55 protein-coding genes are annotated in these 55,372 nt (G+C 60.3%); 31 read left to right on the forward strand and 24 right to left on the reverse strand.

Annotation, left to right across the window (positions count from 1 at the left end; genetic code table 11):
• Positions 1 to 265 precede the first annotated feature (265 nt).
• From FNJ47_RS09100 to FNJ47_RS09125, 6 genes are all read left to right on the forward strand, one after another.
• Entirely contained in the window at positions 266 to 490 is a 225-nt protein-coding gene (locus FNJ47_RS09100; RefSeq protein WP_163152742.1) for a hypothetical protein, read from the forward strand.
• Complete coding sequence (locus FNJ47_RS09105) at positions 487 to 693, forward strand: hypothetical protein (RefSeq protein WP_165445610.1); 207 nt, start codon at positions 487 to 489, stop codon at positions 691 to 693. The genes FNJ47_RS09100 and FNJ47_RS09105 overlap by 4 nt, the downstream gene beginning before the upstream one ends.
• Before the next feature lie 259 nt (positions 694 to 952).
• On the forward strand, positions 953 to 3,865 hold the full coding sequence (gene uvrB / locus FNJ47_RS09110; protein ID WP_163152743.1) for an excinuclease ABC subunit UvrB: 2,913 nt from the start codon (positions 953 to 955) through the stop codon (positions 3,863 to 3,865).
• Positions 3,866 to 3,868: 3 nt separating this feature from the next.
• On the forward strand, positions 3,869 to 4,282 hold the full coding sequence (locus tag FNJ47_RS09115) for a pyridoxamine 5'-phosphate oxidase family protein (RefSeq protein ID WP_163152744.1): 414 nt from the start codon (positions 3,869 to 3,871) through the stop codon (positions 4,280 to 4,282).
• A gap of 48 nt (positions 4,283 to 4,330) precedes the next feature.
• Entirely contained in the window at positions 4,331 to 5,098 is a 768-nt protein-coding gene (locus FNJ47_RS09120) for a DpnI domain-containing protein (protein WP_163152745.1), read from the forward strand.
• A 548-nt stretch (positions 5,099 to 5,646) separates the two neighbouring features.
• The gene (locus tag FNJ47_RS09125; RefSeq protein ID WP_163152746.1) at positions 5,647 to 6,972 is read left to right on the forward strand and encodes a TAXI family TRAP transporter solute-binding subunit; all 1,326 of its coding nucleotides are present in this window, start codon (positions 5,647 to 5,649) and stop codon (positions 6,970 to 6,972) included.
• 87 nt (positions 6,973 to 7,059) lie between these two features.
• Here the strand turns inward: FNJ47_RS09125 and FNJ47_RS09130 are convergent, their stop codons facing one another.
• The 3 genes from FNJ47_RS09130 to FNJ47_RS09140 all read right to left on the reverse strand — a co-directional run bounded on the left by FNJ47_RS09130 (position 7,060) and on the right by FNJ47_RS09140 (position 8,701).
• Positions 7,060 to 7,446, reverse strand: coding sequence for a hypothetical protein (locus FNJ47_RS09130; RefSeq protein WP_163152747.1), 387 nt, complete (start codon positions 7,444 to 7,446; stop codon positions 7,060 to 7,062).
• 743 nt (positions 7,447 to 8,189) lie between these two features.
• The gene (locus tag FNJ47_RS09135; protein ID WP_229199320.1) at positions 8,190 to 8,381 is read right to left on the reverse strand and encodes a hypothetical protein; all 192 of its coding nucleotides are present in this window, start codon (positions 8,379 to 8,381) and stop codon (positions 8,190 to 8,192) included.
• 80 nt (positions 8,382 to 8,461) lie between these two features.
• Positions 8,462 to 8,701 carry a hypothetical protein gene (locus FNJ47_RS09140; protein ID WP_163152749.1) on the reverse strand — a complete coding sequence of 80 codons (240 nt, stop codon included), beginning with the start codon at positions 8,699 to 8,701 and terminating at the stop codon, positions 8,462 to 8,464.
• Positions 8,702 to 8,843: 142 nt separating this feature from the next.
• Here FNJ47_RS09140 and FNJ47_RS09145 point away from each other — a divergent pair, with 142 nt between their 5' ends.
• The 7 genes from FNJ47_RS09145 (at position 8,844) to FNJ47_RS09175 (ending at position 13,405) form a co-directional block, all read left to right on the forward strand.
• Positions 8,844 to 9,653 carry a hypothetical protein gene (locus tag FNJ47_RS09145; RefSeq protein WP_163152750.1) on the forward strand — a complete coding sequence of 270 codons (810 nt, stop codon included), beginning with the start codon at positions 8,844 to 8,846 and terminating at the stop codon, positions 9,651 to 9,653.
• Positions 9,654 to 9,875: 222 nt separating this feature from the next.
• Positions 9,876 to 10,319, forward strand: a complete 444-nt coding sequence (locus FNJ47_RS09150; RefSeq protein ID WP_163152751.1) for a nuclear transport factor 2 family protein — start codon at positions 9,876 to 9,878, stop codon at positions 10,317 to 10,319.
• 119 nt (positions 10,320 to 10,438) lie between these two features.
• Positions 10,439 to 10,699, forward strand: coding sequence for a hypothetical protein (locus FNJ47_RS09155; RefSeq protein WP_163152752.1), 261 nt, complete (start codon positions 10,439 to 10,441; stop codon positions 10,697 to 10,699).
• Positions 10,700 to 10,897: 198 nt separating this feature from the next.
• Positions 10,898 to 11,332, forward strand: coding sequence for a nuclear transport factor 2 family protein (locus FNJ47_RS09160; RefSeq protein ID WP_163152753.1), 435 nt, complete (start codon positions 10,898 to 10,900; stop codon positions 11,330 to 11,332).
• Between the two features lie 164 nt (positions 11,333 to 11,496).
• Positions 11,497 to 12,462, forward strand: coding sequence for a hypothetical protein (locus FNJ47_RS09165; protein ID WP_165445612.1), 966 nt, complete (start codon positions 11,497 to 11,499; stop codon positions 12,460 to 12,462).
• 156 nt (positions 12,463 to 12,618) lie between these two features.
• Complete coding sequence (locus FNJ47_RS09170; protein ID WP_163152754.1) at positions 12,619 to 13,041, forward strand: hypothetical protein; 423 nt, start codon at positions 12,619 to 12,621, stop codon at positions 13,039 to 13,041.
• 226 nt (positions 13,042 to 13,267) lie between these two features.
• Complete coding sequence (locus FNJ47_RS09175) at positions 13,268 to 13,405, forward strand: hypothetical protein (protein ID WP_163152741.1); 138 nt, start codon at positions 13,268 to 13,270, stop codon at positions 13,403 to 13,405.
• Positions 13,406 to 13,568: 163 nt separating this feature from the next.
• On the opposite strand, the gene FNJ47_RS49810 is transcribed toward FNJ47_RS09175, so the two are convergent.
• The 3 genes from FNJ47_RS49810 to FNJ47_RS09185 form a co-directional block, all read right to left on the reverse strand.
• Positions 13,569 to 13,712: a hypothetical protein gene (locus FNJ47_RS49810; protein ID WP_016841369.1), complete on the reverse strand. Its 144-nt coding sequence runs from the start codon at positions 13,710 to 13,712 to the stop codon at positions 13,569 to 13,571.
• A 158-nt stretch (positions 13,713 to 13,870) separates the two neighbouring features.
• Entirely contained in the window at positions 13,871 to 14,353 is a 483-nt protein-coding gene (locus tag FNJ47_RS09180) for a MaoC family dehydratase (protein WP_163152755.1), read from the reverse strand.
• 8 nt (positions 14,354 to 14,361) lie between these two features.
• Entirely contained in the window at positions 14,362 to 14,820 is a 459-nt protein-coding gene (locus FNJ47_RS09185) for a MaoC family dehydratase (protein ID WP_163152756.1), read from the reverse strand.
• Positions 14,821 to 15,140: 320 nt separating this feature from the next.
• Between FNJ47_RS09185 and FNJ47_RS09190 the strand changes: the two genes are divergently transcribed.
• Together FNJ47_RS09190 and FNJ47_RS49815 are read left to right on the forward strand one after the other, a co-directional pair.
• Entirely contained in the window at positions 15,141 to 15,437 is a 297-nt protein-coding gene (locus FNJ47_RS09190) for a DUF4282 domain-containing protein (protein ID WP_163152757.1), read from the forward strand.
• A gap of 156 nt (positions 15,438 to 15,593) precedes the next feature.
• Positions 15,594 to 15,740: a hypothetical protein gene (locus FNJ47_RS49815; protein ID WP_165445611.1), complete on the forward strand. Its 147-nt coding sequence runs from the start codon at positions 15,594 to 15,596 to the stop codon at positions 15,738 to 15,740.
• A 185-nt stretch (positions 15,741 to 15,925) separates the two neighbouring features.
• Here the strand turns inward: FNJ47_RS49815 and FNJ47_RS09195 are convergent, their stop codons facing one another.
• The 8 genes from FNJ47_RS09195 to FNJ47_RS09230 form a co-directional block, all read right to left on the reverse strand.
• A complete protein-coding gene (locus FNJ47_RS09195) occupies positions 15,926 to 16,606 on the reverse strand; it encodes a ParA family protein (RefSeq protein ID WP_163152758.1) in 681 nt (226 codons plus the stop codon).
• Between the two features lie 182 nt (positions 16,607 to 16,788).
• Positions 16,789 to 17,115 carry a hypothetical protein gene (locus FNJ47_RS09200; RefSeq protein ID WP_163152759.1) on the reverse strand — a complete coding sequence of 109 codons (327 nt, stop codon included), beginning with the start codon at positions 17,113 to 17,115 and terminating at the stop codon, positions 16,789 to 16,791.
• Positions 17,116 to 17,499: 384 nt separating this feature from the next.
• Entirely contained in the window at positions 17,500 to 17,829 is a 330-nt protein-coding gene (locus tag FNJ47_RS09205) for a hypothetical protein (protein WP_235999699.1), read from the reverse strand.
• A 467-nt stretch (positions 17,830 to 18,296) separates the two neighbouring features.
• Positions 18,297 to 19,358 carry a hypothetical protein gene (locus tag FNJ47_RS09210; protein WP_163152760.1) on the reverse strand — a complete coding sequence of 354 codons (1,062 nt, stop codon included), beginning with the start codon at positions 19,356 to 19,358 and terminating at the stop codon, positions 18,297 to 18,299.
• Positions 19,358 to 20,647 (reverse strand): KAP family P-loop NTPase fold protein, encoded by a 1,290-nt coding sequence (locus FNJ47_RS09215; RefSeq protein WP_163152761.1) that lies wholly within the window; start codon positions 20,645 to 20,647, stop codon positions 19,358 to 19,360. The genes FNJ47_RS09210 and FNJ47_RS09215 overlap by 1 nt, the downstream gene beginning before the upstream one ends.
• A gap of 74 nt (positions 20,648 to 20,721) precedes the next feature.
• Positions 20,722 to 21,513: an MltR family transcriptional regulator gene (locus FNJ47_RS09220; RefSeq protein ID WP_206685300.1), complete on the reverse strand. Its 792-nt coding sequence runs from the start codon at positions 21,511 to 21,513 to the stop codon at positions 20,722 to 20,724.
• A gap of 64 nt (positions 21,514 to 21,577) precedes the next feature.
• A complete protein-coding gene (locus FNJ47_RS09225) occupies positions 21,578 to 22,651 on the reverse strand; it encodes a hypothetical protein (RefSeq protein WP_163152762.1) in 1,074 nt (357 codons plus the stop codon).
• 115 nt (positions 22,652 to 22,766) lie between these two features.
• Positions 22,767 to 24,752 (reverse strand): DUF262 domain-containing protein, encoded by a 1,986-nt coding sequence (locus FNJ47_RS09230; RefSeq protein WP_163152763.1) that lies wholly within the window; start codon positions 24,750 to 24,752, stop codon positions 22,767 to 22,769.
• A gap of 168 nt (positions 24,753 to 24,920) precedes the next feature.
• On the opposite strand from FNJ47_RS09230, the gene FNJ47_RS09235 reads away from it, so the two are divergent.
• A complete protein-coding gene (locus FNJ47_RS09235) occupies positions 24,921 to 25,595 on the forward strand; it encodes a recombinase family protein (protein WP_163152764.1) in 675 nt (224 codons plus the stop codon).
• A gap of 602 nt (positions 25,596 to 26,197) precedes the next feature.
• Here FNJ47_RS09235 and FNJ47_RS09240 read toward each other — a convergent pair.
• Positions 26,198 to 26,779: a hypothetical protein gene (locus FNJ47_RS09240; protein ID WP_163152765.1), complete on the reverse strand. Its 582-nt coding sequence runs from the start codon at positions 26,777 to 26,779 to the stop codon at positions 26,198 to 26,200.
• A gap of 154 nt (positions 26,780 to 26,933) precedes the next feature.
• Here FNJ47_RS09240 and FNJ47_RS09245 point away from each other — a divergent pair, with 154 nt between their 5' ends.
• On the forward strand, positions 26,934 to 27,845 hold the full coding sequence (locus tag FNJ47_RS09245) for a hypothetical protein (RefSeq protein WP_163152766.1): 912 nt from the start codon (positions 26,934 to 26,936) through the stop codon (positions 27,843 to 27,845).
• A gap of 203 nt (positions 27,846 to 28,048) precedes the next feature.
• On the opposite strand, the gene FNJ47_RS09250 is transcribed toward FNJ47_RS09245, so the two are convergent.
• The 5 genes from FNJ47_RS09250 to FNJ47_RS09270 all read right to left on the reverse strand — a co-directional run bounded on the left by FNJ47_RS09250 (position 28,049) and on the right by FNJ47_RS09270 (position 34,875).
• Positions 28,049 to 28,405, reverse strand: a complete 357-nt coding sequence (locus tag FNJ47_RS09250) for a Rap1a/Tai family immunity protein (RefSeq protein ID WP_163152767.1) — start codon at positions 28,403 to 28,405, stop codon at positions 28,049 to 28,051.
• Positions 28,406 to 28,492: 87 nt separating this feature from the next.
• Positions 28,493 to 29,314: a hypothetical protein gene (locus FNJ47_RS09255; protein WP_163152768.1), complete on the reverse strand. Its 822-nt coding sequence runs from the start codon at positions 29,312 to 29,314 to the stop codon at positions 28,493 to 28,495.
• A 130-nt stretch (positions 29,315 to 29,444) separates the two neighbouring features.
• Positions 29,445 to 31,304 carry a restriction endonuclease gene (locus FNJ47_RS09260; protein WP_163152769.1) on the reverse strand — a complete coding sequence of 620 codons (1,860 nt, stop codon included), beginning with the start codon at positions 31,302 to 31,304 and terminating at the stop codon, positions 29,445 to 29,447.
• A gap of 546 nt (positions 31,305 to 31,850) precedes the next feature.
• Complete coding sequence (locus FNJ47_RS09265) at positions 31,851 to 33,200, reverse strand: hypothetical protein (RefSeq protein ID WP_163152770.1); 1,350 nt, start codon at positions 33,198 to 33,200, stop codon at positions 31,851 to 31,853.
• A gap of 52 nt (positions 33,201 to 33,252) precedes the next feature.
• Positions 33,253 to 34,875 carry a site-specific integrase gene (locus FNJ47_RS09270; RefSeq protein WP_163152771.1) on the reverse strand — a complete coding sequence of 541 codons (1,623 nt, stop codon included), beginning with the start codon at positions 34,873 to 34,875 and terminating at the stop codon, positions 33,253 to 33,255.
• Positions 34,876 to 35,151: 276 nt separating this feature from the next.
• Between FNJ47_RS09270 and FNJ47_RS09275 the strand changes: the two genes are divergently transcribed.
• Positions 35,152 to 36,372, forward strand: a complete 1,221-nt coding sequence (locus FNJ47_RS09275) for a tyrosine-type recombinase/integrase (RefSeq protein WP_163152772.1) — start codon at positions 35,152 to 35,154, stop codon at positions 36,370 to 36,372.
• Positions 36,373 to 37,138: 766 nt separating this feature from the next.
• On the opposite strand, the gene FNJ47_RS09280 is transcribed toward FNJ47_RS09275, so the two are convergent.
• On the reverse strand, positions 37,139 to 37,369 hold the full coding sequence (locus tag FNJ47_RS09280) for a helix-turn-helix domain-containing protein (protein WP_163152773.1): 231 nt from the start codon (positions 37,367 to 37,369) through the stop codon (positions 37,139 to 37,141).
• Here FNJ47_RS09280 and FNJ47_RS09285 point away from each other — a divergent pair.
• A complete protein-coding gene (locus tag FNJ47_RS09285; RefSeq protein ID WP_235999701.1) occupies positions 37,293 to 38,249 on the forward strand; it encodes a helix-turn-helix transcriptional regulator in 957 nt (318 codons plus the stop codon). The genes FNJ47_RS09280 and FNJ47_RS09285 overlap by 77 nt on opposite strands.
• On the opposite strand, the gene FNJ47_RS09290 is transcribed toward FNJ47_RS09285, so the two are convergent.
• Complete coding sequence (locus FNJ47_RS09290) at positions 38,246 to 38,731, reverse strand: DUF992 domain-containing protein (RefSeq protein ID WP_163152775.1); 486 nt, start codon at positions 38,729 to 38,731, stop codon at positions 38,246 to 38,248. The genes FNJ47_RS09285 and FNJ47_RS09290 overlap by 4 nt on opposite strands.
• 469 nt (positions 38,732 to 39,200) lie before the next feature.
• Here FNJ47_RS09290 and FNJ47_RS53870 point away from each other — a divergent pair, with 469 nt between their 5' ends.
• From FNJ47_RS53870 to FNJ47_RS09305, 3 genes are all read left to right on the forward strand, one after another.
• On the forward strand, positions 39,201 to 39,497 hold the full coding sequence (locus FNJ47_RS53870; RefSeq protein ID WP_347341640.1) for a hypothetical protein: 297 nt from the start codon (positions 39,201 to 39,203) through the stop codon (positions 39,495 to 39,497).
• A 390-nt stretch (positions 39,498 to 39,887) separates the two neighbouring features.
• The gene (locus FNJ47_RS09300) at positions 39,888 to 40,367 is read left to right on the forward strand and encodes a hypothetical protein (protein ID WP_163152776.1); all 480 of its coding nucleotides are present in this window, start codon (positions 39,888 to 39,890) and stop codon (positions 40,365 to 40,367) included.
• Between the two features lie 547 nt (positions 40,368 to 40,914).
• Entirely contained in the window at positions 40,915 to 41,703 is a 789-nt protein-coding gene (locus tag FNJ47_RS09305) for a TetR/AcrR family transcriptional regulator (protein ID WP_163152777.1), read from the forward strand.
• Positions 41,704 to 41,709: 6 nt separating this feature from the next.
• Here the strand turns inward: FNJ47_RS09305 and FNJ47_RS09310 are convergent, their stop codons facing one another.
• Positions 41,710 to 42,522 carry an enoyl-CoA hydratase/isomerase family protein gene (locus FNJ47_RS09310; protein ID WP_163152778.1) on the reverse strand — a complete coding sequence of 271 codons (813 nt, stop codon included), beginning with the start codon at positions 42,520 to 42,522 and terminating at the stop codon, positions 41,710 to 41,712.
• 69 nt (positions 42,523 to 42,591) lie between these two features.
• Here FNJ47_RS09310 and FNJ47_RS09315 point away from each other — a divergent pair, with 69 nt between their 5' ends.
• Positions 42,592 to 44,538, forward strand: coding sequence for an AMP-binding protein (locus FNJ47_RS09315; protein ID WP_163152779.1), 1,947 nt, complete (start codon positions 42,592 to 42,594; stop codon positions 44,536 to 44,538).
• A gap of 101 nt (positions 44,539 to 44,639) precedes the next feature.
• On the opposite strand, the gene FNJ47_RS09320 is transcribed toward FNJ47_RS09315, so the two are convergent.
• On the reverse strand, positions 44,640 to 45,449 hold the full coding sequence (locus FNJ47_RS09320) for an enoyl-CoA hydratase/isomerase family protein (protein WP_163152780.1): 810 nt from the start codon (positions 45,447 to 45,449) through the stop codon (positions 44,640 to 44,642).
• A gap of 130 nt (positions 45,450 to 45,579) precedes the next feature.
• Between FNJ47_RS09320 and FNJ47_RS09325 the strand changes: the two genes are divergently transcribed.
• The 8 genes from FNJ47_RS09325 (at position 45,580) to FNJ47_RS09360 (ending at position 55,368) form a co-directional block, all read left to right on the forward strand.
• A complete protein-coding gene (locus FNJ47_RS09325) occupies positions 45,580 to 47,121 on the forward strand; it encodes a class I adenylate-forming enzyme family protein (RefSeq protein ID WP_163152781.1) in 1,542 nt (513 codons plus the stop codon).
• Positions 47,118 to 48,299: a thiolase C-terminal domain-containing protein gene (locus FNJ47_RS09330; protein WP_163152782.1), complete on the forward strand. Its 1,182-nt coding sequence runs from the start codon at positions 47,118 to 47,120 to the stop codon at positions 48,297 to 48,299. The genes FNJ47_RS09325 and FNJ47_RS09330 overlap by 4 nt, the downstream gene beginning before the upstream one ends.
• Entirely contained in the window at positions 48,296 to 48,715 is a 420-nt protein-coding gene (locus FNJ47_RS09335) for a Zn-ribbon domain-containing OB-fold protein (protein WP_347341641.1), read from the forward strand. Before FNJ47_RS09330 ends, FNJ47_RS09335 begins: the two co-directional genes overlap by 4 nt.
• Positions 48,716 to 48,881: 166 nt before the next feature.
• Positions 48,882 to 50,489, forward strand: coding sequence for a carboxyl transferase domain-containing protein (locus FNJ47_RS09340; protein ID WP_163152783.1), 1,608 nt, complete (start codon positions 48,882 to 48,884; stop codon positions 50,487 to 50,489).
• Between the two features lie 16 nt (positions 50,490 to 50,505).
• A complete protein-coding gene (locus FNJ47_RS09345) occupies positions 50,506 to 52,506 on the forward strand; it encodes an acetyl/propionyl/methylcrotonyl-CoA carboxylase subunit alpha (RefSeq protein ID WP_163152784.1) in 2,001 nt (666 codons plus the stop codon).
• A 45-nt stretch (positions 52,507 to 52,551) separates the two neighbouring features.
• The gene (locus tag FNJ47_RS09350) at positions 52,552 to 53,304 is read left to right on the forward strand and encodes an enoyl-CoA hydratase/isomerase family protein (RefSeq protein WP_347341642.1); all 753 of its coding nucleotides are present in this window, start codon (positions 52,552 to 52,554) and stop codon (positions 53,302 to 53,304) included.
• Positions 53,305 to 53,396: 92 nt separating this feature from the next.
• Complete coding sequence (locus tag FNJ47_RS09355; protein WP_163152786.1) at positions 53,397 to 54,599, forward strand: ABC transporter substrate-binding protein; 1,203 nt, start codon at positions 53,397 to 53,399, stop codon at positions 54,597 to 54,599.
• Positions 54,600 to 54,705: 106 nt separating this feature from the next.
• A complete protein-coding gene (locus FNJ47_RS09360; protein ID WP_163152787.1) occupies positions 54,706 to 55,368 on the forward strand; it encodes an enoyl-CoA hydratase/isomerase family protein in 663 nt (220 codons plus the stop codon).
• The last annotated feature ends 4 nt before the right edge of the window (positions 55,369 to 55,372 follow it).

Consider the following 55,372-nt stretch of genomic DNA (forward strand, 5'->3'; position numbering starts at 1 on the left):
ACGTTTCGAAAGGACCCCGAAGCGTGGCTTGGGTTCTAGGGCATCGTCTGTTGCGTGCCGGGGGGGGGAGGGCCCCGCAAAACGAGGCAATAGCCGTAGACGCGGAGACGGCCCCTCCCCCCGCCCCTCTCCCCGTAAGAACGGGGAGAGGGAGCACAGCGCCAGGTTCCGCGGCCCACGCAAATAAAGCCGGCGGCTTGTGAACTGGTTCACATTTGGCACCGCGCGCCCGTGCTTCCTATGAGAAGGGCATTTCGAGGTCGCCATGATTTACAGCGGTTTTGAGATCAAGTCGTTCGAAGTGGGGAAGGGGCAATGGCACGCCAGGATTCAACGGGTCGATCAAAGGCCGGTCGTCATCGATGGCATGCCGTTTCCGACGCTCGACATCGGCTTTGCGTGGTCCGATCCGGATGCGGCGATCGACGACGCGAAGAGAACTATCGACCGGTTCCCGCAGCGCTCTGGCATGACAATTCCGTCGGCGTGACCGGCAACGTCGTGATTGCCGTCGTGCCACAATGCGAGCCGGATCCGGTCTGGCCGGCGCAGGTTCGCACCAGCTGCCCGGAATGTGCCGCCCAGCTTTCGCTGCTGCGCGTGATCCCCGGCCGCGCCGCCGAATACTGGACCATGCGCTGCGACGGCTGCGGCGGGATCCATCTCGACATCGTGGACAAGCCGCGCGCCTGACGGCCGCAGCGGCGCCGGCGCTCCTTACCTCGCCCCGCTTGCGGGGAGAGGTCGAAATTCGCGCAGCGAATTTCGGGTGAGGGGGCACAGGTCTCACGACATTCGGAGCTCGCGGAAGCGGCCCCTCACCCTACCCCTCTCCCCGTGAAGAAACGAGAGCGCGCGCTGCTGACACCCTGCTGTCAGCAGCCTCGCTTGTCCGCAGATCGAGCCGTCGATTGCCCTTTTCTCGCTGCCGGACTCGTCCCATATTCCGGCCATGGCGAAGACACCGAACACCCCGAAAAAGCCCGGCAAATCCCCCAAATCCAAAGCTCACCGGCCCGAGGTCCAACCGATCGGGCCGGCGCTTGCCGAACTGCTCAATCCCGCGATCAACCGCGGCGATGCCGGCATGGGCTCGGGCACCGGCTTGCAGCCGCCGCCGGACAATTCCTGGGACCGCCGCGCCGGCGGCGAGGCCGCGGCGCATCGCGCGCGGGCGTCGACGCGCGAGACCAGCGAAGACGTCGCCAAGCGCGATAGTTCGGGCCTCGGTGAGGCTCCGCAGGCCAATTACGGAACCTCGGCCACCATCCCGACGCTCGATCCGGAACTGGCGCGTCAGCTCGGGCTGCCGACCGCCGAGGACGACGACGAAGCGCTCGCGCGTCCGCCGCGCAGCAAGATGGAGGCGCTCGGCGTCAAGGCGACCGCCGACGCGCTGGAGAATCTGATCCGCGACGGCCGCCCCGAATTCCGCAAGGATGACGGCTCGATGCGGGTGTGGACCCCGCACCGCCCGCCGCGCCCGGAGAAATCCGAAGGCGGCGTCCGCTTCGAGCTCAAATCCTCCTACGAGCCGAGAGGCGACCAGCCGACCGCGATCGCCGAGCTGGTCGAGGGCATCCAGCGTAACGACCGCACCCAGGTGCTGCTCGGCGTCACCGGCTCGGGCAAGACCTACACCATGGCCAAGGTGATCGAGGCGACGCAGCGCCCGGCGCTGATCCTGGCGCCGAACAAGACGCTGGCCGCCCAGCTCTATGGCGAGTTCAAGAGCTTCTTCCCCGACAACGCGGTCGAGTATTTCGTCTCGTATTACGACTACTACCAGCCCGAGGCCTATGTGCCGCGGACCGACACCTATATCGAGAAGGATTCCTCGATCAACGAGCAGATCGACCGCATGCGCCACTCGGCGACGCGCGCGCTGCTCGAACGCGACGACGTCATCATCGTGGCTTCCGTGTCCTGCATCTACGGTATCGGCTCGGTCGAGACCTATACCGCGATGACCTTCGCGCTGAAGAAGGGCGAACGCATCGACCAGCGGCAATTGATCGCCGACCTGGTCGCGCTGCAATACAAGCGCACCCAGGCCGAGTTCACCCGCGGCACCTTCCGCGTCCGCGGCGACGTCATCGACATCTTCCCGGCGCACTATGAAGACCGCGCCTGGCGCGTGAACCTGTTCGGCGACACCATCGAGACCATCGAGGAGTTCGATCCGCTCACCGGCCACAAGCAGGACGAGCTCGAATTCATCAAGATGTACGCCAATTCGCACTATGTGACGCCGCGCCCGACCCTGGTGCAGGCGATCAAGTCGATCAAATCCGAATTGAAGATGCGGCTCGACCAGCTCAACGACCAGGGCCGCCTGCTGGAAGCGCAGCGGCTCGAGCAGCGCACCACCTTCGATCTCGAGATGATGGAGGCGACCGGAAGCTGCGCCGGCATCGAGAACTATTCGCGCTACCTCACGGGCCGCCGCCCCGGCGAGCCGCCGCCGACGCTGTTCGAATATGTGCCGGACAACGCGCTGGTGTTCGCCGACGAAAGCCACGTCACCGTGCCGCAGATCGGCGGCATGTTCCGCGGCGACTTCCGCCGCAAGGCGACCTTGGCCGAATACGGCTTCCGCCTGCCCTCCTGCATGGACAACCGCCCGCTCCGCTTCGAGGAGTGGGACATGATGCGGCCGCAGACGGTCGCGGTGTCGGCGACGCCGAGCGGCTGGGAGATCAACGAGGCCGGCGGCGTGTTCGTCGAGCAGGTGATCCGTCCGACCGGGCTGATCGATCCGCCCGTGCATATTCGCCCTGCCCGCACCCAGGTCGACGACCTCGTCGGCGAGGTGCGTGCCACGGCGGCGGCCGGCTATCGCTCGCTGATCACCGTGCTGACCAAGCGCATGGCGGAGGACCTCACCGAATATCTGCATGAGCAGGGTATCCGCGTCCGCTACATGCACTCCGACATCGACACGATCGAGCGCATCGAGATCATCAGGGATCTCCGCCTTGGCGCGTTCGACGCGCTGGTCGGCATCAATTTGCTGCGCGAAGGCCTCGACATTCCCGAATGCGCGCTGGTCGCGATCCTCGACGCTGACAAGGAAGGTTTTCTGCGCAGCGAGACCTCGCTGATCCAGACCATCGGCCGCGCCGCGCGCAATGTCGACGGCAAGGTGATCCTCTATGCCGACGGCATGACCGGCTCGATGGAGCGCGCGATCGCCGAGACCAATCGGCGCCGCGAGAAGCAGGTCGAGTACAACGAGGCCAACGGCATCACGCCGGAGAGCGTGAAGAAGTCGATCGGCGACATCCTCAACTCCGTCTATGAGCGCGACCACGTGCTGGTCGAGATCGGCGACGGCGGCATGGCCGACGACGTGATCTCGATCGGCCACAATTTCGAGGCCGTGCTCAGCGACCTCGAAACCCGGATGCGCGAGGCCGCGGCCGACCTGAACTTCGAGGAAGCCGCCCGCCTCCGCGACGAGGTCAAGCGGCTGCGTGCCACCGAAATGGCCGTGGTCGACGACCCCACTGCGAAACAGCGCAACGTCCAGAAGCAGGCCGGCGCCTATGCCGGCACCAGAAAGTACGGCGATGCCGCCAACCTTCCCATCGCCGCGCTGAAGAACAAGACCGCACAGACCTCGCTCAAGGCAGGCCGCGGCGGCAAGTCCGGCTCACGCGTGCACAAGCCCGATCTCGACGAGATGCACGGCCCGGAATCGCTGCCCTTCCGCCCGGACGGCGCGCTGCCGGCAAAACCGTTCGGCACCTCGAGCCGGATCATCCAGCCGACAGATTCGCGGCAGTCGGGGCCGGAGTTCGGGCCGTCGCCGCGGAGCAGCGGGGGTGCGCCGGGGAAGCGGGGTGGGTGGAAGAAAAGGTAGCCCATGACGCGCGCCGAGCTTCTCGCCTTCCTGCGGATGCATCGGCTCGCGGTGGTCAGCACGGTGCATGACGGCGCGCCGCAGGCCGCCGTCGTCGGCATCGCGGTCAGCGATGAGCTCGAGATCATCTTCGATACGCTGACCACCTCACGCAAATACCGGAACCTCAGCACCGATCCCCGCGCAGCGCTGGTGATCGGATGGGACGCCGAGCAGACCGCGCAGCTCGAGGGCGTCGCCGACTTTCCGACCGGCGCGGCGCTCGCCGCCTGCAAGCAGGTCTATTTCGCGGCGTGGCCCGACGGCCTAGAGCGCGAGGCATGGCCGAACATCGGCTATGTACGCGTACGACCGAACTGGGTGAGGTTCAGCGATTTTGGCGCGGTGCCGGCGCGGGTTGGGGAGATCGAACTATAATAGACGTGTAGCGCTAGAAATTTCCTTCCGTCTGGCTAGGCTGCCCTGATGAAACTCGGTTTCGAAGAATCGCAAACCTCCTACACCAGTGGTTCGCAAAGCGCCCGCGCATGGACGGAGGCCTGGGTCAAGGCTTGGGCCTATTGCCCGCATTGCGGCAATGCGAAGATGTCGCAATTTCCCAACAACAGCCCGGTGGCCGACTTCCTGTGCGGATCGTGCAGCGAGGAGTTCGAGCTCAAGAGCCAGAAGGGGAAGTTCGGCCCCAAGGTGGCTGATGGCGCGTACAAGACAAAATGCGAGCGTCTGGACGCCAGCAACAACCCCAACCTTCTGCTGATGAACTACGACCTCAAGACGCTCGCGGTCGTCAACCTGTTGATTGTCCCGAAGCACTTCTTTGTTCGGGACATCATCGAGAAGCGGAAGCCGCTGGCTGCGACCGCCCGCCGCGCGGGCTGGATCGGGTCCAATATCCTGCTCGGGAAGGTCCCGGAGTCGGGAAAAATCCATATCGTCCAGAATGGTGTCATTCGTGACAAGGAACTGGTTCTGGCTGAATGGCAGAAGACGCTCTTCCTCAGAGATCAATCGCTGGAGTCGCGAGGCTGGCTACTCGACGTGATGAAATGCGTGGAGTCGCTGGGTAAGCGCGACTTCACTCTTGACGAAGTCTATGTCTTCGAACGCCATCTTGGCGGCCTGTATCCGGGCAACCAGAATGTCCGGCCGAAGATACGCCAACAGCTTCAGCTTTTGCGCGATCGCGGATTCATCGAATTTGTTTCGCGAGGCAACTACCGACTGAAATCGTGAGGGAGCGCCATGGCTTGGTTTTTGAATCTCTACCGGTGTGCGGGCTGCAGTAAAATTTGGACTGACGAGTGGTCCTGCACTTGCGATGACGATTGCCCGCATTGCGGCGCACGGCACATGTCGCCATTCAACAGCGAAGACTTAACTGAGCTTATCGCGCAGGAGGGTGACGAATTCGTTGCTATTCGTTCGCCGGACTCAGCCGAGCATAGTCCGGACTATCGCGAACTTGGCCGGTTTCCAACGCGTGCACAGGCGGAAGAATTTCTGTCCTCGACTGACTCCCACTAATCCCAATAGGCGCAAGAACAGCCCTTTCCGAGGCGCCGCCTCTGCGACGCCTCAACACAGAATATTAGGGTCCTCACCCCACGCTGACCACCGCGACCGCCAGCAGCGACATCATGACCATCGTCGTCATGAGCTGCAGCGAGACGCTGGCCTGGTGCGCCGTTTAACCAAAGCCCCCTTGACCTGCATCAATCAAGGGTATCCCCTACCCCATAGATTTAAAAAAGCAAAATTGTCCCGGCATTGGGGAAGTCGTCATGATTTCGATCAGAATGCCGTTCTGGCTCCGCGTTGTTTCGCTGGCTGGAGTGGTCCTGCTCTGCACGGCCGCCGGGCTCTATGGATATCGTTGGTACAATCGCCCGGTGACGCTGACGCTGGCGGTCGGCTCGATCGACGGAGAAGCGGCCAGCGCGATGTCGGCGATCGCCAGCCAGCTTGCCTCCGACGGCGCTTCGGTACGGTTGAAAATCATCGACACCGGGACAGCCGTTGAATCAGGCAAACTGTTCGCTGCAGGAAATGTCGATCTCGCTGCCGTTCGCGGCGACGTCGGCGACTTGTCCAAGGCCCAGGCCATTGTCGTGCTGTCGCACATGACAGCACTTCTCATCGCTCCCCCCGGTTCATCCATCGATAGCATCAGCAAGCTCAAGGGCCAGACCGTGGGCGTGCTCGGAGGCGAGGCAAACGCCAAACTCGTCGATGTGTTGAACAACACCTACGATCTTGCCCGCACCAAGACGGTTTTCAAGGACCTCAGTTTGCGGGATGCCCGGCAGGCCGTTGCATCAAAACAGGTCCACGCCCTGCTCGTGGTCATCCCGCTGACGGGGAAATACATTGCGCTGGTGAAGGGCTTTTTCCCGCAAGGTACAAAAGCTATTCCGGTCCTTATCCCGATCGACTCGGCCGCAGCCATTGCAGACGGCAATCGCGCCTATGAGAGCTTCGACGTGCCAAAGGGCACCCTGCGCGGATCGCCTCCTGTCCCCGATGACGACCTGACGACTCTGCGGACGTCGCTCTATCTTGTCGCGCGAAAGAGCCTCAGCGCCGACGTTGCAACAAGTCTGACCCTGAGCATCTTGAAAGTACGCAGGGAGCTGCTGCGGGAGAATCCTCTCATTGCCCAGATCACAGCCCCCAGCACCGATGCGGACGCCTACCTTCCCGTCCACCCCGGAGCTTTGGCCGTCTACAACGGCACCACACAGAGTTTCCTCGATCAATACAGCAACTACATTTATCTGGGCCCGATGATCCTCGGCGGAATTGCTTCGGTGCTTGCCGCCGCATGGAAGTTTTTGGGCATCGGGCAGCCCGAATTCCGGGAGGGCCCCCTCGACACCCTTTACGGCCTTGCCCGCCGGATCCGCACGGTCAACTTCGAGAACGAACTTTCAGACATCGAGGATGAGATCGACAATATCCTGAAGGGCGAGCGTCTCAAGGCTGAGGCGGGCGATGAAAACGCGGTCGACACCGCGACCCTGAACGTCGTGGCTCACCGCCTGGAAAACCTGGTTCACGACCGCAGAGCGATCCTCTTGGCAAAACCCCCGATCGCTTCGGTGGCTTAGGGAAGTACGCGGTAAGCCGCCCATCGTAACGTCCACGACCCGTCGAAGGCCGCTTGAGCGGTACGCGGCACTGAGGACCAAGGTGCTTCACCCAACGCTGACGACCGCGTCCGCCAGCAGCGACATCATGATCATCGTCGTCACGAGTTGCAGCGAGACGTTGGGCTGGGTCCGCCACTGCGCGATCTTCCCGGAGAGCGACAGGCGCGCATCGAAGAACATCGGCGCGTAGGCATTTCCGAACCGCCTTGGGAATTTGGCGGCAAGCCACGGCGTGATCGCGGCATAGACCAGCGAGGCGAACACGACGAAGATCGCGGCGCCGTAGCGGTCGCCGACGATTTCCGGGGCGCCGACCATCTTCAGCAGCAGCACGGTGGCGGCGAAGGTCGACAGGCCCTGCAGGATGGCGGTCAGCGCAAAGCCCTCGAGCCGGTTCCGCGCGGGCGATTTCGGTGCAGCGATGGCGTTCATGGCGGCGTTTCCTTGTCAGGCAATCGGGCGATCCGATGCCGCCACGCTAGCTGCGTGCGCTGGCCCGTGGCGTGATGCAGGTCACGCCGGCCGCCGGACAACTCATTCCGATTTTCAGAATTTCACTTGACGCGTGACCCAACTCAGATGTTCAATGTGTCCGTCTCACCCGATCGAGGGGCGCTTCGCGGTCGTCACGAACGCGGCGTGGGATGCGGTGGACGCCGATTGCGCAACTGACGAGTGCGTGTGACGCGGACGGCGAAGTCGTGTGGTCCTGACGCCCTAGTGGTAGGTGTCTTTTCACAAAACGCTAACGCGTCTTGTGAAGACGGTGACAACAAAGCCCAGTCTCGCCGGGGAGAGCACGAAGTAAGCCGTAACCCATCACGCAGGGAAGGCCGGGTTGTTTCCGGTTACACCTGTGGTCCTACCCCCGAGCTTTCTACCCCATTGCTCGGGGCCCATGGGTGCGATCGGCACCCGGTCTTCCCTGCGCCCTCTTCAAGCTGAGGGCGAAACCAAGAGCAAAGCTCGGACAATCATGTCGCGAGAATGCGGACGTATGCGCGCAGATGACGCAACAAATTCCACTGTCGTCCCTGCGAAAGCAGGGACCCATAACCACCAATGGTCGTCATTGAACGCCGCTGGAACGACGAGTCCCTCTCACAACATCCGCTGCGGAGTATGGGTCCCTGCTTTCGCAGGGACGACATCAGAGGACGTGGTGGCCTCCCGCCCTACCCCGACCGCTTGTTGCTGGTGTTCTGGGTCAGGTTGCCGTGCGCGGCCTGCTCGCGGATGTTGTGCTTCTCGTCGTCGCGATGGCCTTTTGTCGTATCGAGGGGAACGGCGGGGGCGCTGCCGGGACCCTTGTGGCTCTGGTTATCGTCGGGAACGGGCTGGATGTTCTTGTTCAGTGGCTTCGTCATCATCGTCTCCGTTACGCAAGGAGACAACGCCGCCCGTGCGGGCGGCGTTCCGGAGTGGGGGTTCACAAACCGATCGTGCCTTACAGCTTCTCCTGCTGCGACGGCTGCGCCTGTTGCTGCTGGCGCTGGCGTTCCTGCTCCCTGGCATGATGGCGGCCGTAGAGGCATCCCGCGGCGGCGCCGAGCATGCCGTGATGGCCGGCATAATGACCGGCGACGCCGCCGACGACCGCACCCTTGATGCAGCCCTTGGCGTCGGCGGGCGAGGCGGCGGCAAACGCACCGATGGCAATGACGGAAACGAGAAGAATTGATTTCATGATACTGCTCCAATGGAATTCCCGGATATCAACGGCCGACCTACCCCGCTGGTTCCCGTTAGCCTCGCCGCAGAAACCCGCTGCGCACAGGTCCCGATCATGCTCTAAATGCCGCCGCATTGCTGGCAGCCTTTTGAAGATCATGCGGACATCACATATTGCCTTTCTCGCGCCGGCCATCTGCGCGGCGGTCTTCTCGAGCCCGGCCCGCGCCAATGATAGCGACCGGGCGCTGCTCGCGACCTTCTGCGCCGCCGGCAATATCAAGGGATCGGCCTGCACGCGGGCGAGATCCTATCCGGATGGCGGAGGCCGTGCGTGCGACGTCAAGCTGACCAAGGAGCGCTACGCCGGCCGCTTCCTTGCCGCCGGCAGTGCGTTGCTCGTGGTCAACTATGAAAGCGAATGCGAGCCGCACGCGACCGATTTCGGCGGCGTCGCCCTGTTCGAGCAGAACGGCGGGGCCTCGCGCTTCATCCGCTTCCTGCCCGGCGCGCAGGGCCACGACTGCATCGTTGTCCCCAAGGACGAACAGCAGGATGTGCTGGTCTGCACGGTCGGCCACATGGGCCAGGGCATCCTCGAAAGCGCTGTGGCGCGGATGGAGTTTTCCAGGAAGTCCGGCAAGCGGATCGAGATCGCGCCGGATTTCCTGCTCAGGGCCGAGGATGATGTCAGCGCCTATGGCTCCAACGTCGTGATGTGTAACGAGGGGCCGAAATATTTCGGTCTCTCCAATCTCGCCGCAGGCCCGCGCCGCAACACGGTCGCGGTCGATGTCGACTACGCCGACGACGAGATCATCCGCATCGCCTGCGGCGAGGGCTTTGCGAAGCCGCAGGAGTTGTACCACGACCTGCTGCCCGGCGAGGCCTTCGTGCCGCCGGGCTCCGAGAAGAAGAAGCGGTTCACGATCGACCTCGTGACCGGCAAGGCTGCGCCGTCGGATTAGCGGCCCGAAGCTTCGGCCGTGCGGGCGCGGCATGACGCGCAGGCCGCGCCGCAATGGCCCCAGCGGCGCGGCCCGGAGCACCATGTGCATTTTGTGCTACAATGCACGTGCTAGTTGCCGAACCTAATCCGGTTTCGCACGTCAAACATGTGTTTGATGGCGGAACGCTCTGGTTCAGAATGTGGAACCAGGGCGAGTCGGAATGAACCGGCGGAGTCGATCATGGGCGAGGATTTGAACCGGCAGCGCGTCCTGAACTTCCTCGACGTCTATTATGCCGGCGGCATCGAGGGCGCGCTCGATCGTTGCAGCGACGACGTCGCGTTTCTCGCCAATGCCCCGATCGACATTCTTCCGCATATGGGCCAGCACCGCGGCAAGGCCGCGCTGCGCCAGATGTGGACCACGATCCACGAGCGCTATTCCGACATGCGCTACGAGGCCCCGACCGTGGTGGCAGAAGGCGACAAGGTCGCAGCCCAGTTGCGCGTATTCTTCCGCAAGCGCAACAACCGGCGCGTGGTGCAGTTCGACGTCGCGGTGTTCTACACCCTGCGCGACGGCAAGATCATCGAAATCCGCGAGATCATCGACACGTTCGACCTCGTCCAGCAGGTGCTGGAGCGCGACGTCGCGGCGGCGCTGACCGGACAACACGCGGAGTAGCCCTGAAGCCGGGGCAACGTATCCCGGCCGCCCCGCAAATTTGCGTACCCCAGCGTTGAACCTCGCAGGCCCGGCGCTGACCTATCACTGGGCTTGTTGCGGTCGGGGCTGAAATCATCATGAAAGTCGCATTGCTCGCTGTGCTTGGCCTTGCACTGGGGGCCCTTGGCGGCGCCGCACTCGGCATCGGAGCCGGGCTCACCTGGATCGGATTGGCCAGAACCTCAGGTCTCGACGGCGGAACGCTGGTGTTTTTCGCCTTCATGCCGCTCGGCGCCGCGATCGGCGGCATCGGCGGCGCACTGCTGTTCGCGGTGGTGGCGATCCGCGACGCCGAGATCGTGATCGAGCGGCAGCCGGTGCGGCAGCGAGACCGCTGAATTGCGGTAATAACCGGGCAGCGGTCACATTCCGGTAAAAATTGCTGCAATTGTGCATTGCAAAATTGTCATTTGCGTTTTTGCCGTTCGGCACTATTTCAGCCCGCAATAGCGATGTGCAGCAACCTGGCAGGGCGTCGGCGCTGACCGCCTGCCAGTCGTTTGCTTTGAAAATCCAGTTTCAGGACGAGAACCAAAATGACAGAGCACAGCCTCTGGCGTTTTTCGCGCGCATTGCATCGCGCGATCAACGAACGCCAGCTTGGAGATATCGAGCTCATGCTCGACGACGAGGTCGAATGGGCCATCTATGGGCCGATCGACCTGTTTTCCTTCTTCGGCTCGCGCCGCGGCAAGGCCGCCGTGCTCGAGGTGATCAAGCAGATCGGTGACAACCTCCGGGTTCATCGCTTCGACCGCGAATCCATCATGCTGGGCACGGATTCCGCCGCCTCGATGCTGCGCTATTCGCTGACGGCGCTGGATGCCGACAAGCCGATCTCGCTCCGGATCGCACATTTCGCGCAGTTCAAGGCCGGCAAGCTGACAAGCTTCCGCATGCTGGTCGACAGTTTCGACCTGGTCGAGCAGACCGTCGGTTATCCGATCCATCTGCCGCGCATCGCGGTCTGACAGCTCCCTGATTTCACGCCTTCGTCATGTCCGGGGCGCCCTGCCCCGGGCAATGACGATCGCACCCGCAAATCACGCGTTGATCACTTGCTTTCGCAGCGCCGTTGCCACAATTTTGCGCCACGGCAAATCTACGCTGCGGCTCTGGAATTTGCGGGCTGGGAATGACTTCCACATTGCGATTTGGCTGGGCGAGGCTGCCGGTGCTGGCGGCCGGCTTTAGCGTGGCGATGGCGTTTTCGGCCGGCGCCCAGACCTCACCTTGGCAGATCGCTCCCGCCGCCCAGGACACGGCGAAAGACCTCGCGAAAGACACCCCTGCGCCCGACGCTGAAGCTGCGGCCGAAGCGGCGCCGGCGGCGGTCGATGCCAACGACGCCGACATCCTGAAGGACATCGACGAGAGCAAGCTCGACTGGAGCCAGCTCGACACCGATTCCACCAGCCTGCCCACGCTGGCGCCGAAGAGCGCGGCCAAGCGCGCCAGCGTCGCCGGCAACGACCCGGCCTGGACCACCAACGGCAACGCCAACGGCTCGTCGGCGGTGTCGGTCAAGCAGTCGGTCTCGCCATTCCTCGACACCCGCATCGGCGCCGACATGACGGTCGCCAGGCAGGGCACCATGACGACGTCGGAGCAATTGTCGGAGCGGCTCGCCAATGGCGGCAGCCTGCCGCAGTCCGGCGGCTCGGCCTGGGCGTCGATCTCGACGGGTGGCGTGGCGTCGATCTGGGACAAGACCTCGGTCGAGGCGCGGGTCGATCCCGGTGCCGACCAGAGCAAGGTCGGCACCTCGCTGAGCAAGTCGGTGCCGCTGTCGGAGCAGTATTCGCTCACGCTGCAGAACGGCTATAATTTGATCCAGCAGGGCGTGGTCCCGGTGCCCGGCATCATCGGCCGTCCATCGAGCAGCTACAACACCGATCAGTCAGCACGCCTGTCCGTCACCGACACCGGCACCAGCATCACGGCCGGCCAGACGCTGTCGACCTCCGACGACAAATGGCTGCGCCGGGTCGGCGCCGAGCAGAAGCTGTTCGACGGCGTCACCGTCTCCGGCTCGGTCGGCGAGACCCCCCAGGGCACGGTCAACAAGAGCATCGGCGCCGGCTACAAGCATTCATGGTGAACGGTCTGTTAGGCCTGTCGCGCTAATGATCAGGCATTGCCCCAACTTGGCCCAGATGCGGTCAAATTCGGCGGCACTGATAGGTCCGTAACTTCATCAATTCGTCGTGCGGGGGACAAGCGCCGCGCTTCGCTATTGCGATCCAGGGGAAAGCCGATGAACGCCACCAACCGTACCGAGGAAGCCGAAGCCGAAACCACGTCCGAGGTCGACACCAACCTCGCAGCGGTCTCGGAAGTCGAAGCCGGCATCCGCGACTTCGTGCGCAACGATATCGCCTATCTGCGCCGCCCGGTGGCGAGCCCGGAGACCGCGCCGACCGATGCCAACACCGACGCCACCGTCAGCAACGTCAACTCGCTGATCCAGCGCGTCGCCGGCACCTCGCTCGCCGAGATCGAGAAGCTGATCGGCGAGCTCGAGAGCCTGCGCGACCTGCTGCATGCCGAAGGCCAGCGCGTCCAGCGCGAGATCTCCGGCTATGCCCAGCTCAGCCAGGCCGCGATGAAGTCGACCCGGATGATCGCCGACAACGTCTCGCAGTGGAAGCGCGCCGCCGACGGCCTGCGCAACAGCTGATCGCGCTCAATTCCGCAAACTGACAAGCCGCCGCCTCCCGACCAGGAGGCGGCGGCTTCGTTTTTGCATACCGAATCAACGCAGAACGATTCGTTATTCAGCGCGGTGTACACTCCGCGGCGTCAATTCTTGCAGAAGCCAATTTGAACTTTAGACGCCGGGCCCGCGTCCAATCCGCAACTCGCGTCTGGACCGCGCCTAGCGGGCATCCATTTGGAGAGAATTCATGCAGAGCGTCCGGCCGGATAACGCCGATCCGATACCGCTGCGCCAGCCGCAGCAGGGCATCGGCACGATCATGATCCGGTTCATCGGCATATTGGCCGCAGCCACCATCGTGATGGTGCTGATCTGGAATCGCTAAGGCATGATCCGGAAAAGTGTGAAGCGGTTTTCCGATAAGATCATGCCTAAAACAAGAAGCTTGGTCGGGAGAAGTGTGACGCTACCTGCCGTCGGGTCACACTGGAAAGCGCAAATGCGCGGCGCCTGGCGCCCCTCGGGCGCCGACGGTTACAGATGTTGAATCAGCGATCGATGCTCGCGGTGGTCTCGAAGGAATAATTGCCGTCGGCAAAGCCCTTCACGACCATTCCGGTGGCCAGCATCACGACAACCGTTACCGTCGCGAAGATAATGCCGACGAGCTTCAGCGCACTGCGATCTGCCATGGTCGTCCCCAGTAGTTCGGCCCCTGAAACCATAGGCAGGGACAAAGGTTCAAAATGCGTTAGCAAAAAATGAGTTCCACGCAACGCACAACTACGTCGGCAGCAGAAGTAGCTGCCGACCATGGCGTCCGTGCAACATCAGAGGCGGCCGGGCAACATCAGGAACCGGGATTCCGGCGCGGCACGAAGGCGGTCGCGAGGAACGAGAACACCACCTCGTTGCGCTGATTGACCCCGGTGTTGCGGGCCTGAAGGATGCCCCATTCCGGCCGCTTTTCGGACGTGCGCTTGGTCTCGACCTGGTTGGTGAAGCTGATGGTGTCGCCTGCCAGCACCGGGCGGATCCAGCGCAATTCGCGGAAACCCGGCGAGGGTCCCCAGACCGCGCCCCTCTCGCCGCGCGCGGCGGCTTCGGCGGCGAGCTTTTTGCCGTCGGCGACGAGCAGCTTCATGCAGACGCTGGCGACATGCCAGCCCGATGCGGCAAGCCCGCCGAACAGCGAGTTGCGCCCCGCCTCCTCGTCGAGATGGAAGGGCTGCGGATCGAACTGCGCGGCAAACCGCTTGATGTCCTCCGGCGTGAAGGTGAATGAGCCGAACGCGCGCTGGGCGCCGATCTCGATATCTTCAAAAAAGCGCATGACGTCTCCTATGCGCTCGCGCCGTCGCGGCGGCTGATGATGATCGGCGACTCCATCTCGCACAGCATCTCGCCGCGCGCGTTGCGGATCGTGCCCTTGAAGGTGACGATGCCGGTGTCGGGCCGGCTCTTCGAGACGCGCGCCTCGACGACGTCGACGTCCAGCGTCAAATCGTCGCCCGGACGCAGCGGCGCCACCCAGCGCATCTCGTTGACCCCGGGCGAGCCGAGCGAGGCGGTGCGGCTGATGAAGCCGTCGAACAGCATCCGCATCAACAGCGAGCCGAGATGCCAGCCCGAGCCCGACAGGCCGCGGAGCATGGATTTCTTCGCCGCCTCCTCATCGAGATGCATCGGCTGCGGGTCGAATTCGGCGGCGAAGGCGAGGATTTCCTCGCGCGAAACATGGCGCGGGCCGAACGTGCCGAAGCGGCCGGGCTTGAAGTCTTCGAAGGTCAGCGTGGTCATTGGGTGAGGATATGCCGGAGGGAAGCCCGATTGTGGCCGTTATTTGCAGCAATCACAACCGGCCCACTCGCATAGCTCGCCCCTGGACTGCCGGCGCCCGGTCCGGGGCTCGGCTTTGGCGGGACCGATTGGGCCTCTGCGGAATCGATCCCGGTGGTGCGGAGGCGCTCTGGCGCCGCCCCGAACCATTGGCCCGGCGAAATGCCTCGTCCTGACGGACGCCTGCCGCGCAGGCTCCCGGGACGAAGTGATCGCGCCGGGGGTGACGCAGTAGGATGCACGAGACGCGAATCATATTTCGGCTGGCCGGGAGAACCATGATGTTCGATTTCCAGGATCTGTTTCAGTGGGACCGCTTCATCACGCCCACGATCATCAAGACGTTCTACTGGCTGGTGATCGCGGTCATCGTGCTGTTCGGAATCTCGGGCATCCTGTGGAGCCTCACCGCGATGGCGATCAGCCCGTTCGTCGGATTCATCCAGCTGCTCGCGTCGATCGCCAGCATGTTCGTCGGCATCGTGTTCTCGCGCATCGCCGCCGAATTCATCCTGATCGTGTTCCGGATCAACGAGCATCTCGGCGCGATCCGTGATCGCGACGGTGGCATGCACTGAGGCATCCTGCTTCCGGCCGGATGCGGCCCGCCGCCCCTGCCGTGGTTAATCCGAAGTAGTCCCCGCACGCAAATGCCAGCGAAATTCCGACCGGGATCTTAAAACAGCTCGCGTATCAGCCTTACGCATTGCGCTTAAGACCAACGCGGGGGCGTCGTGAATTCCAGGAATGGCTTTATTGCCGTGAGGCCGGCTGCCGAGCCGAGCTTCACGACCGAGGATATTTTGTGGGCTGTCGGCATCTGGTCGGTAATCCTGACCCTGGCGCCGGTGATCGTGTTCTATTTGCTGATGGTGGCCTAAGGGCCACCTCCTTACTTTGTCATTCGGGGCTCGCGAAGCCAGAACCGCAGATGCGCGATTGCGCATCGGGGAATCTCGAGATTCCGGGTTCGATGCTCCGCATCGCCCCGGAATGACGTTCCATCAGTCGATAAAAAACGCGCGAGTGCCGCGCGTTCTTTCCAGTTCGAACCAAAGCTGCGTTGTTACGCCGCCTGCTTGTGCATCGCGCCGGAAGCCGACGCCGTGCCGCGGATCGCCTTGATCGAGCGTTCGATCGCGGCCCACAGCCGATTGATCTCGGCGGCAGCGCGGCCTTCCGCATAATATTCGCGAGCGCCTTCACCCTGACCGAGCGCCATCAGAAGATCGGCGCGGTTGGTGATCTGGCCGCTCCACACCGGTGCGCGGAACTTCGCCAGCGCCTCGCGCGCGATCGCGACGATGCGGCTTTCGGCGCCGTCCCGCTGCGCGGGCGCACCGTTGATCACGACAGCGTAAGGCTTGCGCATCGAGCGGCAGGTCTGGATCGTTTCCTGTACCGCGTTGACGTCGAACACACCGGGCCGCGCCGGAATGATCACCATCGTGGCGTTCTTGATGGAGTCGTCGACCACAGCCGACAGGTTCGGCGGCGTGTCGATGAACACCCACTCGATGCCGTCGCGCTTGGCTTGCGCAATGATTCCGGCAACCGAGTTCACCGCGGTCTTGATCGCCGGCTCGTTGGTGCCGCGCAGCTTGTGCCAGAGAGTCAGCGAGCCCTGCGGATCGGCATCGATCAGCAGACAGGGCTTCGTTGCCTTGTGCACTTGCGCGGCGAGGTGAGCAGCCAGGGTACTTTTTCCCGAGCCCCCTTTACGCGAAGCGAAAACAATCACGTTCATACGTTGGCCTCCAGATTGACCCCAGGAGGCGAAAATGAATCAGAGCGCTGATTCGCGAAAGAAAAAATTTCTTGCAATCCGCAAAGTGGCCACGATTACCGGTGCATTTTGCTTTTTGAGTCACACCATACTTATGACGCAACCGCAAATGGAGTCGCTAAGCGTTTGATTTGACTCACCGCCTAGCGCTTTTCGGCAGCTTTGGCGCGCTCGCGCGCGATCCACTTGCGTTCGATCCAGCCGAGCAATTGCGCCGTGGGTTTCTGCAACATCGGCACATCCTGCGCGAACAAAAGGAGTCCGAGCGGTAGCATCCAGAGTCCGAGCACCGGCAGGAAGCTGAAGATGCCGCCGATGATCAGGAGGATCGCGAGCGGAAGCCGCACATAGCGCGACGACGGCTTGCGCAGCCACGCGACGAAGCGCGCCGGCTTTTCCGGAAGCTTGGTTTCGAACCAGGCGAAGTGCCGATCGATCTCTTGCTGGTAGGTTTCGCTCACGCGCCTCACTCCATCCGTTCCATCGCGAACGGATCTGGCAAACAACACAAGCTTCAGAGATGATGCTGCGTGACAGCGTCACAAGGCGTCAGTCTGTCGCGCATCGCGGTCTTGAAATTGCTGCCGCGCGATCAGCGCGCAATGAGATTGCGTTGACCGCGATGGCGCTGCGCTCCCTCTCCCCGTTCTTACGGGGAGAGGGTTGGGGTGAGGGGCTGTCTCCGCATGGACGGCGATAGGTGCGCTTGCGGAGACTCCCCCTCACCCGGAACGCATCTGACGATGCGTTCCGACCTCTCCCCGCACGCGGGGCGAGGTGAAGCGCAACACCGGTCCGCGTGACGACAACGCGCCGAGCTTGAAGACGCGCGCGTGCGCACAGTGGTAACCGGGTCAGTGGGTGGACTTCTTCGCCTTGTGCGATTTGTGGACCTTCCGCTTGGCTGCGACCGGCTGCCGCTCCTGGCGCTCGCTCGCCTCGCGCGGCTCGGGACCGGCGCGGAAGAACGCGCGGCAGGCCGGCGACAACTGCGCCCTGTTCCTGATCATGCAGGCCGTGATGCGATCGACGTCGGGAATCTCGGGACCACAGAGCCGGAATGCATCCGGCGTACAGGCCTGCTGCTGGTCCGGCGTGTAGGCCTCGCCTCGGCCCGGCAGCAGCAACGCTGCGAGCCCAAGCATCAACGCAAACGAAAAACTCCTAGAACCGGCGGTCCCCATGCGTCCCCCCAAGGTGGCACTAAGGTGTCGTTAAGGCGTCGTTTCGCGGAGTGTGGGTGATGCGACGAGGAAGTGCAAGCCGGCGAGATGACACGCTGGCGGCGATCAGCGGACGGCAAGCGATCCTGCGATGGCCCGATCCTGCGATGTCGCGGTGGGCGATCTTGTGGATGGTACAGTTGGGTGGGAGCCGCGAACCGCCCCCCTCATCCTTGATAAACCAAGCGAATTTACGCCGATGCCAGCTCTCTTTGTATTGATATTTTGTATTTTATCAAGCTGGGCTCACCGGCCATTGATCAGTGCAGGAGGTGGAAAGGTGTTCGCTTCCGTGAACCACGCAAGTTGAATGCCCGGCGTCTTGATCTGAGGAGTAGACGTTTAAGGACCGGAGTTGAATGGCGACGTTCAAAACTGCGAACGCTGTTTCCCTCGCCCTAGACAAGCGCCCCACCGCCCTCAACCCATCAGAAACTACTACTTTCGCTTCTCTCCAATGCACGAAGGAAACGCGAGACTGCCGTCGTGTTCTCCTCATTCGGGGGTCCATCGAGTAAGTCCAGCGCCCTCTCCTTTAGGGCGTTCAAATCGATCAGCCTCTCGAAGCTACGGCTGACACGCTCGTAGTTTCCTGCCGAAGAGACGACGGGGCTAATGCTGGCATCGAGGACCCTCTTCAATGTCGTGGGGTCTTGGACTGACTTCTGCAAGAATTCCCTGACCTCCTCTTCATGATTGGCTCCCCACCAAAACCAAAGCAACTGAACTGGCGAAATCTGATCCCAAAACCGTCCAGAGAGAGCCAACTGACGAACCATCACAACCAACTGGTCACGCAATTCTTCCGTGCGCGCGCCAAAGAATGGAACATCTTTCGTCCGAGATCCATCAGGATTGATATCGCCAGCAGCAGATCTGAAGAAGCCCGCAAATACCGAAAGGTCTTCCAGCTGGGCGAGCCTTTCCACGATCAACAAGTACCGTTCTTCGGGCGAAAGCGGACGTAGAACTTGGAAGAGCAGTCGGTCAAAAATCAGAAGACCATCATCAGAGAGTAGGTCCCAAGGCTTTCTTTCCCGATGAAGAATGTACATCGGACTTACCTTCATCAACCTGTAGAACCACTCCGAGCTAAACGCTCCCCGCTCGCTAAGCGCTGCCGTCAAGAATTCCAAGAACTGGCGGCGTAACCGTGCGTTGTCCTTCTCATCGTATTTTTCCACGCGCGCCTCTACGGCATCTAGGGCGCGCTGGGGCCCGAGCTTGAACAGCCCCTCTAACTCAGAGCGGCTCCAAGAAATCGGGACCGGATCCAAACGAAAGTAGGTTGAAGCAAACTCCTGCTGAGAAATACGCCGCTGTCTCTTGAGTGCATATGCATTACCTTGTTCGCTGGATATGTAGGTTTCCAGCACCTGGTCGGCCTTGGGAAAGAGCATAGCGAGGATGTTGCGCGCTCCCTCAGGACTTTTTGCAGCCTCGGTGAGCTCCTTCAATGAGGCCGCAAGTTCTTTATTTTCTTCCGCCATCAGCTCACCACCATATCAATATTTCGGCGCAACCAAGCGTACACCGAGGGCTCATACAGCTCCAAGACGGTCATCAGCGCCAAATCCACCCGGTCTGCGTGATCAGAGAGAGCTGCTAAGGCGACACTCAGAGAATTTACGAAGCGCCTGACATGCCTCGGTGTCGAGAGATAATGACGAAATACGGAATGCCAACTCCCGGTCAGCCGGCTCGCCTCTTCATCCGTGATACCTCTGAAAAGTACTTCCAGATCGGCGTCGAGCAGGTTGCTCAAATCTGCATCGTCCACGGGAGGAAGGTGTTTCGGGTATTGAACAATCTTCTCAAGGTAGGAGCGTCCATCCAAACTCAGCGCCGATGAAATCAATTCCACAAGTTGCGCCTCGCTGTAGCTCAGAAAGTAGAGGACATTGGGAAGGTCTCCCAAGCTCTTTACAAGGGAGACCATTTCGAGAGCTTCGGCGGGAGTGAGCCGATCCAAATCATCGATGATGACGACGACCTTTTGGTTCGCTCGACTACGCAGGGAAGCCCTTAGTTGCTCGCGCGCGTCGTCTAAAGTCGGGCCAGAGATCATCGCACCTGCGACACCGCCCGTCCACGTTCCAAATGCCGACGCCACTTTGCCAACTGGAGTTGAGGTAAGGAGGTCGAGGCCAGACCCTACGACAGGCGCGAATTCAGAAAGGCGCTTGAGCACCTTGCCGAAGGATGCCGCCACTTCGTCCCCTAATTTCTCCTCAAGGCCACGCGCCAATTCGCTGAGAAGCGCTTGCGTTAGTTCCGCCTTTCCCGCAATCAGCCATGGTGAGAACCGGATCACGATATTCCGAGGAGCGGCCTCCACTTTCAGTTTCAACTCGAAGTACCGGTCAGCAATCTCGGCGTCCGAAGCAGATCCCAACCACCGTGTGAATTCCTGCTTCCTATTGATCTTCTCCCAGTATGTCAGGTTTTGATTGAGTGCCCCCATAGCGACGATACGGGGCTCAATCCGCTCGTAGACTTCGGACATCGCTTCAAGGTCTTCCAAACTCCTTCGCTGTGGCGAAGCATCATTTAAGACCAAACTCTCGCTCGCTCGCGACATCTCGATGTGTCGCAGATACCTAGCAATTAGCTCGATAACGCTAGTCTTTCCGGCGCCCCAATCCCCCAATAGCCCCATAACAAAGCCATCGGTGGACAAATCTAGATTGTCGATGGCCCTCGCCAACTCAAGAGCAAATCCGGATCGACCGAGAACATCTTGGCGCGGAGTTGAAATTGGACGGTCACTGTACAGCATAGAATTCCGCAGCTATTTCGTATCTGAATGGAAAATGAGATTTCGCGCTACCAAGCTCGTGGATGCATCCGCCTCTACTCGGGCCGCGGTTTGTGGCTCTTCCGGGCCCCGGTCGCCGCCATCTTACGCATTAATTCCTCGCGCAATTCAGAGACTTCTTCTCGAAGGCTGATAGGGACGGAGCCTTCAAGGATCCTCAACCTCTCAACCCATCTTCCTCGCATCATGAGCAAGAACAGATGCTTCTCGCCGGTAGAGTTCAAAATCTCATCCTCGAGTGCTGCGAGCCTGTTTCTTATACTCTCGATTTCTTCGCCTTCCGGTACGCCGCTGACTAGGCGAGCTCCGATCAGTCGTGCTCCCCGCCTTGCCTTGACTACTCGGTCAGCCGCCACTTGCAACTCAACTAATAAAAAAGATAGCGCAGTTCGCAACTTGATGGTGGCCGTCTCGGGATAAGCGTCATCGCCATTGCTGTAGTTGATGGCTTTGATATGCGCGGTGATATGCTGATCCGAGAACGAGATAGGCTTCCATGTATGAGAAAACGCATTCCTGATCTTTCTCATGCGTTCCAGATCTTCGTACTGATCTGTTGTTATTAGCCCGAGTGCCCAAGCCGCCTTTATACGCGACGACAGCGTGCCAAGGGGCGCATTAAATCCTTCTAACAGATCGTCTGCGGCTTGGTTTGGGAGCATGAATGACTTCAATAGCTCACCCAAACAATCTTCGGCGAAAGCTGCTAAAGACAAAATCAAGCCGCGTTCGTCTAGGTGCTCTAACGCGCGCATAAGAGAATTAATGCCGCCAAACACTTGGTCCGCTTCCTCGGCAGACATTTCTGGCGTTTCGCCACTGCTCATATTCCAACTCTTGATCTGCAAAAGAACATCAGTGCGAAAGTGCGGCCGCGTAGTTTTGCGCAGCTCATAGTGGGGGACGTTCAACCTTGCCCCTGTTAGCCCGGGACAGAAGGTCCAAGAAAATTCGAAATAGGTGATCGCCCAATTTTTCGGCCGGAATGATAGTCTTGTTCGCTTCCCTCCACACCAGCGACCGCGTCTCAGATACATCTACCCTCAGCTTGTGACGCTTGAGTTCGCGTGGGTGATGCATAATCCATCCGCGCTCTCCCGGCAGGAGCACTGAACCAGAAAACTCCGATGCTCGCAGGTAACATTCATCACGTTCATAGTCCGAGACGCGATTGAAAATAGGCTGCTGGAACCCGATGCCCAAGCTCACGAAGCCGGATCGGAGGACGCAAGTCTTGTCTTGCGCTCCTGCACTAATTTCAAAGCCATGCTCGGCGTTCGCTATTTCTGCTAGCCGCACTACTTCTTCGAGTGCCGACCTTATCGATGCGTGCACGGTGCCTTCAATCCAGCGGCGATCCGACATCATGTTTTCTCGGTCAGCTAAGAAGGCCCTTTCTTGCTGAACGCGCCTCATCTCGCTTGCTGCGTCGGCGGGCACCAACTTGCCGCCGTGCTCCTGCACGCGCGCTTTGATAACCCCGATCAGTCCCGCCATTCCATATGCCTCCATCCCGAACCGCACGTGGGTGTTAGGCACCCAGGATGGTGTGGCGCTCGTCTGATCGAGGTTCACGAACACTAGGCCGGACCAACCCTGCTTCAGGCAGCGCTCTCCGATTGCGGTCTCTTCTACGCCCGTCCACGGTGTCTTTCCCCATGGATCACGAAAAAGCACGACGACCACACGGCTGTCGAAGAACGGCTCTCGCATGCTTTGGAGGCCGTTGGTGCCTACAAGGTCTTCTTGGTTGTGGGGGAAGTAGAAGACGTTGAGCACTTCGCTTAAGTGGTCGTACAGATGTTTGGCGGTTGCCTCGTCCTTCGCGAGAAATGATATCGCGACGTCGTACTTAGGCTCTGTCCCAATGGTCGCTAATGCTGGTCCGATAACTGGCATGAGAAATTCCCTCAATGAACAATTCAGGACAGGTGGAAAATGGCGGCGCATTTCAAGATAGAACATTGCGTCTCCGCCGAATTCGTGCATCTATTTCTCAAGTATTGCATACGATGGCAGGCGCTCATGGCGCCGACGACAGACCGGTTCAACGCTTGAATGCGCCTATGCGCAGAGCCGGCTAACTGCCCCTCAGCGCCCATATGCCTGCCCCCTTTCCACTCGGCATTACGAACAAGTCTTCTTGGTCTTTGAACGAATCGGTTTCCCGACAGCTCTCTTCCAAGGTCCGCCGTACAATCGCTTCGAGCGACTGAGGCAACGAACGTCCTGCCGTCGCGCGGACCAAACGAACCTGCTCATAGATATTCTGAAGAGATGCTCGACCGCCTAAATTACGCAGAGCCGTACACACGTCACCCCGCCAAGTTGTGTCAAACATCGTGGCCACGATGACTTCCGCCTCTGTATTGGGACCTTTTCGATCTTGAAGACGCCAGTGTTGCTCGAAGATCGATAGGAGTTCCTCCTGCCTCGCGGCAACTATCGTTGGGGTCCAACTGCTGTGTTGAAGAACTTGAGTGGTCAAGGGAAACGGCGAAACGCCGTTCCGGGTGAAATAAGCATCTTTTTTCTTCGAGAACTCGTAGTTGGATGCCGCACTATTTTTCTTACGGGTCAGCAATGCGAGATTACCCAAAGTATGCACGGTTAGCCTTGTTTGGGGCGTTGGAAACCAAACGAGCCAATCGCTACCCTCGGCTGGATTTTGTGGAAGAACGTGTTCAACGGAGACTGTCTCGTATTGATAGCTGGCACCTCCCCCAGAGACCAATGCGTCCAGCCTCAACAGCACGACCGTACGAGCGCGCGCCGATAACGATTCGTAAATTGGACCATTGAGGACGCCATAGGTCTCGAATTGCTCGGCGGGCGTTACTTGCAGGGCCGAGCTTGGAAGGAACAGGTTGGCGTCGCTCTCAACCTCTTGGGTGACGCGCGAGAAGCGCTCGATCCGCTCGTTCACGCCTGCTTTCGTTATCAGTAAGCAATAAGCGAGCCTCTCCAGATCGCGAAAAAATGTGTCCATAAGCTCCGGCTGATTGCGCCGACGGATCGCAAACGCGAGGGCGGGCGGGAGCCAGTCAGTGAACTCCAACCTCGTGAGCCATTTCAAATTTTCGTTGACGTGCTCAGCGTGAACCGGGCTTGCATAGGTTGCGCCTGTTAGTTGTTCGTACATTTCAGCAGCTGGGAGCAACAAGTCATCGATGAATTGTTGAGGATTCATCTTGCTAAGAACATGATCTCGGAACTCAACCAGCAACGTCCCTTGTGGCTTCGCCTTTCGATAGATCATTCTGATGTGACTGAAGAGTTCGTTGAAAGACTCCCGGCCAAGGTCTTCCTCCGTATCCTCCCATTTCTTTGTGTATGCGTCGCGCTGGTTATTGGCGAATGCGCCAACGACCTCGGCCTTGAGAATATCGGTCGCGGACAGATCCAAGCCCCGCGTATTTAACACGGAGAAAATGCGATAGGCCGAGTTCAAATCAGGAGTCGCCACCACGACAAGGTAACAGCGAGTGACAATGAATTGAGCGAGTTGAAGGCGCTCCGATTCTGGAAGTGCCTTTAGCTTCTCGTCAAACAATCTGGCGTTGCTTCGGATATTTCTCTGGCTGTCATTCGAGCCATCGGACAACTCAAGCAACTGAGAAAAACCATCTTCACGCTGCAGATACTTCTGAAAAAACTCCCTATCGCGCTCCCTTAGAGTAAGCCTGAATCGATCTTGGGTGCCGAGGATCTGGCTCCCCTTCTCGTATATCAGTTGCGTAATATCGGAAGCGTTGGCCTTCGAAACATTTGCCCTGATCGCTGCAAGCAGGATCGTGAGAGTCGTTAGACGCTGCTGCCCGTCAACTACATCGCCATTGGGTGACCCTTCATCCTTGATGAGAACGATACTTCCCAGAAAGTAGGGGGGCATCTCTTCAACAGCCAGTGGACGGGCGCGCATAAAGCCTAACAAGTCACCGATCAGCTCTCCAGCTTCCTCAGTCGTCCACGAATAGGGCCTCTGATACGGGGGAATTTGAAACACATATTCGTTGCAGAATATCCGCGAAATTGGCTGTTCGTGCGCCGCAAGCGTTTTGGACATTTCTCTCCCTATGCCTTGACAAACCCGTTAGTCGTTGAGGTGAGGCTGCCCCATTTCACCACCTATGCGATAGCTATGCAAAATGGAATCGCAGGGATTCCAAATAGCAGCTTGTATAATATCTAAATGGACAATAAGATTTTACACAGATGACCTCTGGAGCCCAGTGTGACGACCAACCGCCCCTTGATCACCTACATTCGCGTATCGACTTCCCAGCAGGGACGCTCCGGTCTCGGCATCGAGGCCCAGCAGCACACGCTCCGACAATTCGCCCAAGCTGAGGGGTTCACCATCGAGCGTGAGTTCGTGGAGGTGGAGACTGGCAAAGGCTCCGATGCATTGGACCGCCGTCCGCAGCTCAAGGCGGCATTGGCTGCCGCGAGGAAGCTAAGATGTGCCGTGGCGGTCGCGAAGCTGGACCGTCTCAGCCGCGACGTTCACTTCGTGAGCGGCCTTATGGCCCACAAGGTGCCTTTCCTGGTCGCCGAGTTGGGGCCGGACGTCGACCCCTTCGTGCTGCATCTGTTTGCAGCTCTCGCCGAGAAGGAGCGCGCGCTGATCTCGACGCGGACGCGGCAGGCGCTCGCCGCAGCCAAGGCTCGCGGGGTGCTCCTCGGTAACCCTAGGCTTCAAGCGGCCCGCAGGAGCGCGGTGGAGGCCGTGACCGTGGAAGCGGATAGGTTCGCAGCGAACGTGCTGCCCATCATCAGGGCGGCGCAGAAGGCGGGTGCAACGTCGCTGAGGGACATTGCCGCGGCATTGAACGCCCGTGGCGTAGCGACAGCACGTGGTGGCCAATGGCACGCGAAGTCAGTCGCTAACGTCCTTGGGCGGGCATAGGAGTAGCGGCCATGCACGTAGTCGATGGGGCGCTACTGACGTGTGTCGCAAGCCTCTTGGCGGTGCTCGGGCGACCGGGCTTCGCGACGGCAGGTTTCGGCGTCAGCATCTGGCTCGTCCTGCACGGCTAGGACCTAGCAAGCACGGACGCGAACGGGTCCCATCTGCGCCCATGGGATCCTTTTGGACTTCGTGCGCGAAGCGGTTTCGAGTTCCTCGGCTTTAAGCGCCCGCCGCCGCCGAGGTTACGGCTGCGCTGCGCGTGCGGTAGCGACGCCGCATGCGCCCACGGCAATCAAGCTGATGCTTGCGCGACCTTCAGGCCGAGTGCTCAGCAGCGCAATGGATTTGGGACGCGCAATGACACCCCAGCGTTCTTCACCCTCCTCGCGGTCGTTGCGGTCTCATTCGAGGCCCATATGGCCGCTGCAGTATTCGGCGCGGTCGCGTTCTGCTCGTGGGGCACGGCGGGTAGGTTCGTACATTGATTTCAACGGGTCCCCTATCGTTCACCGGACCCTATTTTAAGCAGCACTACCACCCCGACCTCAAACTGCTCGGCTTAAAGGGGTAGCCGCCGCCGAAGTGATAGCAGCAGAGTGTTACTTCGGAGTTTGGGCCCCCCAGAGAGCCCACCATCTGGGTTTCTCCTTCTCACTCATTTTGCGCTTCCATTCCATTTGCTTCCTCTGCGACTCATCCTCGTCGTCGCTCGTCCAAGTGACCCAATCCAACGCCAATGCATTTTCGCAGAATGTCCTCAGCTCATTAGGAGTGAAGTCTCCCTTCAATCGATTTGCCTTGTGCGAGATGACCCAGACATTTCCCTTCACATAGCCGCGGCGAGGGTCCTTGCGGTCGAGCGTGGGAGAGTCGTCGGTGTGTTGGCCAGAGCCGACTTTTAGAGGAACGCCGCGAAGCGGGCAGACCTCCGGAATTTCGAAATCCGACCAACCGATGCTGAACTCTAGTGAAGACTTTCTTGCCCGTTGTCTTGCACCGTAGACAAGGCGGGTCTTTACTTCCCAAGAGCTATAGTTGCGTTCGCTGACCCAGAAATCAGAGCCATTCAACTTGGCGACCTTTTCCTCGACGTCCGAGCCGCTTTCCTGCCACGACTTAGCAATCTCGTAGTGCAGTTTGTGCAACAGCCGCCATCCCCGAGTCGTCTGGATGTAAAACATGGCCCGCGAGTCCCCCTGTCGCTGAGTGTTCCGCTTAGTGTAGCACACACGCACTTCATCGGCCGCCGCCAAGGTTATGCAGTAATTAGCGCTCCTGTCCTTGCTCGCGTGATGGTACCCTTTGTGGAAGCGGGAGAAGAACAGTGAGGGGGAGATGACCGAAGCCGTTTGCTTTAATTGCGGAGACCTGAAATGGGGTGCATTTTCCCCCTGCGGGAAGTGTGGAGCACTCCCTACGTCAGATGATGCTCTGATGCTGTCGCTTGCGTTCACCGATCACTATTTTGATCGCGCGGGGTTGCAGCAGATAGGGCGAGACATTGCCGCGGGAAGGTTGCCTCAGCTTGATGAGGCCACCAAGGAAAAGCTGCGACCCGCTATCCTGGAGGCTAAACGCATCATCGGGATTGGCCGCTACGCGAAGCGCCCGGATGCTGCTCCAAAGTCACGACTATCTCTCTTCAGCAGGCTGTTCGGTAAGAAGCCTCTCGCAAGGCCCTTCTATGCCAATGCCAGTCGTGACGAGCGGCAAGAGTGGTTTGCGCGCACACCACCGTGGAACGAGATTACACCGAAAGTCATCGCCGCCATTCTTGAAGGCATCTCCGACAAGGTGCTGCTTGAGGCATTCGTCCTACGGTCCACGAAGACAGGGCTGGTGGCTCGATACAAGGCGTTCAACCACGACGATTTCGATACTTCGAAGGTGATCCGCGCAGGGATTTCTCAAATCCTCTGCGAGACGGGCAATCGAGCAATCGAGACGCTGCGGGAAGCTCTTGCAGCCAACCGGATCGAGGCTGCTAAAGACGCGTGTATCGTTGCGGCGGATACTTTCGAACCGGCCATCGCATTGGCCCAAGATCAGCTCATGGCTTACGTCGGAATGGCAACCTTGTGCGGTTTATGCAACAAGCGCGCCGAGTGCCACGATTATGCTGAGCGCGGCCTACGTCAGTTGGCGCTTGCTCGTCGTGAGGAAGCGCTCCTGGTCACGAACGGCGTAATTCCAGCAGGTGCTTTCGATCAAATTGAACGCCAACTCCGTAGCTTTCTCACCCTCTGACCTTGGGCTACCTCCCCTACGGTCAGCGCCTTGCATTGTAAATAGGGGAGCCTCTCCGAGGGCGCCGGGGCCCATTTTGGCGCGACAGCCAGCCCCACTTCGAACTATTCGACCTAAAGGTGGCTGCCGCCGCCGAACCTATAGCAGCACTGTGCTGCAATATGGTCGTGTCAGTTATGCTCCGCTTGGGACTAAGCGCGTGTTCAGTCGCGGCAAGGCCACTTGGCCTTGAACGCAAGCATAAGAGCCTCAGCGGCAGGAAGGTCGCGAGCTTCGCGGTGACCAGCCATATAATCGAAAAAGACGACGCTCATTTCCTTTATCGTGATGGAGGGAGGACAGTAGGTTCTGGTGCCCTTTAGAAATGCATACCGAGCATCGTCCCATGCGTTGAGGTAGGTATTGCAAAACTGCAAGCGTTTCTCGCTATCCTTTTCCCGCTTAGCCGCGGGAAGGTTTTCCATGCACGCAAAAGCGAGCACCTCGCCAGTCACGTCGCTCGCCCACACAGGGAAGCCAGTGGCGACGATAGTTATAAAAGCCAGAATCAACCTTCTCATGAGCCCCTCGAAACCGCCGTCTCCGGTCAGAATATCGCTCCAACGTTATTGCCGGCAAGGATTGTGGGCCCGTCGCCTCGACGGTCTCTATTTTTGCTTTGGTAGGGTCTTACAGGCTTCAGCGAGGAGACCTTGGAATTTTTCCGCCAGATTATTTTTCCAACTGTCCAGTAAGTGGAAGGAGGCCTGCTTGCTTCCTTTCTTCGGCTTCTCGCTGTTAAATACTCTGAAGGTGATCCGACCAACGGTGCGCGGGTCCGCCAAGACAAGGCGGCCTTCGTGCCAGAGTTTGTATGCAATCACGTTCTCTCCAACTTCTTTCTCAAAGTTTAGATTGCGGAGCCTTTCCTCAGCAGCCCTGAGCGCGTCAGCCGGACGTGGCTTGTTCCACCACTGACGTTCGTCAAACAGCTGCGGCTGCAACGCCGGATCGGTCAGCAAAGTTTGCTCTGTCCTTCTCCGCTCCTCTACTTCCCTTCGAGCCGCTTCTTCTTCCGCTTCAAACTCATCGCTAAGCGCATCGCGAGCCATATCAAACGCCGCTTTGGTTACCACGCACTGGGACGCATTACCGTCACCCATCAAGTGCTTTTCCATTCCCCCCGGAATTTTGAAGCCGGATTGATAGGGTCCACGGGTTCCTCCTTTGCAGAGCGGACACCAACCGCGCTCCTCGAAATGGGAGGCCTGCGGGTCGACCTCGGCCTTTGATATAATGAAGTCGACTGTCTTGCGTTTCCATTCCGCGTATTCTCGGTAAGACTTGCAGGAACCGTAGTCTGAAAGAGCGTTCGAGATGTCATCCGGCATAAGCTCAACAATGGCACGCCTCAGCGAATATAGCTCTTCTTGCAGCTTCCGGACTTGCTGGTCAGGAGTTGCATAGGGACTGTAACGATTAGCTGGCATCTTGAGCTTCTTTCGGCGGTTGGATGAAGTTGGAGGCTGTCATCGGCGTCAGAAGCGCGCTGAAGTCGCCGTTCGGCAATTCAACTTCATACGCGACGATGACTCTGGACTGGAGATGGCACTCTCACGATCAAGGCAGAGCTTCGATCCTGAAGTTATAGCCGTGCTTGCTCAGTAGCGCCAAAAGGTTGCGTCCGTCGATCAAGGTCAGCGGCTTGTTCGCGGCCCATTCGTAAGCGTCTCGTCCAAAATGACTGGTTGTCACGAGGATGCCTCTGTTCGCCCCTTCGTTTAGCACGGTGCCGTAAAGCTCCCGTACAGCAGCTACGTCAACAGTGTTGGAATAGCGCTTCGCCTGCACCACGAATTTTCCACCGTGCAGAGGATCTGAATTGAAGATCACCGCGTCTACCCCCCGATCCCGGCTGGCTCTCGTAATCTTGACCTCCGCGTTCTTGTCGGCGTACTCCTTGGCCAACAGCTCACGAATGAGGTGTTCGAAGTCCTGCCAGTCCATGGCTGCAAGGTTCTGCCCTTGGGCCATTCCGTCGAGCACGTCTCTTCCGGCAACAAATCTCTCGTCATCCTTGTCGAGGCGAATGGCGGGCTCGATGGGCACAACTTCGGCAACACTGTATACGTAGGCGCCCTTAAGAGCTCGGAAGGCTTCCAATGCATCGGCGCGCTGCAGGTTAAACTCGGTGATGTCCCGCTTATCAACCGCAAGAGCCGCAACAAAGGCGTCCTTCAGCTTGCCGGAGACTGGATCGTAGAACCGCGACCAGCAGTTAACGGCTATCCTATCGACGTCGTCCTGAAGGTCATTCCGAGCAACATGGTGAGCTATCTGCAGCGCAACAGCCGGCACATAGCGCCGAAGGACAGCCTCAGCGTCTCGCTTGGCCGGAGGCCGCTTGCCGTCTGATCGCACGACTGAGACATCAGGTAGCGACGGCACGCATTGGTTCACCTGGAGCACTCGTTCCTGCGGATCGTACAGGACTTCCCACGGGTAGTCCTCGGGGACTGGCAAAGTGATGTTGCACAGCGCAAGCTCGAAATGGCCGCGCACGCCGTCGTTCGTACTCTTTCGATAACGCTCGTTGACCGCTCGGATCGGCTGAGTGGCCCTCTGGCAGTCCCTTTCGTAGGCTACTTTCATTTGCTCGAACTCGCCCAGTAGCGCCGCTTGGGCGCCTGTCCACTTCAAGCTCAGATCGGCGAGGTAAATCTCCATGAGGTCCCGAGCCTCAATTGCCGCCGCGTACTTCTCATGGAATGTAGTGTCGAGCTCCCATGCTTGCGCGTTAAGCGCTGCCACACGTTGAAGTTCAGCTTCAAACGCTTTTGCCTGCAATTCGTCCTCGCCATCTACGTCCCTTCCGTCAGAAGCGACGAGCCGTACTGCTGGCGGATGTGGAGCGGTGACGCTTGGGAAGTTCGGCTTCGGCGTGGGCGCTTCGGCTGGCGTGTAGCCGAACGTCGGGGGCGCGCACGGGAAGTCACAGGCCCCTGCCGCCCGTCCATAGAGGCTCGACATGTCCGCTCCGCCGCCCATGAGGACATCGGCCGGTGTAAGCGAGACCTTGCGAGGATCGGTATTCGACAGTGAGGCAGGATGCGGACGAGCAAGCTCAAACATCTGCGATGGGAAACGATACGCGCGAAAGCGGGTATCCAGCCCGGACGGGAGAACAGGTCGGTAGGCGGTTGCGGTAGCTACGTAGTCGTCCAGAAGAGAGAAGGCGTGGCGAAATGTGTGGGGGTTGGGAATGCCCACCAGTCTGACGGGGTTCTCGGCACGGTACGCTTGGCTCCGTTCGTACTCCTGATGAGCCAGACGTTCGGCCCTCTTGTTCGCCGTAGCTTGACGTTGGTCAGCCACTGCCTTGGACGCGGCATCAACGCCCTTGAGCAATCCTTGAATGACAAGGAAGGCCCCGTAGCCGATCACGAGCAACACCGCACCGGCAAGGATTAGAAAATTCATTCCTGAGCCCCCCTCGCATGGCCACCATAATTTCGGAACGGAAAAGCTCAAGATTTGGCCAAGGGAGTGACGTGGTTTCCAGACGTCTTCAGATGGCCTCTGTGGGCCACCGAGGATCGTCCTAGAGCAAGGGTAGTCGACGTGCCTCGGAGTGAATGCGTGCCCCACAGGTCTTGCTATGGGATCTACGCCGTCTCAGGCGGAGGGGAACGCACAGGTCCAGACAGGAGCCTCGGAGCCATTCGTAATCGGTCGGTAACAAGTCGGATGGGGCGATGAGGGCCCGGACTTCCCACCCGCTCATTTACATTTCGGTACTATGGTGCGGCCTATCGAAGGAGGAATTACCCCTCCGCACTGTCATAAACAATAGTGGTCCCAGTGTACCTATCTCTCCCTTGTCTTCGCTTGGCCTTCTCTCCCCCCCTCCCCTCTCTCCGTCCGCCCCACTCCAATGTGGGTGGTCATCAACTCTACCCGCCTTGTGTCCTCCCTTGGTCCCTTCTGTCTCCCTCTGTGTCCCTTGGTATCCCCTCTGTGACTTTTTTAGACTTGATCATTGATCGGTTCGTTTACCTTCAATCTGGGGAGCACGTTCTGTCGCTCCTGAAATCGGCTCCTCAGAAGTTCGCTTGCCACCTCTACCTTGGAAACGGGAACGATGAGGCTGTCATGGACAGAGAGGCTCGGGGTTGAGTGTTCGTGCATCAACCCCAGCATGGTCGAAAACATCACGGCACTCTCAAGGTACATCAGGTCAGCCCAGCTGTAGGTGCGACCGTTGCATGGCTCCCCCCAGCTCTTCAGTACGGGATACTTGACAAAGACGGCCTTGGTAATGTCAGCAGCGCGGTGTTCGGCCAAAGTGGGATCATCATCAAGCATGTCCTTGGGCCATCTCTTGATGGGCTTGTTGTTGCCGAAGGTCCCAACGAACCACTGCTTCACGGCTCCTCGGTGCTCCACTCCAAGTCCGGGGAGCAAGTACGGGTCTTCGGTAAGGTCCAGTTGGAGACCATGGAGCGACAGAAAGATGGTGAGATAGCTTCCGCTAATGTCGACTTCCGCCACCGGCTCGCCGTCGATGGTCATCTTCCGCCGATCCTCGGAGGACATCACTTGGTAGCTGTCGGCGAAGTGTTGGCTGTACAGCCTGCCTCCCTTGTCCCAATCGAAGTCTGGGTCATCGCCATTGTGGAAGATACGGACGTAGCCATGGTGTTGCCCTCCTCGCAGCGTGTGCTTGGCGAAGAACTCGTTCAATTCAGAGATGACGTGCTCCATTCCCCGGATCGATGGTGTCCTTTCGAACTCCATGGGTGCGCCGGGGACGTCGGTTCTCCGGTAGAAATTCTTGAGCTTACGCTTCCGAAGTTCGACAGGATGCTTGGGAAGGTCGTACTCAAACTCGAAATGATCGAGCACCGCCTTGGGAGGCACTCCTTGCTCGGTGCAGAACTTCAACAGTTCTTGTGTGGCACGGAAACGGGCAGCGTATTGGCCCACATCTGAGCGTTCGCCTGACACCTTGTGTCCAGGTACGTGCTGCAAGAAGCCCAGTCCCTCAAGACCGTCGCGCAACTGAAAGAAGGCGTGCCGGCCGACAGGAGCACCCGTGAAGGACGCTTTGCTCAAGGACTTGTACACCCAGCCGCTATGCTGCTCGGCGTCGAATGGACGCAAGAGGTCAGCCAAGAACGCTCCCGTGGCGTACTCCAGCTTCGCCGATGCCGCGGCGCCTCTACGCTTCCTCTGCCGCAGTCCAATTTGGATTGTTTTTTCCTCCACCATTGACGCGAGCTTCGCGACGAGGGCTTGGGCTCGTTCCGAGGTCGCATGCGCTCTCAAGGCGGCGTAACTGGCGGCTTGTAGTTCTTCTTGTGTGTTGGCGAGCATTATTCTCTGTTCGCATTGGGGGCTTTTGGACACCGAGCAAGGTGTTTGACAGTCAATCGACCTTGTATCGCGGGAACTTCTTCATCGCGGTTGCCATGTCTTCGGCGGTCGGTTGTCCGTACTTCCTTCCCTCACTAGCCGGAGCGTGGCCCGTGATAGCGTCGTGCAATTTCTCGGTTATCTCTACGCGCTCAGCGATTTGCTTGAACGTGTGCCGCCACGCGTGAGTTGGACTCAATTCTGGGTCGCGCACTCCTTGCTCTCGCACCCATTCCGCCAAGTCTCCGCGCGCATTGCCAGCTCGGCTCCGACGGGGGTTCATTGGATCGCTGCTCGCACGGTGCGGTGTCTTATCATCGTAAAATAGCGCGCCCTTCCCAACCGAGCGGACCATTTCGAGGAACCCTTGGGCGATCAGATGCTCGTGGAGTGGCACAACACGCGCCTTTCTCGTCTTGATCGTGCCCGCATCTGGCATGAGCTTCATGAAGTAGAAGCTGCCGCGCTTCTCTATGTCCTCGGCACGAAGCTGAGTGACCTCACCTGCACGAGCCCCTGAGTACGCACACAACCATGGTACCCAGCGTCTTGCTCGCTCCCAAGGCGTCTTGGGGTCCTTGATAGCGCTGGAAGCCATGAGAATTGTGCGGGCTTCCTGTTCTGTGAACGCCTTCGTCTCGCGGCTTCTCGCTCTTCTGGGAACGTCAACCTTGATGTCCGCGAACGGGTTCTTTCTAACGTGCTTATGCTCCGCGCCCCAACCAAACACCCGACGCGACGAAGAAAGCCAGACTTCACGCACAGTAGTCGCCGAACGCTCCGCGGTGACCAAGCCTCTCACCCATGTACGCGCGGTCTCCTCCGTGATCCCATCGGCACCGATGTCTGCAAAATGGCGTTGCATCCAAAGGAACACGGCGCGCCACCGCTGGACCGTGTTGTCTGCAGGCTTGATGGCCTTCACGAATGCTTCGAACAAATCCCAGCAGCTAATGCCGGTAGTTCGCCTCGGCCCATCCGTGAACGGCGGGAAGCCTTCCGGAGTATCGTCCGGGGAGTAGTCGCCATTGGCGCGCCGCTCCAGCAGCGTTATGGCTGGCAAGAGATTGTCGCTCACGGCATCAACGAACAGCACATAGGCAGCGGCGTTTAGCGCCTTACCCTCGCTGGCAAGAAACGTCGCGACACGCGCCAATTCAGCGACCTGCGGCCTCACCGCTTCGCGAACCTCAGGTTCCTTCTGCCACTCCCAGTGAGGATCAGCCTTCGGGTTCTCGTGATAACTTTCGGGGGCTTCAGGGTAGATCACATTCCAAACGAGATGATCGCTCATCTCCCGCCAACGCTTCGGCGGCCCCGGATCGCCTTCGTACTGCCCGACGAACCATGTGTACCACCGGCCTGCCAGAGCTATCGCGTTGAGTTTGGTGAGCGGCTGGCCTTCGCCGTTTCGTTCGGCTCGCAATGTAGCGATTTGAGTTTCAACCTCAGAAACCCATTCCGCTAGGCGGACCTTGGCCTCGTGCTTGGGCGTGTCCGCAGGCAGCTTTAGATGAACCTCGCGCTTCACCTTGTATAGCCGCGCGTACTCCTCTCGGACATCCTGCGGGATGACCTTCCGAGCAATCCATCTGTTATCAGCAAGTCGATTTAGCGCGACCATCCGCAACGCCATTTGTGCGCCCTTTTGTATTTTGCAAGGCGCAAATCCGTTTGGCTTATCAGTAAGATGCTGAGAGTGCGGGGCAATTCAACTATTGTGGTACAGTTGGGTGGGCTCGAACCACCGACCTCCTGTTCCACAGACATAGCAAGGGCTCCGCCGGCGCTACGCCATTCCCGCCATTCGTACGAAAATTGTAGCATTATCAACTAATAAGCCCGCCCTCGCCTTACCTGCCCTGCAATTGACGCTATGGTGGTAGCTACGTGGTAGCTACAGAGGCGATCGATGGCGGTTTCGAGTATCACGATCCGTGCAGTGCAAGCACTTGAGCCGGGCGAGACTATTTGGGACGCAGACCACCGTGAAGCGGTGCGGGGCTTTGGCGTTCGGCGTCAACGCGACCAGGCGACTTATGTCCTCAAGTACCGCGTGTTCGGCCGGCAGCGCTTCGTCACCATCGGTCCTCATGGTGCCCCCTGGACACCGGAGCTCGCGCGCAAGGAGGCCAAGCGGCTTTTGGGGTTGGTTGCCAATGGCAAAGACCCGGCGGACGAGAAAGCAAAGGCGCGCCTGCAGGCGGCCGACACCCTCCGGGTGATCGCTGATCAGTATCTCCGGAACGCCAAGCAAAGGCTGAAGCCCCGGACCTATTCTGAAGTTGAACGCTACTTGTTGGTCAGTTGGAAACCCCTAAACCCGATCTCGGTTTTCCAGATCAACCGTCGCCATATCTCGGCTCGTATTGCCGACATCGCTTCCGGGCATGGCACCGTCTCGGCAGCCCGCGCCCGTACAGCCCTGTCCTCAATGTTCAACTGGGCAATACGGGAAGGCCTCGACATTCCCGCGAACCCGGTTCTCGGCACTAATCGACCCGCGCAGCCGGGAAGTCGCGAACGGGTCCTCTCGGACACGGAGCTATCAGCCATCTGGCGGGCGTGTGGCGATGACGATTACGGACGTATTGTGCGTTTGTTGATACTCACAGGCCAACGCCGTGATGAAGTAGGCGGCATGCAATGGGCCGAACTTGATACCGTTTCGGGGCTCTGGACGCTGCCAAGCGCCCGGACCAAGAACCGTCGCGAGCCCCCGCTACCATTGGTTCCCGCCGCCTTAACCCTGCTCCCGCACCGCCGAACCGGCCGAGACTTCCTTTTTGGTGACGGACCCCGACGCAGTGGTGACCCTCACCGTGGTTTCTCGAGCTGGTCCAAGTCGAAGACAGCGCTTGATGCACGGATCGCGGAAGCCCTAGGCGAATCCCTGCCCCATTGGACAATTCACGATCTTCGGAGATCGGCGTCGACAATGATGGCCGACCGGCTTGGCGTGTTGCCGCACATCGTGGAGGCGATTCTAAACCACGTCAGCGGCCACCGGGCTGGCGTTGCCGGGGTATATAACCGCGCTCGGTATGCGACTGAGATGCGAGAGGCACTTCAGCGCTGGGCACAGTACGTTGCGGCCCTGCCAGCCCAAAAGCTGGGAAAGGTCGCAGCGTGATATCGGCTTCGGCCTTTCTCCAACTGGTGTCCTCACCGGGCTGTCGGGTTCAACTCCTGGTTCAAGGAGCTAGCCTGCGAGCGGCGAGGATTCGAGTCAGGAGACCGCTTCAGCCCGAAACCCACTTTTGAGGCTGGTGGGTCACGCATGGTAGCGGGGCTCCGCTACATCACTAGACCCACTACTTCGGAAGAGCTGTTCTCTTTTCGGCGAGCAGGCTAGCTGACCTAGTCATGCCAAGGCCAATTTCTCAGGTCCTACCAGATCGCGCCAGACCTCTCGCTGTCGCGACGATACCATTTTCAGAAGGTCGGGTCGATGACGCCTGGACGATCAACCTATCCCATGCGCCAGGCATACCACCGCGATCGCCTCGACAATGCGCTGGTCGAGACTGGCGTAAGTGCCCAGATCGGTCTGTGCATGCGCCGATTGGGCGACCTCAAGGCTCGCCGACGCCGCTACGACGGTCGTCTGGCGGATAGCCCTAGCTCCTCCTTTTTGTCGCGAACGGATGGAGCCAATTCTGCGGTCGGCCGCTCGTGCTCGGTGACGTGATTGCATTATGCGGTTCTTACGGTGCTCGCCAGCCTGCGCCGCCCCGCTTTTGCTTCGGCCGGCCCAGATAGCTCCCCATAACATCCCTGCGCTTCAGTTGAACGCAAAAAACAAATTGGCTCCTTGCGGAGCCTGGAAATCTCCCCAAACGTTTCGCTCCAATTCAAATTGTGCGTCTTGCCATTTCACGCCAATCTTGTGGAATTATTCAGCTATCGATTGCGCGAGGTCGTCTGCCATGGGGCGCTTGCCGAAGTTTACCGGCAAGTTGCTGCCGCCTGTAGACAACGGGCTGAGCTTTCATCAAACGCGCGAAAGTGCGGCTAAAACTGCTCGCACTGGAATAGCCGAGGAGTTTTGCGATGTCAGACAGGGGCTTGCTCGAGTCCACGAGCAGCCGGCAAGCCATATTCAAGCGAACCAAGCTGCGAACTGTCATCAGCTACTCTCCGACGCTGTACGCCGCCCTGCAGCAACTGTGCAAATGGGCATCGCTCGAAGACACGAACCTGTATATGTGGCTGGAGCGCTGCGACGATCGCGTAAGAATTTGCAGCAAGCTGGGCGGGACTGCCGGCATGCTCCATCTTGAACACTCACAATGGCTGCAGAACGTCTTTGTCGTCCACATCGTCCGACAGTTCGCCGGGTCGGAGTGGACTCCTTCAACTATGGCGTTTGAGGCAAATTATGCGCCAGGCTCGGAAGCTCGGGCTTTCTGGCCAAATGCGCGCTTTCTGCCTTACCAGGAAGCCTCCTGGATTGATGTGCCCGTTGCGCATCTCGACCTACCCAGCCTGACACACAATAAGGTGCTGAATCTCTCCGAGGACGAGCCTCAGCCGTTCGGCGACGAGCTTGTCCGCGCACTTAAGCTGATGCTGCCTTCTTACCTGGATGAGGGAATCCCGGCGGTCGCGAAAATCGCTGAGATGGCCGGCACAAGCGTCAGGAGTTTTCAACGCAAACTCTCAAACGTTGGGCTGACATATTCAAGCTTGCTCGAATTGATCCGTTTTGAGAATGCCGCCAAGCTTCTACGTGAGACGGACGCCAAGATCATCGAAATCGCGTTTTCTTCCGGCTATGCCGATCCGGCGCATTTTTCGCGTGCGTTTCGCCGTATTTCGGCGCTACGCCGCGCGAATTTCGGGAGAAATGGAGACCGCAGTAGGCACAGCCCCCGCCTCGCTTTCGTTTTGCACAGCAGCCCCTTCCGATTGGTGCGGAGGCAATTTTCGTCGGCGCAGGCCCGCTATGGACAGCGCGCCACGAGCAATTCGGGACTGCACATACGGCGGTCAGGCGGCGGCGCTTAATAGATCGGACGCAATTGGAGCCCGGAAAGGCCGAGGGTCACATTGACGGCTACCGAGCCCTCTACCGAAACGGGCTGCAACGCAAATGACCGCCCCGAGCCACCGACAAGAACATTGACGCCGGCGCCTAAGCCGAGGCCGATGTCGCCTGACGCCCCGACATATTCGCCGGCGAGAGCTCCAGGCGGAGGGCCTGCCGTCGGGGCAAGGACCGCCCAGGCGAGTGCGCCTCCGGCCGAAACGCCGATATCGATTCCGACGGTATTGAGGGCGCCTTCATAGAGTTGTGTCGGCAATGGCGGGTTTTGTGTAAAGCGACATGACATCGATTGATGGCCAAATATTACAAACCCGACGCTAGGGTCGAGCTTGCAAGCCAGCATGCCGATCTGGGTCCACGATGCCTGTTGGGCGCCTGCGGAGGACACAGAACCGGACCACGCGCAGAGAATGCAGAGGACAGCCAGAATTCGTGCACGCATTTCGCTTCCCGATTATCTCGCAAAGACTCGTTGATCGCGGGTCGGCGCTTGGTCCCGACCGCGTCCTGTTTTCGTAGAGGAGCATGTGCAGAGCCGACGAGGCTATGCAAAATCGGCACGCCGAACCCGCCGTAAGGCCTTTTAGTCGCGTTGGACGAAAGCGGTTTGCGGCATGGCAAGCCTGAAAGGCCACAGCGTTGGCATGGTCGGCGGCGAGATCAACAGAATGACCGTCGAGGCACTATGCAGGCAATATGATTGCCACCGCGCGAAAGTCATTTGCAAGGACATCTCGACACCTGACGCATGCCGGCCCGTCAGCTCAATGCGCGCCGGGCCATGCTGAAAACATCACAATTGGACCGCCTTCATTTCTGCCGATTTTGCATAGGCGGCCGGTTTTGCAGTGTCTACGGTCCGCACAGACCCAACCTGCCGGAAGGCTCAGGCTGATCGCAAGGAGAACGAGATGCGCAACAAGAAGGGCGTACACATTTGCATGGCATTGCTGGCGGCAACATTACTGCTCGACACCGGGACCGCGCTGGCTCAGAGCGCTACGCACGGAAACCTGAAGACGATCGGCACGCCTTCTGCTGCACAAGCCCAAATTGTGCCATCGCTCATCGTTCTCAATTCGCGCGGCGCAACGTTGCAGGGCGACAGCCTCGTGCTGACCGGAGTCACGCCGAACTCGATCATATTCGCCGACCGACCTGTGCGCGCCGCCGGCCACCAGCTCACGGCTGACATCATCACCGACTAGGGCGCGGGCAAGGACAGCTTTGCGAGCGATCCACCGAACGCGACCGTTTCGGCTTTCAACAGCAAGGATGGCTCCGTCAAGGACGCCGTCGTCGTTCTGAAGAATCCGAAGCTGGACGGGGACAAGCTGACCTTCACCGTTCAGACACTCGAGGGTGATCTCACCGGCGCGGACGGCGCAGCCTCGATCTTCATCGATATTATCGGGCGCCCGTTTACGCCGCTTTCCTTTGCAGGCGTCGCGCGGCGCACGGCATACCGGGGCGCAATGTATGCCGGTGCCGCAGCCGTTGGAGCTGCCGCCGTCGGAGCCGCCTACGCCCGGCCCTATTGCGGCTATTATCCCTATCCTCCTTGCTACTGAACAGATCTCCTGCCGGGCGGCACATAGTTGCCGCCCGTGCAAGGACCAGCGATCGCTCTGCGTCGCAACAGCCGCTCGTTTTTCAAAGAAGCCGTTCGGGCGGAAGTTGATCGTTTGATCGCTAGTTCTCCATCCAGCATACCGGATGTAGAGCTCGCTCAGCAGCTTTTCGCCGAAGCGCAAGCCGCTCCTCAGCAGGAAGCGGTCCAATATACGATCGCCGAGATCCGGAAGTTCAAGGCCATTTTGGAGGCGAATGGAGCAACCGTCCTGCTCTTTCATATGCCCAGCTCACCAGCTTACGAAAACACCCCCCTTGCCGCCAAAAGCACCAAGCTCGCCTCAGAGGCATTTCCAAGCGCGTCGGATTGGCTGGATATCGCTGTCGATCGATCTCAGCTACGCTGGACAGATGGGATGCACTTGGACCCCAGATCGGCGGCGCTGATCGCCCGATTCATGGAGGATTCGAGCGATAAGCTTATGGCTTCCAAGACCAGATCGTAGCAGCGGCAGTTCGCCAGGCAGTTCGATACGACACGTTACCGGTGCGCGCTTCTCTTGCGGGCACCCAATTCGCGCTCGGGTGTTACGCCTCTGTTGACGCTAGCTAGCTCCGAGCGCGACCATCAGGAGCAAAATCGCAGAACATCGTAGTTTGGCGTATCAAATCGTGGAAATGGCGGAGAGAGTGGGGGTTAAATCCACGGTTTTCGACCATTCCGCGTCGAACAGCTGAGACCGCACTTAAGCACTCGCCTCGCCCTGCCCCTCGGAAGTTCAGATCCAGCACATGCGCCACACGCCTGCGCACATGGCAGTGTTGAGATTTTCTTGATCTCCCGGTGCACACGTCGTGCATTGGCCGCCTTCTAACCGACTGAAAAAACTGAACTCACGCTCCAATCCATCATGGTCAAATTTGAGCAAGTTTCAACAGGACGACGCCAGCGAGCGGTACTACAGGCAAAGAACTGGCGGCCCGTTCACTGTCCGAGCAAAGGGCTGATGATGGAGAACGATCAGTCGCAGGTGCCTTCTGTCAGATGTTGCCATGCTCTGCAGAATCTGCTTCGAGAGCGATCATTGGCTGCGCGAATCGGCAGCCCAGTACGTCGACACGGAGCTTGTGGTAGCCATGAAGACGGCGCGGTCATTCTCGCGTTCTGGCCCGAGTTCGGCGGCGCGCCAACCCAAGAGCTCACTCACGAGCCGGAGACGCAAAGGCGAACCCGACAAAGGTCCCACAGCAGCGACGTCCAAGTCCGAGCGGTCGCGAGACCTCATCCTGCACTCCGCGGCTCAGCTGTTTCGCCGCCAGGGATTTTCCGCCACGACGCTGCGCCAGATCGCAGCAAGAGCGAAGATCAAGGCCGGCAGCATCTACTATCACTTCGATTCCAAGGAGGAGATCCTCGACGAGGTGCTGGACCGCGGCCTCCGCCACGTCTTCGAGACGGTCAGGAACGCTGTCGAGCGGGCAGGGAAGGTATCGCATCGGCGCCGGATCGGCCTTGCGATCGAGGCTCATCTCGTCGCACTGCTCGAGACCAGTGACTTCACCTCGGCCAACATTCGAATCTACGGGCAATTGCCTGAACAGCTGAAGAAGCCGCACCGGCCGCTGCGACGTGCATACGCAGAATACTGGGACCAACTCTTCATCAATGCCCGGCGCGCCGGCGAGATCCGGGCCGACATGGAGGTGGTGCCGTTGCGCATGTTTGTGATTGGCGCACTGAACTGGACCATCGAGTGGTTCAGGCTGGAAAATCGGGACGCCGTGCTTGAGCTAGCCCATCGCACCGAGTTGCTGATCTTTGAGGGCGTTCGCCAGCCCTGACGTAAGTCACCTGCCCTGCCAGACCGGCTTGCGCTTTTCCGCAAACGCCTTCGGTCCTTCGATGGCATCGAGGCTTGCATAGGTTTCGACATGAAGCCGCTCGGCCTCGACCAGGCCTTGCGCAAGCCCCAGATCCATCGCAGCAAGCACGCTGGCCTTGGCCGCCTTGACCGACAAGGGTGCACCTTCGACGATCTTTTGTGCCAATTCAGTCGCGCGCTCGCGGACGGCCTGCGGGGTGTCCTCGAGGGAGTTGACGAAACCGCGCTCGGCCAGCCGCTCGATTGGCACGGTCTCGCCAGTGAGAACCATCTCCATCAGCAGCGGCTGCGGTAGCATCCAAAGCATCGGTACCGCCCACGGAGACCCGCGCCCCATCTTCACCTCGGTTATCCCGGCACGGGCGCCGCGCAAGCCGACCCTCAGGTCACACTTCAGCGCAAGCATCATTCCGCCAGCCATCAGGGATCCGGTCATGGCGGCAATGATCGGCTTCGAGACCGTCCGCATCGCGTTCTGCATGGGATCACGCATCCGCGTGAGGATATCCACCCCGTCCCTCGCCCGGATCTCAGCAGCCTGCTTCAGATCCAGCCCCGCGCAGAAGACACCGCAGTCTGCGGACGTCAGGATGATCACGCGGACGGAGGGATCCGCCTCGGCCTTGCTCCACGCATCCGTCAGGCCATTCATCGCCTCAACCGAGAGCGCGTTCTTGCGCTCGGGACGATCGATGGTCACGGTCGCGATTCCATCCTCGACCGAATAGCGGACCTGCTCTTTGTCAGCCACGATATCTTCTTCCTTGAATTCTAACATTTGTTAGAATAAATCGCCGGACGCCAAATGCAAGAAGATGGCGCAGCTCTTGAAGCAGGAGGAAACAAGATGACGTATCTCTGGACGCCCCCCGCGGAACTCGTGGAGAGGAGCAACCTGAGCGCGTTCCTTCGCGCCACCGGACAGCACCACTACGACACGCTGGCGGCCAAGGCGAACACCGATCCGGCGTGGCTCGTGGAGGAAGTGTTCAAATTCTGCGACGTTCGCTTCTATCGCAACCCCGACAAGATTCTTGATCTTGCACGAGGCGAGCCCTGGGCGCGCTGGTGCGCCGGCGGGACCACGAACATCGTCCTCAATTGCATCGATAAGCACCGCGGAACTGAAGTCTGGGACAGAACATTCCTGGTCTGGGAAGGCGAAGACCACAGCGAGCAGCGACGACTGAGCTACGCCGAATTCGAGTCCGCCGTCGGGCGGCTAGCCTCGGGCCTGCGCAAGCTTGGATTAGGCAAGGGCGACGTTGTTGCGATCTATATGCCCAACCTGCCCGAAACCTTCGTGGCTTTCTTTGCAATCCTGAAGATCGGCGCAATCGTGATGCCACTGTTTTCCGGCTTCGGGCCCGACCCGATCCGGGCGCGGCTTAACCACGGTGAAGCAAAGGCCGTCATTACCGCGAACGGCACCTGGCGCCGGGGCGCTCCTGCTCCGCTGAAATCGGTTCTCGATGAGGCGCTGGAGACCGCCCCATCCGTCCAGCATGTGATCGTGGCCGACCGCGGCGGGCTCGGCGTCGATACCCCTATGCGGCCGGGTCGCGACCACTGGTGGGATGAGATCGCGAAGGAGGCGACAAACCTTCCGACCGTCGAGATGGATGCGGAAGACCCCGCCATCCTTCTCTACACCTCGGGAACGACTGGCGAACCAAAGGGCTGCGTGTGGACGCATATCAGCTTCATTGGCTCGATGGTGACACGGGACATGATCATCTGCGGCGACTTCAAGCCAACGGACCTGTTTTTCTTCTTCAGTGACATGGGGTGGATGGTGGGCGCGATGTGCGCCTGCATTCCAAGCTTCGCCGGCGGCAGGCTGCTCGTCGCCGAGGGGACCCCCGATTATCCCGATACGGGACGTTTCTGGCGCCTGATCGCCGATCACCAGGTCACCTATCTCGGAGTTTCACCGACCATCGTGCGCGGCATGATGCGTTATGGCGAGGAAGTCGAGCGGTACGACTTCTCCAGCCTGCGGATAACAGCATCGGGCGGCGAGGCCTGGACCGAGACACCGTGGCGATGGTTCTTCGAACACGTCTGCAAATCTAAGATCCCGATCATCAACATTTCCGGCGGAACGGAAGTCGGCGGATGCATCTTCACCGGCACCCCGAACCATCCGATGAACCCATGTTCGTTCTCCCGGCCGGCCCTCGGTGTCGGCGCAGATATCGTCGACATGGCCGGTAATCCTGTCGCCGACGGCGAGGTTGGCGAGCTGGTGCTGCGTCATGCATCCATCGGACTCACGAAGAGCCTGTGGAAGGGCGACCAGCGCTATCTCGAGAGCTACTGGAAGACGATTCCGGGAATCTGGGTGCATGGCGACTTTGCCATGCGCGGCAAGGACGGTCTCTATTACATTCTTGGCCGCTCGGACGACACTCTCAAGATCTCGGGGAAGCGCGTCGGCCCTGCGGAGCTCGAGGGCGTGCTGACCGCAACCGGCAAGGTCGCGGAGGCCGCAGTCTTCAGCGTCCCCCATCCGGTCAAAGGCTCCACCATCGTGTGTGCTTGCGTGCCGAGCCCAGGCACAAAAGACTCACGCGCGCTGTCGGAAGAGCTAGCCCAAGCCCTCGTGCACGGAATGGGCACCTCGTACCGCCCGGAAAGAGTGTTGCTGGTCGATGATCTGCCAAAGACGCGCAACATGAAAATCATGCGACGCGTGCTCCGCGCAGTTTTTGAAGACAAGGATCCCGGCGATCTGTCGGCGCTCGCCAATCCCGAGGCGATCGAGCACATTCGCCAGAAGCTCAAAGTGTAACATCCGGCCCGGATTGGTCCGGACCGGGCAACGTCCGCATAGTGCGAGGCAAGGCGTCAAGGCAACCACAAGTGAGTTGCCTTGACGAGAAATGGGCGAATCTAGATCGGGCAATCCTTGGCGAACGCAGGCTTGCGCTTCTCGAGGTGCGAGGCCAGCCCTTCGCGGGCCTCATTGCCAGCAAAGCCGAGAATCTCGAGCGCAGTGGAAGTGTCAAACAGCGGCCCGTTGACACGAAGCCAGTTGTTCAACGCATATTTGGTCCAGCGGATCGCACTCTGTGCGCCGGTGGCGAGATCCTGCGCAGTTTCCAACGCGATGTTTTGCAGCTCCGCATCTTCGACGCACAGCGAAACCAGGCCGATTCGCTCGGCTTCCTCACCCGACAGCGGCTTGCACGTGAGCAGATAGTACTTTGCCTTCGCCAGTCCGCAGAGCAGCGGCCAGATGATGCAGGCGACATCGCCCGCCGCGACGCCGAGCCGCGTGTGTCCATCGACGATCCGCGCCGATTTGCCACAGATCGACACATCGGCAAGGATCCCAACGACGAGGCCGGCTCCCACGGCGACACCGTTGATCGCCGAGATGATTGGCTTGTTGCAGTTGATGACGTTGTAGACGAGATCCTTGGCCTCCTTCCAGGTCGCCACCCGCGCGGATGGATTGTCGAGCAGCGACTTGATCAGCTCGAAATCACCGCCAGCCGAGAATGCCTTGCCCGCCCCCGTGACAATCACGGCGTTGATGTCGGGGTCGTTGTCGATGTCTCTCCAGATATGGGTGAGCTGTGTATGGGTCTCGGCGTCGACGGAGTTGTAGGTCTCCGGTCGGTCGAAGGTGATCCGAAGGATCCGTTCAGCCGGATAGTCGAGCTTCAACCTCGTGTAGGCCGCGTATCGATTGGACATATTGATCTTCCCGCTCTTGGCGCATAAGAAGCGCTACCAATTAATTCTAACAGATGTTAGAATTTGTAATCGGCCGGCGCAAGCACTGGTTCGAAACAAGAATATCAAAAGAGCGCTCGAGGAAACGTTGATGGAAACCGGCCTCAATATCCAGACCGACGGCGGATCCGGCACCGGAACCGTCGGTGCGCTGTTCGAGGCCTGTGCGGAGCTTCACGCCCACAGGCTTGCGATCGAATACCGCGACCGGCTCGTAACCTACGGCGAGTTACGCGACCGGGTCCGTCGGTTAACTGCCCTGTTTGCGGCGCGGGGCCTGCAACGGGGCGACCGGTTCGGCTTGCTGTCGCGCAACCGTCCCGAATATCTCGAGATCGAGCTGGCTGCCGCCAATCTCGGGATCATCACGGCTTGTCTTAACTGGCGGTTGTCGGAGCGCGAGCTCTCCTATTGCATCGAGCTGGTGTCGCCCAAGCTGCTCCTGGTCGAGGGCGACCTCGCAGCAAACCTCCCGCCGGCCGCCAGGGCGAATCCAATCCTGGAGATTGGGCCTCAATACGAAAGCGAGCTCGCCCGACAGGATGGGCGGGCTTGCCCGTCCATCGCCCAACCGGAAGATGGGCTCGTCATTCTCTACACCAGCGGAACGACCGGCCTGCCGAAGGGTGCCGTGATTTCACACCGCGCAATGGTGATGCGGGCGCTCGTGTTTTCTTCCGAGCTCGGCATCGCACCGCACGACACGTTCGTCGCATGGGCACCGCTGTTCCACATGGCCTCGACCGATCATGCGTTGGCCACCCTGCTGCGAGGTGGAACTGTCGTTGTGATCGACGGCTTCCAGCTGGAACCGCTGCTGGCGGCGGTCTCGCAACACCACATTGGTTGGCTAGTTCTCATTCCCGGCATGGTGGAGGCGCTTATCGATGGTCTGAAAGCGCAACGCACCAAAGTGAAAGGCGTGCGGGTCTGCGGAGCCATGGCGGATCTTGTCGCCCCACATGCCATTGCCGAGGTCACACAGCTGCTCGGCGCTCCCTATCTCAACAGCTTCGGTTCGACCGAGACCGGCCTGCCGCCGGCGACGCGAGCGCTGATTGCGCCCGGCGATGTGCCAACCAGGCTGTCCAAGCGGCAAAATGCGTTCTGCCAGATCAAGCTGGTGGATACCTCCGACAACGAGGTCGCAGCCGGCGAGCCCGGCGAGCTGGCCATCCGCAGCCCGACACTGTTCTCGGGCTATTGGCGCGCCGACGAGACCAACGCGCGCGACTTCCGCGGCGGCTGGTTTCACATGGGCGACGTGTTCAAGCGCAACGCCGACGGATCGCTCGATTTCGTCGACCGCGCCAAATACCTGATCAAATCAGGCGGCGAGAATATCTATCCCGCCGAAATCGAGCGAGTCCTGCTGGGCGACGACCGGATCGCGGAAGTCGCAGTCGTCCGTGCTGCCGACCCAAGGTGGGGAGAAGCCCCGGTCGCCTTTGTCGCCTGCCGCGAAGGGGTCGTGATGACGGAGGCCGAGCTCACCGAGCTGTGCCGCCGGGAACTGGCAAGCTACAAGCGGCCGCGCGAATTTCGCTTCATTGCCTTTGGTGAATTCCCTCGCTCGACAAGCGGCAAGGTCCAGCGCCACGAACTCGAGCGCCTGTTGAAAGCTTCGACATGAGCGACACCAGCCTCAGAGGAAAGGTTGCCGTCATCGGCATCGGATTATCAGCGGTCGGCAAGGTGCCAGGCCGCAGTCCGCTCTCGCTTGCCGCAGAGGCAGCCAGAAACGCACTTGCCGATGCCGGGGTCGCCAAGGGCGAGGTGGACGGCGTGCTGTCGAGCCATGCCTTCGCCTCACCGTTCCATCGCTTCAGCGTTGCCTTCAGCGAATATTTTGGAATCCGTCCGACCTTCTCGAACACCTTGCAGGTGTCCGGCGCCACGGCGGCCACGATGTTCAGCATTGGTGCTGCCGCCATTCACGGCGGTCTCGCCAAGGTGGTGCTGCTGGTCGCGGCCGACAGTCTCATGACGGGACTGACGCCGGACCTGGCGCTGCGTTCACTCACGGAAAGCCGCGATCAACAATTTGAGATGCCGTTCGGCATTCCGGTTGCCAACACCTTCGCAATGACCGCGCACCGGCATATGAGAGAGTTCGGCACCACGCCAGAGCAGCTGGCGGAGGTCGCCGTCGTGCACAGGCGTCACGCGGCGCGGACCCCCGGTGCACAACAGACCGCACCGATCACCACGGCAGACGTGCTGAATTCGCCGATGGTCACGACGCCCTATCACAAGCTCGACTGCTCGCTGATCTCGGACGGCGGCGCGGCGTTTGTCCTCACATCGGCCGAACATGCGAAGGCCCTCGGGATCGGGAAGCCGACCTACATCCTCGGTTGCGGAGAATGCTACACCCACGAGCACATCTTCCTGATGCCGTCCCTGACCACGACCGGGGCCGTCGAATCCGGCCGGAGGGCGTATGCAATGGCCGGCTACCAGCCAAGCGATATGGATGTCGCCGGCATCTATGATTGCTTCACGGGCACTGTGGTCATGATGCTTGAGGATCTAGGCTTCTGCCGGAAAGGTGAAGGCGGCCCGTTCGTCGCCGACGGACAGATGAGCTACGGCGGCCAAATACCCTCCAACACCCACGGCGGCCTGCTGTCATTCGCGCATTCCGGAATGCCTGGCGCCCTGTTCCACTTCCATGAGGTGATCGCGCAGCTGCGCGGCCAATGCGGCCAGCGGCAGGTCGAAAGCGCTGAGCTTGGGCTGGTGCACAGCCTCGGCGCGGGCTTCGCCACCAACGCCACGACCATTCTCGGCACGGAGGGAACGTTGTGATTGCATCCGAGGATTCCACGCGAAAGCCCCTGCCCGCACCGGATGCCGATACGACCACGTTCTGGCGTGGCCTGCGGCAAGGCAAGCTCCTGCTGCAACACTGCCGCCGATGCCGGAACGTGCAGTACTACCAGCAAGCCACTTGTCGCGAATGCGGCGGCGATGAGCTCGAGCACCGGCCGGCAACCGGCCGCGGCAAGGTACACTCCTTCAGCGTGGTCCATCGGGCTCCCGGTCCCGCATTCAAGGCGGATATCCCCTATGCCGTGTTGCTCGTCGAACTCGCGGAAGGGCCGCGCATGATCAGCACCTTGACGGGAAGCGATTCGGAGGACGTCACCTTCGACATGGAGGTCGAGCTCGCATTCGACCAGGTCTCCGACGAAATAACCCTGCCGCGCTTCCGGAAAGTCTGAGGACCAGCATGAGTTCTGCTTGCATCCGCGCGCGATCGATTCTAACAGCCGTTAGAATTTTGCAATGCCTCGATTTTGTAGCGCTCGCATCGCCAACCCACCGGTCGATTTATACCCGCGGCAAGTCATCCATCGGCTCGCCGCACAGCCACCAGGACCACCCGCAATGGCAACCATGAAATTGGACGTCGTCACCTCGACCGAGGAATACGCCCGCAACCGCAGCGCCTATGCCGAGCGCATTGTGGATCTCAGGCGGCGCCGCGCTACGGCGGCGCTCGGCGGCCCCGAGCGTGCGCGCAAGCTTCACAAGGAACGCGATCAGCTGTTGCCGCGCGAGCGGATCGCGGCGCTGATCGATCCCGGATCACCGTTCCTCGAATTCTGTCAATTGGCCGGCGAAGGCCTGTACGAGGGCGTGCCGCCCGGCGGCAGCATCATCACCGGGGTCGGAATGATCTCCGATCGTCCGTGCATGATCATCGCCAACGAGCCCACCGTAAAGGGTGGCACCTACTATGGTATCACCTGCAAGAAGCATGTTCGTGCGCAGCGTTTCGCCTGGCAGCACCGCTTGCCTTGCGTGACCCTGGTCCAATCCGGCGGCGCCAACCTGCCCGACCAGCCGAATATCTTCCCTGACGATGGCCAGTTTGGCTCGATCTTCTACAACCAGGTCAGAATGTCGGCTGAAGGCATCCCGCAAATTGCGGTGGTGCACGGTCCTTCTACCGCGGGCGGAGCCTACATTCCCGCCTTGAGCGATGAGACCGTGATCATCCGAAACCAGGGCGCCATGTTCCTCGGCGGGCCGCAGCTGGTCTATGCGGCGACCCGTGAAGAGGTCGGCATCGAGGCACTCGGTGGCGGCGAGATGCATAGCCGGGTGAGCGGCGTCACTGACCATCTCGCCGAGAACGACGCCCATGCAATCGCCATCACGCGCGAGATCGTCGCCAGCCTCGGCGAGATTCCGCGGCAAAGCCGAACCGTCGCTCCGGTGCGCGCACCACAATTCGACCCCGACGAAATCTACGGCCTGATCAGTTCGGATCCGCGCATTCCCACCAATAATCGCGATATCCTGGCGCGTCTCGTCGATGGCAGTGAATTCCATGAGTTCAAGCCTCTCTATGGCGATACCCTGATGACCGGCTTCGCGCGGATCATGGGCTTTGAGATCGGCATCCTCTGCAACAACGGCGTGCTGTTCTCCGAAAGCGCGCTGAAAGCAACGCACTTCATCGAGCTGTGCTGCAAGCGCGACATTCCGCTGCTGTTCATGGCGGACGTCACGGGCTTCATGGTTGGCCGTGAAGCGGAGGAAGGCGGCATCACAAAGAACGGCGCGAAAATGATCACGGCAATGGCAAGCGCCAATGTCCCGAAATACACGCTGATCATGGGTAATGCTTACGGCGCGGGCTACCTCGCCATGTGCGGCCGGGCGTTCCGGCCGAACGCCATGATGATGTGGCCCAATGCCCGTTCCGCCATCATGGGTCCCGACCAGGCCGCGACCACGCTCGCGATGGTTCGCGACGAGGTGCACAAGCGCGAGGGCACGAGTTGGACGGATGCCGAGCGCGAGGCCTACATGGCCCCGACCCGGCGAACATTCGAGGATTTCGCCAATGCCTATAACTTCGCCCGCAACACCTGGTGCGACATGGTGATTGATCCGCTCGAAACCCGTAGCGTGATGGCGCTGTTGCTTGACCTCGCCGGGCGCGTCCCGCGCGAGCGCACCGATTTCGGCGTGTTCCGGATGTAGACGCAGAGGACCCGCCATGTTCAGGAAAATTCTGATTGCCAATCGAGGCGAAATCGCCTGCCGCATCGCCCGCACCTGCCAACGCCTCGGCATTGCGGTGTCCACCGTGCACTCCACCGCAGATGCCGACGCCCTGCACGTCAAGACCATTGGTGAATCCATCGAGATCGGGGGCGCGCCGGCCTCGGAAAGCTATCTGCGGATCGATGCCGTCATCGCCGCCGCGAAAGCCACCGGCGCAGAGGCGATCCATCCCGGGTTCGGCTTCCTGGCCGAGAATACGGCCTTTGCCCGCGCGGTCGAAGCCGCCGGTCTGGTGTTCATCGGACCGACGCCGGAAACCATCGAGCGGCTTGGCGACAAGGCGTCCGCGAAGCAGGAAGCCGTCGCCGCCGGCGTCCCCACCATACCAGGCAGCGAAGCTCCGAGCGAGGATCGCCACGAAGTCGAACGTATCGTGCGCCGGCTCGAACTGCCCATCATGCTCAAGGCCGCGGCCGGCGGCGGTGGCAAGGGCATGCGGGCGATCTCGACCTATGACGGACTTCGCGACGAAATCGAGTCCGCGATGCGCGAGGCGAGGAATGCGTTCGGTAACGCAGGACTGATCGTCGAGAAGCTGATCCTGGAAGGCCGACACATCGAGGTGCAGATCGCGGGCGACGGCGATGGTAACGTGATCCACCTGTTCGAACGTGAATGCACGCTGCAGCGTCGCCACCAGAAGCTGATAGAGGAAGCGCCAGCCGCCAACCTGGCTCCCGCCCTTCGCCAACGCATCCTCGACGACGCCGTCCGGCTTGGGCGCAGGCTCAGATATCGCGGTGTCGGCACGGTCGAATTCATCGTCAGCGGCACCGACTACTACTTTCTGGAGGTCAACCCCCGGCTCCAGGTCGAGCATCCCGTAACCGAGCTGGTCACCGGCATCGACATCGTCGAGGCCATGCTCCGCATCGCTGCCGGCGAAGGACTGCCCGTGAAGCAGGACGAAGTGGTGTGCCAGGGCCACGCGGTGGAGGCGCGCATCTGCGCCGAAGATCCGAATGACAACTTCATGCCGTCCACCGGCGAGTTCGCTTACGTCAGGTTCCCGTCGGGCGACATTCGCGTCGAGACTGGTGTCGAAAGCGGATCGACCGTTACGCCCTATTACGATTCGATGCTCGCCAAGCTGATTACCCACGCCGCCACACGTGATCAGGCGCTCGACCAGCTTGATCGGGCACTCGGCGAGACCTCGATCTTCGGCGTCATCACCAACCGGGATTTTCTCCGCCGGTTGATCGCTCTGCCCGCGACCCGGGCCGCGACGTTTCATACCCGTCTGATCGACGAACGGATCGATACGCTCGCGACCACCGCCGGCGATATCGACTCTGAAGCGCTGGCGGTTGGTGCATATTTCTGGATGAAGCGACAGCGCGCTGCCGCTTCCGGCAATCCCTGGCAGTCCAGCAGCCTGACCGGCTGGCAGATGGCGGCCGCCGATGACGGCTTGTCACCGATCCCCATTCTCCACCTCGAGACCGCCGGCGACAGCGCGGAGATCCGCTTTGCACCCTTGCAGCCAGACGGCACGATGCTGATCGGCGTGGACGATGCCAGGATTCGGGTGCAGCTTTCGCCGCTTGCCGATGACATGTTCGCCGCCGCGGTCAACGCGCGCTGCGAGACCGTGCGGATCGCACAGAAGGACCATGCGATCTTCGTGCACGATCCGCGTCGCGCCCATACCATGACCGCGATCCCCTACCTCAGATACATCAGCGCCAGCGCCGAGATCAGCGGCGAACTGCGCGCGCCGATGACCGGCGTCGTGTTGAAGATCAACGTCACGGTCGGCAGCCGCGTGAAGGCAGGCGATCCGACCGTCGTCATGGAATCCATGAAGATGGAATTGCGCATCGCCAGCGAGGTGGACGGTGTGGTGACCGCCGTCCACTTCAAACCCGGCGATACCGTCGAGCGAAACGCCGTCGTCGCCATCGTCGAGCCCGAACTCATCCCGCAGTAGCCGCCTTATGAACGATCAGGACAGCATATGTTGCGATTAGGAAGCGTGAATTACGACGTCCGCGGCAAGATCGCGATCTTGACGCTCGACGAACCGGAAAAGCTGAACGCACTGACCGCCGGCATTCGCGCAGGCATACGTGAGGGCCTGCAACGGGCCGACAAGGACGATGGGATACGTGTCAGCATCATCACCGGTGCCGGCGGCAAGGCATTCTGCGCCGGCGCCGATATCGGCACTTTCGATTTCGATCCGGAGAAAGCGCGCGCCTTTTTCATCGACGCCATGGAGGTCCTGAGCGCTCCGGAACGAGCGCTCAAGCCGGTGATCGCCGCCGTCAATGGAATTGCCTATGGCGGAGGATTCGAGCTTGCCATCGCATCCGACTTCATCCTGGCGGCCGAGAGTGCCCGCTTTGCCGTACCCGAGATCAAGTTGGGCCTATTGCCTGGCTTCGCTATCGTGCGCCTCCAGGACATTGTCGGGCGCGCGAAAGCCAAGGAGATGAGCATGCTTGGCGATCCCGTCAATGCCGCCGATGCAAGCCGCCTCGGGATCGTATCGCGCGTCGTTCCCGACGAACGCCTTCTCTCCGACGCAATCGCGTTCGCGGAACGCATCGCCTCACAGCCCCGCCTTGCCGTGCAGATGGCCAAGTCCTTCTACAATCGCGGTCTCGGCGGCGACGAGACGCGCCACGCAATCGACGGGTTTCCGTTCCTGCTGACGCACGCCGATGCACGCGAAGGCATCAACGCATTTCTGGAGAAACGCGCACCACGTTTCGAAAACGGGTAGCTGCAACATCTGCGTTTAAGCATCGTCGCGCAGACATCCTGCCCGCGTGACCAACACTCCACTGTCCAATAGAAGAAAATGAGGGAGAACACGTGAAGAGGACTTTCCTGGCCTTCGCCATCCTGGTTGCGGCAGCGTCGACCGCCTCGGCCCAAATCTCGAATGATGTGGTCCGGATTGGCGTGCTGACGGACCTTTCAAGCTGGGGACGCGATAACAGCGGTCCCGGCTCGGTCGAGGCGGCAAAAATGGCCGTTGAGGAGTTTGGCCCGACGGTACTCGGAAAGCCGATCGAAATCGTGAGCGCCGACCACCAGATGAAGAGCGATGTGGGCCTGCAGATCGTTCGCGACTGGTTCGACAACGGGAAGGTCGACGCAGTCGCCGACATTCCGAACTCGGGAATTGCGATAGCCGTTCACAATATGGTGCGGGAGCGCAACAAGATCGCGCTGCTCTCCGGCCCGGGCGCGAGCTCCCTGACCGACGAGCTGTGCAGCCCGAACACGGTCCATTTTTCCTATGATACCTACGCGCTATCCAAGGTGACCGCGGGGGCGGTGATCAAGGAGGGCGGCAAGTCCTGGTTCTTTGTCACCGCCGACTACGCATTTGGACAGCAACTTGAGAAAGACGCGACCCGCTTCATCAAGGAACTGGACGGCAAGGTGCTCGGCAGCGTGCGGCATCCGACCAACACAGCCGACTTCTCGTCGTTTGTACTGCAGGCGCAGAACTCCAAGGCGGATGTCGTGGCATTTGCCAATGCTGGCCAGGACACCGACAATGCCGTCAAGCAATCCGGTGAATTCGGCCTGGTTCAAGCCGGCCAGAAGCTTGTTGGCCTGCTGATGTTCGATACCGACGTGCACGCCGTCGGCCTGCAGGCCGCGCAGGGCACTTACATGACGACGGCCTCTTATTGGAGCATGGATGACAAGACCCGCGCCTGGTCAAAGAGATTCTTCGCCCGGACCAACGTCATGCCAACCATGATCCACACCGGCGTCTACGGCTCGGTGCTGCACTATCTCAAGGCGATCAAGGCCGCCGGCACCGATGATCCCGCCGCGATCATGGCCAAGATGCGCGAACTTCCGATCGAAGACACCTTCGTACATGGCGGCAAGCTGCGCGAGGACGGGCGGGTGATCCGTGACATGTATCTGGCGCGCGTGAAGAAGCCGCAAGATTCGAAGGAGCCGTGGGACTATCTCGAGATCGTCAAGACGATCCGGGGTGAGGACGCCTATCGGCCTGTCAACGAATCGAAGTGCGCGCTTCTCAAGAAGTGAAGCGATCTGATCGGCGCAAGAGAGAGCGACGGCCGCCGCTTGACCGGACGGACCTTCGGGGCGGGCTAGGTAAATCATCGCCGAACATCGGAAGGACAATCAGTTCATGAGCACGGCATCATCACCAATCGAACTCGTCGTCGCCGACGGGATCGGGACGATCTGGTTGAACCGACCCGAGCGAGGCAACGGGATCGAGCTCGAGTTGGCGACTGCACTCAGGACAGCCGCCTTTGACCTCGAGCGTGACGCGAGCGTCAAGGTCGTAGTCATTCGAGGCCGCGGAGCGCATTTCTCGGTCGGCGGAGATCTTCGAGCCTTCTCCGCTGCCGGCGCCACATTCCCGCGACTCGCCACGGACATCATCACTTCTTTCCACGACGCACTCCTTTCACTGAGGCGTTCGGGAAAGCCGGCTATCGCCGCGGTAAATGGGGCTTGCGCCGGCGGAGCAATGTCTCTGGCGTTGGCCTGTGATTTCGTTCTGGCCACCGAAACGGCACATTTTTCAGTGGCGTACCGACGGCTGGGCGTTCCTGCCGATGGCGGCATGACACACTCGCTGACGTCCCTGGTGGGGCCGAGACGAGCGCTGGAGCTGATGCTCCTTTCGGATCGCATGAACGCAAGCGAAGCCCTGTCGCGCGGGCTGATCACAAGAGTATGTGCGGAGCATCAGCTCCAGCGCTCGTCTCGGCCCCACCAGGGACGTCAGCGAGTGTGTCATGCCGCCATCGGCAGGAACGCCCAGCCGTCGGTACGCCACTGAAAAA

Origin of the sequence: Bradyrhizobium uaiense, assembly GCF_010811875.1 — a bacterium.
GTDB classification, from domain to species: domain Bacteria; phylum Pseudomonadota; class Alphaproteobacteria; order Rhizobiales; family Xanthobacteraceae; genus Bradyrhizobium; species Bradyrhizobium uaiense.

Excerpts from the sequence above, each read along its gene's own strand:
- FNJ47_RS09225 (WP_163152762.1), bottom strand. The coding sequence starts at position 22,651 with ATGTTCTATCTTGAAATGCGCCGCCATTTTCCACCTGTCCTGAATTGT.
- FNJ47_RS09220 (WP_206685300.1), bottom strand. The coding sequence starts at position 21,513 with ATGAGCAGTGGCGAAACGCCAGAAATGTCTGCCGAGGAAGCGGACCAA.
- FNJ47_RS09330 (WP_163152782.1), top strand. The coding sequence starts at position 47,118 with ATGAGCGACACCAGCCTCAGAGGAAAGGTTGCCGTCATCGGCATCGGA.
- FNJ47_RS09190 (WP_163152757.1), top strand. The coding sequence starts at position 15,141 with ATGTTCGATTTCCAGGATCTGTTTCAGTGGGACCGCTTCATCACGCCC.
- FNJ47_RS09205 (WP_235999699.1), bottom strand. The coding sequence starts at position 17,829 with ATGGGGACCGCCGGTTCTAGGAGTTTTTCGTTTGCGTTGATGCTTGGG.
- FNJ47_RS09230 (WP_163152763.1), bottom strand. The coding sequence starts at position 24,752 with ATGTCCAAAACGCTTGCGGCGCACGAACAGCCAATTTCGCGGATATTC.
- FNJ47_RS53870 (WP_347341640.1), top strand. The coding sequence starts at position 39,201 with ATGCGCAACAAGAAGGGCGTACACATTTGCATGGCATTGCTGGCGGCA.
- FNJ47_RS09140 (WP_163152749.1), bottom strand. The coding sequence starts at position 8,701 with ATGAAATCAATTCTTCTCGTTTCCGTCATTGCCATCGGTGCGTTTGCC.
- FNJ47_RS09255 (WP_163152768.1), bottom strand. The coding sequence starts at position 29,314 with ATGCCAGCTAATCGTTACAGTCCCTATGCAACTCCTGACCAGCAAGTC.
- FNJ47_RS09245 (WP_163152766.1), top strand. The coding sequence starts at position 26,934 with ATGACCGAAGCCGTTTGCTTTAATTGCGGAGACCTGAAATGGGGTGCA.
- FNJ47_RS09185 (WP_163152756.1), bottom strand. The coding sequence starts at position 14,820 with ATGACCACGCTGACCTTCGAAGACTTCAAGCCCGGCCGCTTCGGCACG.
- FNJ47_RS09125 (WP_163152746.1), top strand. The coding sequence starts at position 5,647 with ATGATTTCGATCAGAATGCCGTTCTGGCTCCGCGTTGTTTCGCTGGCT.
- FNJ47_RS09145 (WP_163152750.1), top strand. The coding sequence starts at position 8,844 with ATGCGGACATCACATATTGCCTTTCTCGCGCCGGCCATCTGCGCGGCG.
- FNJ47_RS09320 (WP_163152780.1), bottom strand. The coding sequence starts at position 45,449 with ATGTCCAATCGATACGCGGCCTACACGAGGTTGAAGCTCGACTATCCG.
- FNJ47_RS09215 (WP_163152761.1), bottom strand. The coding sequence starts at position 20,647 with ATGCTGTACAGTGACCGTCCAATTTCAACTCCGCGCCAAGATGTTCTC.
- FNJ47_RS09170 (WP_163152754.1), top strand. The coding sequence starts at position 12,619 with ATGAACGCCACCAACCGTACCGAGGAAGCCGAAGCCGAAACCACGTCC.
- FNJ47_RS09345 (WP_163152784.1), top strand. The coding sequence starts at position 50,506 with ATGTTCAGGAAAATTCTGATTGCCAATCGAGGCGAAATCGCCTGCCGC.
- FNJ47_RS09155 (WP_163152752.1), top strand. The coding sequence starts at position 10,439 with ATGAAAGTCGCATTGCTCGCTGTGCTTGGCCTTGCACTGGGGGCCCTT.
- FNJ47_RS49810 (WP_016841369.1), bottom strand. The coding sequence starts at position 13,712 with ATGGCAGATCGCAGTGCGCTGAAGCTCGTCGGCATTATCTTCGCGACG.
- FNJ47_RS09150 (WP_163152751.1), top strand. The coding sequence starts at position 9,876 with ATGGGCGAGGATTTGAACCGGCAGCGCGTCCTGAACTTCCTCGACGTC.
- FNJ47_RS09160 (WP_163152753.1), top strand. The coding sequence starts at position 10,898 with ATGACAGAGCACAGCCTCTGGCGTTTTTCGCGCGCATTGCATCGCGCG.
- FNJ47_RS09265 (WP_163152770.1), bottom strand. The coding sequence starts at position 33,200 with ATGCTCGCCAACACACAAGAAGAACTACAAGCCGCCAGTTACGCCGCC.
- FNJ47_RS09360 (WP_163152787.1), top strand. The coding sequence starts at position 54,706 with ATGAGCACGGCATCATCACCAATCGAACTCGTCGTCGCCGACGGGATC.
- FNJ47_RS09285 (WP_235999701.1), top strand. The coding sequence starts at position 37,293 with ATGTCAGACAGGGGCTTGCTCGAGTCCACGAGCAGCCGGCAAGCCATA.
- FNJ47_RS09325 (WP_163152781.1), top strand. The coding sequence starts at position 45,580 with ATGGAAACCGGCCTCAATATCCAGACCGACGGCGGATCCGGCACCGGA.
- FNJ47_RS09275 (WP_163152772.1), top strand. The coding sequence starts at position 35,152 with ATGGCGGTTTCGAGTATCACGATCCGTGCAGTGCAAGCACTTGAGCCG.
- FNJ47_RS09260 (WP_163152769.1), bottom strand. The coding sequence starts at position 31,304 with ATGAATTTTCTAATCCTTGCCGGTGCGGTGTTGCTCGTGATCGGCTAC.
- FNJ47_RS09175 (WP_163152741.1), top strand. The coding sequence starts at position 13,268 with ATGCAGAGCGTCCGGCCGGATAACGCCGATCCGATACCGCTGCGCCAG.
- FNJ47_RS09120 (WP_163152745.1), top strand. The coding sequence starts at position 4,331 with ATGAAACTCGGTTTCGAAGAATCGCAAACCTCCTACACCAGTGGTTCG.
- FNJ47_RS09180 (WP_163152755.1), bottom strand. The coding sequence starts at position 14,353 with ATGCGCTTTTTTGAAGATATCGAGATCGGCGCCCAGCGCGCGTTCGGC.
- FNJ47_RS09305 (WP_163152777.1), top strand. The coding sequence starts at position 40,915 with ATGCTCTGCAGAATCTGCTTCGAGAGCGATCATTGGCTGCGCGAATCG.
- FNJ47_RS09165 (WP_165445612.1), top strand. The coding sequence starts at position 11,497 with ATGACTTCCACATTGCGATTTGGCTGGGCGAGGCTGCCGGTGCTGGCG.
- FNJ47_RS09210 (WP_163152760.1), bottom strand. The coding sequence starts at position 19,358 with ATGGCGGAAGAAAATAAAGAACTTGCGGCCTCATTGAAGGAGCTCACC.
- FNJ47_RS09195 (WP_163152758.1), bottom strand. The coding sequence starts at position 16,606 with ATGAACGTGATTGTTTTCGCTTCGCGTAAAGGGGGCTCGGGAAAAAGT.
- FNJ47_RS09280 (WP_163152773.1), bottom strand. The coding sequence starts at position 37,369 with ATGACAGTTCGCAGCTTGGTTCGCTTGAATATGGCTTGCCGGCTGCTC.
- uvrB (WP_163152743.1), top strand. The coding sequence starts at position 953 with ATGGCGAAGACACCGAACACCCCGAAAAAGCCCGGCAAATCCCCCAAA.
- FNJ47_RS09290 (WP_163152775.1), bottom strand. The coding sequence starts at position 38,731 with ATGCGTGCACGAATTCTGGCTGTCCTCTGCATTCTCTGCGCGTGGTCC.
- FNJ47_RS09130 (WP_163152747.1), bottom strand. The coding sequence starts at position 7,446 with ATGAACGCCATCGCTGCACCGAAATCGCCCGCGCGGAACCGGCTCGAG.
- FNJ47_RS09135 (WP_229199320.1), bottom strand. The coding sequence starts at position 8,381 with ATGACGAAGCCACTGAACAAGAACATCCAGCCCGTTCCCGACGATAAC.
- FNJ47_RS09240 (WP_163152765.1), bottom strand. The coding sequence starts at position 26,779 with ATGTTTTACATCCAGACGACTCGGGGATGGCGGCTGTTGCACAAACTG.
- FNJ47_RS09100 (WP_163152742.1), top strand. The coding sequence starts at position 266 with ATGATTTACAGCGGTTTTGAGATCAAGTCGTTCGAAGTGGGGAAGGGG.
- FNJ47_RS09340 (WP_163152783.1), top strand. The coding sequence starts at position 48,882 with ATGGCAACCATGAAATTGGACGTCGTCACCTCGACCGAGGAATACGCC.
- FNJ47_RS09315 (WP_163152779.1), top strand. The coding sequence starts at position 42,592 with ATGACGTATCTCTGGACGCCCCCCGCGGAACTCGTGGAGAGGAGCAAC.
- FNJ47_RS09115 (WP_163152744.1), top strand. The coding sequence starts at position 3,869 with ATGACGCGCGCCGAGCTTCTCGCCTTCCTGCGGATGCATCGGCTCGCG.
- FNJ47_RS09270 (WP_163152771.1), bottom strand. The coding sequence starts at position 34,875 with ATGGCGTTGCGGATGGTCGCGCTAAATCGACTTGCTGATAACAGATGG.
- FNJ47_RS09310 (WP_163152778.1), bottom strand. The coding sequence starts at position 42,522 with ATGTTAGAATTCAAGGAAGAAGATATCGTGGCTGACAAAGAGCAGGTC.
- FNJ47_RS09250 (WP_163152767.1), bottom strand. The coding sequence starts at position 28,405 with ATGAGAAGGTTGATTCTGGCTTTTATAACTATCGTCGCCACTGGCTTC.